The 57,671-nt window shown below is 42.7% G+C and carries 48 protein-coding genes and 1 pseudogene (1 of these 49 running past the window's edge); 8 read left to right on the top strand and 41 right to left on the bottom strand.

Annotated elements, in window-relative coordinates; genetic code table 11:
* Nucleotides 1–698, top strand: the 3' portion of a protein-coding gene (gene mnmA, locus HNQ46_RS00935; protein WP_183681753.1) for a tRNA 2-thiouridine(34) synthase MnmA. The gene continues 391 nt to the left of window position 1, outside the view; the window shows 698 of its 1,089 coding nt (coding positions 392–1,089); its start codon lies off the left edge, out of view; its stop codon occupies nucleotides 696–698.
* Nucleotides 699–1,113: 415 nt separating this feature from the next.
* On the opposite strand, the gene HNQ46_RS00930 is transcribed toward mnmA, so the two are convergent.
* Entirely contained in the window at nucleotides 1,114–2,766 is a 1,653-nt protein-coding gene (locus HNQ46_RS00930; RefSeq protein WP_183681750.1) for a tetratricopeptide repeat-containing diguanylate cyclase, read from the bottom strand.
* Between the two features lie 177 nt (nucleotides 2,767–2,943).
* Nucleotides 2,944–4,389, bottom strand: coding sequence for a polysaccharide deacetylase family protein (locus HNQ46_RS00925; protein WP_183681747.1), 1,446 nt, complete (start codon nucleotides 4,387–4,389; stop codon nucleotides 2,944–2,946).
* A gap of 141 nt (nucleotides 4,390–4,530) precedes the next feature.
* On the opposite strand from HNQ46_RS00925, the gene HNQ46_RS00920 reads away from it, so the two are divergent.
* Both HNQ46_RS00920 and HNQ46_RS00915 read left to right on the top strand, forming a co-directional pair.
* On the top strand, nucleotides 4,531–5,676 hold the full coding sequence (locus HNQ46_RS00920; protein WP_183681744.1) for a DUF4317 domain-containing protein: 1,146 nt from the start codon (nucleotides 4,531–4,533) through the stop codon (nucleotides 5,674–5,676).
* Nucleotides 5,677–5,829: 153 nt separating this feature from the next.
* On the top strand, nucleotides 5,830–6,549 hold the full coding sequence (locus HNQ46_RS00915; RefSeq protein WP_183681741.1) for a pseudouridine synthase: 720 nt from the start codon (nucleotides 5,830–5,832) through the stop codon (nucleotides 6,547–6,549).
* 102 nt (nucleotides 6,550–6,651) lie between these two features.
* On the opposite strand, the gene HNQ46_RS00910 is transcribed toward HNQ46_RS00915, so the two are convergent.
* From HNQ46_RS00910 to HNQ46_RS00815, 20 genes are all read right to left on the bottom strand, one after another.
* Complete coding sequence (locus HNQ46_RS00910) at nucleotides 6,652–8,262, bottom strand: potassium/proton antiporter (RefSeq protein ID WP_183681738.1); 1,611 nt, start codon at nucleotides 8,260–8,262, stop codon at nucleotides 6,652–6,654.
* 160 nt (nucleotides 8,263–8,422) lie between these two features.
* Complete coding sequence (locus HNQ46_RS00905; protein ID WP_183681735.1) at nucleotides 8,423–10,915, bottom strand: Cna B-type domain-containing protein; 2,493 nt, start codon at nucleotides 10,913–10,915, stop codon at nucleotides 8,423–8,425.
* Nucleotides 10,916–11,182: 267 nt separating this feature from the next.
* A complete protein-coding gene (locus HNQ46_RS00900) occupies nucleotides 11,183–13,609 on the bottom strand; it encodes a Cna B-type domain-containing protein (RefSeq protein ID WP_183681732.1) in 2,427 nt (808 codons plus the stop codon).
* Nucleotides 13,610–13,941: 332 nt separating this feature from the next.
* Nucleotides 13,942–14,394, bottom strand: coding sequence for a YhcH/YjgK/YiaL family protein (locus HNQ46_RS00895; protein ID WP_183681729.1), 453 nt, complete (start codon nucleotides 14,392–14,394; stop codon nucleotides 13,942–13,944).
* Between the two features lie 15 nt (nucleotides 14,395–14,409).
* On the bottom strand, nucleotides 14,410–16,920 hold the full coding sequence (locus HNQ46_RS00890; RefSeq protein ID WP_183682171.1) for a bifunctional diguanylate cyclase/phosphodiesterase: 2,511 nt from the start codon (nucleotides 16,918–16,920) through the stop codon (nucleotides 14,410–14,412).
* A gap of 372 nt (nucleotides 16,921–17,292) precedes the next feature.
* A complete protein-coding gene (gene ilvD, locus HNQ46_RS00885; RefSeq protein WP_183681726.1) occupies nucleotides 17,293–18,969 on the bottom strand; it encodes a dihydroxy-acid dehydratase in 1,677 nt (558 codons plus the stop codon).
* A 476-nt stretch (nucleotides 18,970–19,445) separates the two neighbouring features.
* Nucleotides 19,446–21,329, bottom strand: coding sequence for a threonine--tRNA ligase (locus HNQ46_RS00880; protein ID WP_183681723.1), 1,884 nt, complete (start codon nucleotides 21,327–21,329; stop codon nucleotides 19,446–19,448).
* Nucleotides 21,329–22,783 carry a glutamate--tRNA ligase gene (gene gltX / locus HNQ46_RS00875; RefSeq protein ID WP_183681720.1) on the bottom strand — a complete coding sequence of 485 codons (1,455 nt, stop codon included), beginning with the start codon at nucleotides 22,781–22,783 and terminating at the stop codon, nucleotides 21,329–21,331. Before gltX ends, HNQ46_RS00880 begins: the two co-directional genes overlap by 1 nt.
* 20 nt (nucleotides 22,784–22,803) lie before the next feature.
* Entirely contained in the window at nucleotides 22,804–24,909 is a 2,106-nt protein-coding gene (locus HNQ46_RS00870) for a polyribonucleotide nucleotidyltransferase (RefSeq protein WP_183681717.1), read from the bottom strand.
* Nucleotides 24,910–25,094: 185 nt separating this feature from the next.
* Nucleotides 25,095–25,361, bottom strand: coding sequence for a 30S ribosomal protein S15 (rpsO, locus tag HNQ46_RS00865; RefSeq protein WP_007155797.1), 267 nt, complete (start codon nucleotides 25,359–25,361; stop codon nucleotides 25,095–25,097).
* Between the two features lie 176 nt (nucleotides 25,362–25,537).
* Nucleotides 25,538–27,127: a tRNA pseudouridine(55) synthase TruB gene (truB, locus tag HNQ46_RS00860; protein WP_183681714.1), complete on the bottom strand. Its 1,590-nt coding sequence runs from the start codon at nucleotides 27,125–27,127 to the stop codon at nucleotides 25,538–25,540.
* 2 nt (nucleotides 27,128–27,129) lie between these two features.
* Nucleotides 27,130–28,122, bottom strand: coding sequence for a DHH family phosphoesterase (locus HNQ46_RS00855; RefSeq protein ID WP_183681711.1), 993 nt, complete (start codon nucleotides 28,120–28,122; stop codon nucleotides 27,130–27,132).
* A complete protein-coding gene (rbfA, locus tag HNQ46_RS00850) occupies nucleotides 28,119–28,535 on the bottom strand; it encodes a 30S ribosome-binding factor RbfA (RefSeq protein WP_007155794.1) in 417 nt (138 codons plus the stop codon). Before rbfA ends, HNQ46_RS00855 begins: the two co-directional genes overlap by 4 nt.
* 63 nt (nucleotides 28,536–28,598) lie before the next feature.
* Complete coding sequence (gene infB / locus HNQ46_RS00845) at nucleotides 28,599–31,286, bottom strand: translation initiation factor IF-2 (RefSeq protein WP_183681709.1); 2,688 nt, start codon at nucleotides 31,284–31,286, stop codon at nucleotides 28,599–28,601.
* Complete coding sequence (locus HNQ46_RS00840; protein ID WP_183681706.1) at nucleotides 31,270–31,596, bottom strand: L7Ae/L30e/S12e/Gadd45 family ribosomal protein; 327 nt, start codon at nucleotides 31,594–31,596, stop codon at nucleotides 31,270–31,272. Before HNQ46_RS00840 ends, infB begins: the two co-directional genes overlap by 17 nt.
* A complete protein-coding gene (rnpM, locus tag HNQ46_RS00835) occupies nucleotides 31,586–31,852 on the bottom strand; it encodes an RNase P modulator RnpM (RefSeq protein ID WP_007155791.1) in 267 nt (88 codons plus the stop codon). Before rnpM ends, HNQ46_RS00840 begins: the two co-directional genes overlap by 11 nt.
* Before the next feature lie 108 nt (nucleotides 31,853–31,960).
* On the bottom strand, nucleotides 31,961–33,133 hold the full coding sequence (gene nusA, locus HNQ46_RS00830) for a transcription termination factor NusA (protein ID WP_007155789.1): 1,173 nt from the start codon (nucleotides 33,131–33,133) through the stop codon (nucleotides 31,961–31,963).
* A gap of 98 nt (nucleotides 33,134–33,231) precedes the next feature.
* Nucleotides 33,232–33,558: a ribosome maturation factor RimP gene (locus HNQ46_RS00825; RefSeq protein WP_183681703.1), complete on the bottom strand. Its 327-nt coding sequence runs from the start codon at nucleotides 33,556–33,558 to the stop codon at nucleotides 33,232–33,234.
* Between the two features lie 360 nt (nucleotides 33,559–33,918).
* Nucleotides 33,919–34,518 carry an ABC-2 transporter permease gene (locus HNQ46_RS12310; protein WP_183681701.1) on the bottom strand — a complete coding sequence of 200 codons (600 nt, stop codon included), beginning with the start codon at nucleotides 34,516–34,518 and terminating at the stop codon, nucleotides 33,919–33,921.
* Nucleotides 34,519–34,536: 18 nt separating this feature from the next.
* A complete protein-coding gene (locus HNQ46_RS00815; protein ID WP_183681699.1) occupies nucleotides 34,537–35,274 on the bottom strand; it encodes an ATP-binding cassette domain-containing protein in 738 nt (245 codons plus the stop codon).
* A 440-nt stretch (nucleotides 35,275–35,714) separates the two neighbouring features.
* Between HNQ46_RS00815 and HNQ46_RS00810 the strand changes: the two are divergent.
* The 3 genes and pseudogenes from HNQ46_RS00810 to HNQ46_RS00800 all read left to right on the top strand — a co-directional run.
* Nucleotides 35,715–35,999 (top strand): annotated as a pseudogene (locus HNQ46_RS00810) (UPF0236 family transposase-like protein); the annotation flags it as partial.
* 530 nt (nucleotides 36,000–36,529) lie between these two features.
* A complete protein-coding gene (locus HNQ46_RS00805; RefSeq protein ID WP_183681696.1) occupies nucleotides 36,530–37,549 on the top strand; it encodes a glycosyltransferase family 2 protein in 1,020 nt (339 codons plus the stop codon).
* Between the two features lie 142 nt (nucleotides 37,550–37,691).
* Nucleotides 37,692–38,417 carry an SDR family NAD(P)-dependent oxidoreductase gene (locus HNQ46_RS00800; protein ID WP_183681693.1) on the top strand — a complete coding sequence of 242 codons (726 nt, stop codon included), beginning with the start codon at nucleotides 37,692–37,694 and terminating at the stop codon, nucleotides 38,415–38,417.
* 76 nt (nucleotides 38,418–38,493) lie between these two features.
* Here the strand turns inward: HNQ46_RS00800 and HNQ46_RS00795 are convergent, their stop codons facing one another.
* The 3 genes from HNQ46_RS00795 to HNQ46_RS00785 all read right to left on the bottom strand — a co-directional run bounded on the left by HNQ46_RS00795 (nucleotide 38,494) and on the right by HNQ46_RS00785 (nucleotide 41,137).
* Nucleotides 38,494–39,021, bottom strand: coding sequence for a GNAT family N-acetyltransferase (locus HNQ46_RS00795; protein ID WP_183681690.1), 528 nt, complete (start codon nucleotides 39,019–39,021; stop codon nucleotides 38,494–38,496).
* A gap of 159 nt (nucleotides 39,022–39,180) precedes the next feature.
* Nucleotides 39,181–40,431, bottom strand: a complete 1,251-nt coding sequence (locus tag HNQ46_RS00790; RefSeq protein ID WP_007155783.1) for a dicarboxylate/amino acid:cation symporter — start codon at nucleotides 40,429–40,431, stop codon at nucleotides 39,181–39,183.
* 16 nt (nucleotides 40,432–40,447) lie between these two features.
* A complete protein-coding gene (locus tag HNQ46_RS00785) occupies nucleotides 40,448–41,137 on the bottom strand; it encodes a gamma-glutamyl-gamma-aminobutyrate hydrolase family protein (protein WP_183681687.1) in 690 nt (229 codons plus the stop codon).
* 202 nt (nucleotides 41,138–41,339) lie between these two features.
* On the opposite strand from HNQ46_RS00785, the gene HNQ46_RS00780 reads away from it, so the two are divergent.
* Complete coding sequence (locus HNQ46_RS00780) at nucleotides 41,340–42,092, top strand: gamma-glutamyl-gamma-aminobutyrate hydrolase family protein (RefSeq protein WP_183681683.1); 753 nt, start codon at nucleotides 41,340–41,342, stop codon at nucleotides 42,090–42,092.
* Between the two features lie 69 nt (nucleotides 42,093–42,161).
* Nucleotides 42,162–43,559 (top strand): APC family permease, encoded by a 1,398-nt coding sequence (locus HNQ46_RS00775; RefSeq protein ID WP_183681680.1) that lies wholly within the window; start codon nucleotides 42,162–42,164, stop codon nucleotides 43,557–43,559.
* A gap of 431 nt (nucleotides 43,560–43,990) precedes the next feature.
* On the opposite strand, the gene HNQ46_RS00770 is transcribed toward HNQ46_RS00775, so the two are convergent.
* The 16 genes from HNQ46_RS00770 to HNQ46_RS00695 all read right to left on the bottom strand — a co-directional run bounded on the left by HNQ46_RS00770 (nucleotide 43,991) and on the right by HNQ46_RS00695 (nucleotide 57,495).
* The gene (locus tag HNQ46_RS00770) at nucleotides 43,991–44,884 is read right to left on the bottom strand and encodes a YitT family protein (protein ID WP_040648227.1); all 894 of its coding nucleotides are present in this window, start codon (nucleotides 44,882–44,884) and stop codon (nucleotides 43,991–43,993) included.
* 201 nt (nucleotides 44,885–45,085) lie between these two features.
* On the bottom strand, nucleotides 45,086–46,276 hold the full coding sequence (locus HNQ46_RS00765; protein WP_243155793.1) for an ABC transporter substrate-binding protein: 1,191 nt from the start codon (nucleotides 46,274–46,276) through the stop codon (nucleotides 45,086–45,088).
* Between the two features lie 160 nt (nucleotides 46,277–46,436).
* Entirely contained in the window at nucleotides 46,437–47,192 is a 756-nt protein-coding gene (locus HNQ46_RS00760) for an ABC transporter ATP-binding protein (RefSeq protein WP_183681674.1), read from the bottom strand.
* A 72-nt stretch (nucleotides 47,193–47,264) separates the two neighbouring features.
* On the bottom strand, nucleotides 47,265–48,299 hold the full coding sequence (locus tag HNQ46_RS00755; protein WP_183681671.1) for an ABC transporter permease: 1,035 nt from the start codon (nucleotides 48,297–48,299) through the stop codon (nucleotides 47,265–47,267).
* A gap of 161 nt (nucleotides 48,300–48,460) precedes the next feature.
* Nucleotides 48,461–48,616 (bottom strand): hypothetical protein, encoded by a 156-nt coding sequence (locus tag HNQ46_RS00750; RefSeq protein WP_183681667.1) that lies wholly within the window; start codon nucleotides 48,614–48,616, stop codon nucleotides 48,461–48,463.
* 19 nt (nucleotides 48,617–48,635) lie between these two features.
* Nucleotides 48,636–49,712, bottom strand: coding sequence for an ankyrin repeat domain-containing protein (locus tag HNQ46_RS00745; RefSeq protein ID WP_183681664.1), 1,077 nt, complete (start codon nucleotides 49,710–49,712; stop codon nucleotides 48,636–48,638).
* 19 nt (nucleotides 49,713–49,731) lie between these two features.
* Nucleotides 49,732–50,796 (bottom strand): ankyrin repeat domain-containing protein, encoded by a 1,065-nt coding sequence (locus tag HNQ46_RS00740; protein ID WP_183681661.1) that lies wholly within the window; start codon nucleotides 50,794–50,796, stop codon nucleotides 49,732–49,734.
* A gap of 135 nt (nucleotides 50,797–50,931) precedes the next feature.
* Complete coding sequence (locus tag HNQ46_RS00735; protein ID WP_183681658.1) at nucleotides 50,932–51,342, bottom strand: hypothetical protein; 411 nt, start codon at nucleotides 51,340–51,342, stop codon at nucleotides 50,932–50,934.
* Between the two features lie 50 nt (nucleotides 51,343–51,392).
* The gene (locus tag HNQ46_RS00730) at nucleotides 51,393–52,154 is read right to left on the bottom strand and encodes a class I SAM-dependent methyltransferase (protein WP_183682169.1); all 762 of its coding nucleotides are present in this window, start codon (nucleotides 52,152–52,154) and stop codon (nucleotides 51,393–51,395) included.
* Between the two features lie 186 nt (nucleotides 52,155–52,340).
* The gene (locus tag HNQ46_RS12150) at nucleotides 52,341–52,463 is read right to left on the bottom strand and encodes a hypothetical protein (protein ID WP_279287696.1); all 123 of its coding nucleotides are present in this window, start codon (nucleotides 52,461–52,463) and stop codon (nucleotides 52,341–52,343) included.
* A gap of 158 nt (nucleotides 52,464–52,621) precedes the next feature.
* The gene (gene yaaA / locus HNQ46_RS00720) at nucleotides 52,622–53,530 is read right to left on the bottom strand and encodes a peroxide stress protein YaaA (protein WP_183681655.1); all 909 of its coding nucleotides are present in this window, start codon (nucleotides 53,528–53,530) and stop codon (nucleotides 52,622–52,624) included.
* Nucleotides 53,531–53,604: 74 nt separating this feature from the next.
* Complete coding sequence (locus HNQ46_RS00715) at nucleotides 53,605–54,375, bottom strand: DNA/RNA nuclease SfsA (RefSeq protein WP_183681652.1); 771 nt, start codon at nucleotides 54,373–54,375, stop codon at nucleotides 53,605–53,607.
* Between the two features lie 295 nt (nucleotides 54,376–54,670).
* Entirely contained in the window at nucleotides 54,671–55,453 is a 783-nt protein-coding gene (locus HNQ46_RS00710) for a ZIP family metal transporter (RefSeq protein WP_183681649.1), read from the bottom strand.
* 134 nt (nucleotides 55,454–55,587) lie between these two features.
* The gene (locus HNQ46_RS00705; RefSeq protein ID WP_183681646.1) at nucleotides 55,588–55,929 is read right to left on the bottom strand and encodes an arsenate reductase family protein; all 342 of its coding nucleotides are present in this window, start codon (nucleotides 55,927–55,929) and stop codon (nucleotides 55,588–55,590) included.
* A 57-nt stretch (nucleotides 55,930–55,986) separates the two neighbouring features.
* Nucleotides 55,987–56,463, bottom strand: coding sequence for a dihydrofolate reductase (locus HNQ46_RS00700; protein WP_183681643.1), 477 nt, complete (start codon nucleotides 56,461–56,463; stop codon nucleotides 55,987–55,989).
* 90 nt (nucleotides 56,464–56,553) lie between these two features.
* The gene (locus HNQ46_RS00695; protein ID WP_243155792.1) at nucleotides 56,554–57,495 is read right to left on the bottom strand and encodes a carbohydrate kinase family protein; all 942 of its coding nucleotides are present in this window, start codon (nucleotides 57,493–57,495) and stop codon (nucleotides 56,554–56,556) included.
* Between the last annotated feature and the right edge of the window lie 176 nt (nucleotides 57,496–57,671).

Genomic DNA, 57,671 nt, shown 5'->3' with positions numbered 1-57,671 from the left:
TCGAAAAGGATGAAAGCAGCGGACGTTATCTTCTGAAGAAGGCAAAAGACGAGAAAAAGGATCAAAGCTATGTACTCTATTTCTTAAGTCAGGAACAGCTGGCCCATACCCTCTTCCCCTTGGGAGAATACTCCTCTAAAGAAGAAGTCCGGGAAATTGCGGACAAATACGGCTTTATCAATTCCGATAAACCGGATTCTCAGGATATCTGCTTTGTAACCAACGGGGATTATGGAGACTTTTTGGAAAAGTTTCGAGGAAAGCCTTACCCAAGCGGAGATTTTGTGGATGAAAAAGGAATAAAATTAGGAGAACACAGAGGGACCGTCCGTTACACCATAGGACAAAGAAAAGGTCTGGGGCTTTCCTTGAAAAAGCCCATGTATGTTTCCGGAAAAAACATCGAAAAAAATCAAGTGATTCTCTCTGACAAAGAAGGGATTTACTTTGAAGGCCTATTGGCCAATGATTTTAACTGGATCAGCCTTCCCCCAACGGAAGAAAGGACCGTAGAAGCCAAAACCCGCTATAACGGAAAGGCTGTTCCCGCAATCGTCTCTGTCCGGGAAAACGGCGAAGTCTTCCTACGCTTTCCGGAAAAAGAAAGAGCCGTAACCAAAGGCCAGGCCGTGGTGCTTTATGACGGAGACCTGGTTCTGGGAGGCGGAACGATCGTGGAAGGCTATAAGAAACTGTAAAAAATCAAAAAAGATTTTCTAAGCAATATAGGTCTGAATTGGGGCACGCACCCGCTAGCTTAATCCAATGTATTGAAGAACTGTATTTATTATAAAGATACGCTCAAACGCAGTATAGGTCTATAATCGGGGTACGCTCCCGCTAACCTCGCCTGCGCAGCGGTACTAACTTCAAGCTTCGCTTTGCTTGCTTTCAGTAAGTACTGACGGGCTCAGATTACCCCTCTTACAGACCTATACTGCATTATTCGCTTCATTTATTGTTTTTTACAGTTCTTCACTTTGTCGGATTTCGCAAGTATCGGGCTCAGACTCCCCCATATTCAGACCTATATCACCAAAAATCCTTTATTATTTTGATTTCTTACATTCCCTTTACATAGGAGTTGAACAATCGCCCTGCTTTCCAATCGCGCTAGACATACAAAGCTTCATCCGAAAGCTTTGCCTTATGAATCAGCAGAATTCCTCCCCTCTCTTTTCCCTTTACGTTATAAAGGGCGGTATCTGCCGCAAAGGTATAGTCCCAAACCCTGTTCTTCTTCAGCGGAACGGAATTTCGAATTCCTTGGGAAATGGTCACAACTCCCCCTCCCACTTCTTCCGAATGCTGCAGGTTCAAGGCTTTCACCGATTCTCCCAATTCCTTGGCATAGCTTAAAAGCTCTTCATCCTGCATATTCTCATAAATCAGAACAAATTCATCCCCGCCGTAACGGGCAGCATAGATGCCTGGATGCTTTGCACAGAGCTTCTTGATTTCCCCGGCAACCAAACGAAGACATTCATCCCCAGCCTGATGACCGTAGCGATCATTGTACTGCTTAAAATAGTCCAAATCCACCATTTCAAAGCCTACAGGGGTTCTGGAATTATATGCTCTCTCAAAGGCTGCATCCGCAAAGGTGCTTAAATGATAGCGATTGGGAAGGCCGGTCAATTCATCGTGATCCGCTTTCTGGGTGAGGCGAACATTTTCCTCCTCCATAAAGGCATTCTGCTCCTTTAAATCCTCCAAATCCTTCCGAATCTTTAAGGCAAATAAAAAGGCATTGACCTTCTCCACCTCCTGCTGCTTCACCATCTCATAGTAGTGATATGCAGACTCATTTCTGGATTTCTCATCGGAAATCTTGTCAAAGTACCGTAGCTTGGATTCTAAAAAGCGTTTCTGCAATTCCGGAAGATTGATTTCCAAAAGCTTTCCCTCCAGAAGATGTAAAACCTTATGACATTCCTTAAGCTTATCAATTTCCAAAAAGAAATCCGCCAAATCGCACACATCCTCAATCATATGGGTCCGGAGAGCCGTCATTACCGCCCGATCCACAAAACGTCGAATCAAAAGATCCCGCTCCGATATTTTATCCTCGTAATGAGCAAGACGAATAGAAAAGCTTAAAATGTCTATACCGGACAGCAGCTCTCCTGTATAGGGGGAATTCTTTGCCAGGGTTAGAACGGAATCCAGACAGGCTCTTGCCGCCTGCACATCCCGACTTCTGCTTAAATAGATATTTCCCAGGAAAATATAAATGCTCATCATATTGGAAACATACGCACTGTCTACGGTAGTTCCACTAATGTCATAGAGGGCTTCTTCGGCGTAATAGCGACCATGATCATAGTCATTTAAGCTAAAATAGAGTCTGGCAATATTGGATTTCACAATACCGCTGAGGCTGTTATCCGCTTCTTCCATCTGCTCATAATACTTTAAGGCCGTCATATAATAATCTAAAGCCAGAGCGAAGTTTCCTCGTAAAAACTCCGTGATACCCAATAGATTATGAGAACGGGTCAAAAGAGAAAAATCCTGTACCTCCTGCTGGGATTTAATGGCTTTGGAAAGATAAAGCTGCATTTGATCCACGTCAAAATGAAAGCTATAGTATGCATCAGCCAACTGATAATACACATAGCCCTTCAAAGATTCATCATCTAATTTTTCCGCCATTCCAAGAAGGTATCCTAAGCTGTGAAAAATCCCCTCATCAAATAAGGTATATTGTTTTTCTATTAGTAGGGATAGATCTTGTATTTCCTTTTCATATCCGCTAAAATCCATAAATTTTTCCTTTTGAACGAGCTGCCTCAGCTTAAACCGTAGCAACCGTTTAAACGAGATATCGCACGCTTTGCGAGCGATACTCGTTATGAATAATAATCCGAACTATTATAACAAAAAACCCTCTTATACAAAAGAGGGTTTTTCTAAAATAATTATTATCGCCTTGAATCTTTCCTAATGGGGATCCTCCGCATCTATCGCTCCGTTAAAATTCGCCGGAGCAAGGGCTGAAGTTTCCGGTGCTGCTGTTGCGGGATTTTTTTCCGCCGTTGTCTGGGCGGTCGTAGCACTTGTACTTTCCTTTGTGGATTTCGTACTTTCCTTAGTGGATTTTGTGCTCTCCTTCGTAGAGCTGGTGTTATTTTTCTTTGTAGAAGAACTGCTTTCACTGCTACTCTTCTTGCTCTTAGTACTCTCCGTACTACTTTTCGCCTTTGACTCAGCGGACTTCGCAGCGGAAGCGATGGTTTGGGTACTTGCCGAGCTTTGTACTACGGAAACGGTGCTTTCCGTACTTGCAGCCTGTGTTTCCGTCGCCACAGGAGGGAAATGCTTATACTGTATGCCGTTTCCACCGGCAACGTCCTGACCTCGGAAGCGAATCATCTCTGACACGGTAACCAACTGATACCCTCTGGCCGTCAATTCCGGAATAATGGCCTTGCAGGCCTCTGCCGTAGAAAGGTACAGAGCATGCATCAACACAATGTCTCCATCCTTTACCTGACTCAAAACAATCTGCTTGGTTTTTTCCGCATCCCGAGAACGCCAGTCCTCCGTATCAATAGACCAAAAAATCAGAGGTTTACTTACTGCTGTTTTCACATCCGCCGTGTAATTTCCCCCGGGAAGACGTACCAATGCAGGAGCAACACCGGAAGCATTTTGAACCGCCTGATCCGTCTTATCGAACTCATTTCGAATATAGTCCACACCTTTTTTACTCAAATGAATATCATGATCATAGGAGTGATTTCCCACCTCATGGCCACGCTCCACAGTGTTTTTAATATCCTCCGGAAACTTTTCCACTCGCTGTCCCACAACAAAGAAGGTAGATCTTCCATTCACCTTCTCCAGCTCATCCATCAAAATGCTGTCCACCTGCACATCCGGTCCGTCATCAAAGGTCAAAGCCACCATGGGTTTGCTGGGGTCGATATATCGTCCGCCGGATAGCACAAGACCATTATCTTCACTGGCACTTTCTGCGGTTTCCGAAGCACTTTCCTGCCCTTCTCCGCTTTCTTCCGAAAGCCCCTCCGAAATGGAGCTCTCCACCACCGTCTCAATAGCTCCTTTTTGCTCCGTTCTGCTCTTCTCAATAAAATGTACAATTCCGGCAAAGGCCTTAAACACCAAGAACATAAACACCAAGGCTACACAAGCGAAAAGTATCCGAACATTTCTTACCGCTTCTCTTCTCTTCTTGATTCTTGCCTTTCTTCTTCTATATTCCCGTCTCTCCTCTTCCGTTAAGCTTCGAGGAATTCTATTTCCTCCGGTACTGCTCCTTCTCTTTGCACTGCTGTTAAGCTTGCTCTGTCGTTCTGCTCTATATTTATCGCTTCGATTACGAAATTTTCTCTCTCCGCTGTCTATATTTCTCTTGTCCGCCATGATTAACCCTTCTTTTTTAATTCTGCCATTTCCTTCTTACTATACCACAGTTTTTTCCAAAAAAAAGGAAGAGTTTTTTAAGACTTGTTAATCCGAAGCATTTTTATTAGAATACTAGCCGAGAAGAAAAAGGAGTATAGCATGGATAAAAAAGGAATTGCGGAAGTTAAAAAGTGTTTCAAAAAAGAAGATTGTCGTATTGACCGTATGGTTAGTTGCTTTGTAAATGAAGAGGGAGAAGTTATTTCTCGTTTCTCCGACTCCTTCTATGCTTTGGAGGATAAGGAATTATTTAAATATTGCGAGCTTTTCAAGCAATCTCTTTCCGGTAAGCTTGGAAGAAATCTCTATACCCTGGCTTTCCCACTCGAGGAAGAAAAGGAAGGGGGAAAGCAACAGGAGCTCTATCAGCTTTTGCAGTCCGAGCTGAAGGAGGAGGCTCTTTATGATGCTTTTTTTGAAAAGATTCGAAAGGACTATCCTATTCCCGGAAAGCATCTGCTGCTTCTGGCCCATGGGGTTTATGACGTACCGAAAAAGACCACCGACGGTTTAGTCCTGGAGGATGCTTCGGAAAATGTTTATTCCTTCCTCCTTTTTGCTCTTTGTCCGGTGAGTCTTCTGAAGGAAGGTCTTTGCTTTGATCAGCAGAGTGATTCCTTTATCAGCCGTTCCGAAGACTTCGTTGTCCAAAAGCCGGAGATTTCCTTCCTCTATCCTGCCTTTCATGATCGAAACAGTGATATTCATGAATTATTGTATCGCTGCAAAAAAAGAGAGGATAGTCTGGACGCAGTTCCTGAAAACCTTTTCGGCACTCCCCTGCCCATGGGCGAAAAGCAACAAAAGCATTGTTTTTCCAAGCTGGTGGAAGAAATTTTACAGGAGGACTGCACCTTTGAAAATGTTCGACTACTCCAAGAAGAGCTTGCCGAATTACAGAATAAGGAAAATGAAGAAGAGCGGGAACAAAGCCTTCCGAAAAACCAGGTGAAGGCTCTTTTGGAGAAAGCCGGAGCCACAGAAGAACAGTTATTGAACTTCTCTTCCCTGTACGAAGAGGAGCTGGGGGAGAAAAACGAGAGTCTGTTTCTGGAAAACCTGGCAGATTCCACCCTTCGTTTGGATTCGGATAATGTGCATTTAAGGATTAAAAATGAGGTTTCCGCAATTTTGGAAAGTAGAATCATTGACGGAAAAGAATATCTCTTACTTCCCATTTCCGACAATCTGGAATGCAACGGCATTTCCATACGAAGAAAACTTACGGAAAAAGAAGAGCAATAAAGGATAGAGCGAAAAGATAAACGATATATCACACGCTTTGCGAGCGATACTCGTTATGAACAAGATGTCTCAGGCTTCGCCTGCGCCACTTGTTATGAATAAAGAGAAGGAGAAGGCTTCAGCTGAATTTCTCCTTCCGGATGGGGGACAAAGTTGAGACTGGATAAATATCTTTCAGACATGGGGGTAGAAAGCCGTTCCGTACTGAAACGAGAAATTCGAAAGGGCTTGGTCAAGATTAACGGAGAGATTGTGAAGGATCCAAGCATGGAAGTTCAGCCCGGAGATTCCGAGATTATATATAAAGACGAACCTATTCATTATGAAGAGTTCTCCTATTACATGATGAATAAGCCTGTGGGAGTGCTTTCCTCCACTGAGGATAGAAAGCAAAAAACCGTCCTGGATCTCTTTTCCGACAAGCATAGAAAAGATCTCTTTCCTGTAGGGCGTTTGGATAAGGACAGTGAGGGGCTTCTTTTGATTATGAATGACGGTGCTTTAGCCCATAAGCTACTTTCTCCGAAAATGCATATTGAGAAAAAATATTTGGTGGAAATCCCCGGTAAAATCTCCGAAGAGGAATTGGATCGCTTACGGCAAGGCATCCAATACGATACGGATTTAATTGCCATGCCTGCAAAAGCCCGTTGTCTATCTTCCACTGAGGAAGGAAGTAGCGTGGAAGTCATTATCATGGAAGGAAAATTCCACCAAATCAAAAAAATGTTTCTTGCCCTGTCTCCGGATTATGTGGTCACAAAGCTTCAGAGACTTTCCATGGGACCATTGCATTTAGATCCTGCCCTTGCCCCCGGCGAATACCGCAAGCTTTCGGAGGAAGAAGTACAGGCACTAAAGAACTGTTTTTAGACCAATTATACAGATCTGTTTTTTAGGTCTAAGATACAGAACTTTTTAGGTCTAAGATACAAAACTTTTTTAAGTCTAAGATACAAAATTTTTTTAGGTCTATTATTCATTCAATCTGTAGATCACCAGAATATCTCCCACTGCAATGGTAGTGTTCCCATTAGGAATCACGATTTCCTTACCTCTTTCAATCAAAAGTACTCTGGCCATCTCATCTCTTGGGATTTCTGCAATGGTTTTATTGGCATAAACACTGTCCCTGTCTACCTCCAGCTCAACGATATCCAAATCCGAGGCCATGGTAGACTTGGCAGAACCGATAACCACCCGGTCTCCCTCCTGTATCTTCGTATCTCCCCTTGGTAATTCTTTCTCTCCATTTCTTTCCACCAAAATGATAGGGGTGTCCGGCGGCGTAATAATATCCTTAATCAACTGCCCCGCCCAATGATGCCCTTCAGGAATGATAAACTCAATAAACTGCACCGGCTTTTGCTCCGTATAGTCCGTAAAGGTCTTCATAACGTCGCTTTGGTCGTCAATCATATCCAAGCGTCCTGCCATTTTCGGTAAAAAGCTTCCCTGAAAGAGAATCGATAGAATCACGATAAAAAACACCAGATGGAACAAAAAGTCTCCGCTTCCCAAGCTTTCCACCGCTAAAATTGCAAATACAATGGAAGCCGCTCCTCGAAGTCCCGCAAAGGAAATAAGGAAATTTCGATTTTTGGAGGAGGTGAAGAATCTCATAAGCAAGAATACGGAAAGAGGTCTGGCAATAAAGGTAAGGAAAAAGAAAATAATCAATCCTTGAAACGCCACATGAGGAAGCACTGAGGGTTTGGATAACAGCCCCAGCAAAAAGAAAATCACTAACTGCATAAGTCCCGTTAAGCCGTCAAAGAAGGATACCATCTCCTTCTTTTCTTTTATTTTTCCATTTCCTAAAATCATTCCAGTAAGATAAACCGAAAGATAACCGTTGCCCCCCAGTACGGAGGAAAGGGAATAAGCAGTTACCGCCGATCCCAAAACAAAGACAAAGTCGAAGCCATCTCCGGAAACATCCACCTTACGCATAAGATACTGGGTAAGCAGAGCCACCACAAAACCTACGGACAAACCCCAGAAAACCTGAGCAAAGAGCATACCGAGCATCTGTCCGAAGGATAGGTCCCCCTGAATCATCAGCATGGAAATCAAGGTCATCATATAGGACATGGGATCGTTACTTCCTGATTCAAACTCCAGTAAGGAGGCTGTTCTATCCTTTAAATTCAGTTTTCGGGAACGGAGAATAGAAAAGACGGAAGCCGCATCGGTAGAGCCTATTACGGAGCCCAGCAATAAGCCCCAGGAAAAACTTAAGTTAAACGCTAACATGCAGAAAAGCCCTACAGTCACTGCCGTTAGGACTACGCCCAAAGTGGATAAAACCATTGCTTCCTTGGAAATGTGCTTTGCCTCCTTCCAGCTTGTTCCAAAACCGCCGGAAAACATAATGAAGATTAATCCAAAGCTGCAAATATTTTCAGCAAGAGAATAGTTTTCAAAGGGAATCTTAAATACGCCGTCACTACCGAAGACGATTCCTAAAAAAAGGAAGGCTAAAAGCATGGGAAGACCCATTCTTACAGAGAGCTTTTTCAAAAAAACGCTGAAGAAAATGACAATCCCCCACATCAATAGCATTTGATTCAGATTTCCCTCCATAGCCACTCCTTCTCTACTAATTTGTTGAAATGCTATTTTAACATATTTTTAACAAAGCGCATAGAGCGTAAAAAAGAGAAAGCTTCATTCGAGCATAAAAAAAGAAGAGTCTGCAAAAAATCAAATGATTTTTTACAGACTCTTCTTAAATAATTTTATATTATCTCTTCACAGTCTTTCTCTTTTTGCCGTAAACCAGCGCTGTAGCAAAGCCCAGTCCGGTTAAGCTAAAGAGCGCAAAGTACAGAAGCATTGCACTGCTGTCTCCGGTTTTGGTCTGTCCACGCTCAGCCCCCAGAACAGCACCCGGTTCAGTATTCTGCTTTGCATTTCTCTCTGCACCAAGTACCGCTCCATCCGCAGTAATAACATCCGGATTTCCGGCAGGAGTACGATTCGCATTCAATACATCTCCACCTCTTGGATTGGGCTGGGAAGGACTTGGGCTGGGGGAGTTTCCTCCGCCACCGTTTCCTCCGCCACCATTTCGGCCGCCTCCACCATTATTGGGATTGGGAGTATTGTCATTTTTCTTATTTACAAATACATTGACATAGCCGGTAGCCGGATTGCTTTGGGTTGTTGCTGTATAGCCGGCAACGCTATCCTCAGTAACGGTATAACGGATTTCTTTACCGTTTGCATCAAGCTTTGGCATATCAAAGCTATGCTGCCAACCGTTAGCCTTGTTTAAGGTATAGGTAGCTACCTTCTCTCCGTTAGCAAACAGCTGTACATTCAAATGGTCGGGGTGAGGTCCCTTACCCTGCCAAATCTTGGTTACCGGAATTACCACTCTGGAACCGTTATAGTTGCTGATGGTGAATCCTGTCTTTTCTGATCCGGAAATAGCCGCCTTAAAGCCTGCTACTTCCTCTTCGGAAACGGTATAAACAATTTCCTTTCCGTTGGCATCCTGCTTGGGAAGATTGGAGAAGCTTGCCTTCCAGCCGTTGGCTGCGGATAACTCTACTGTAAGATTCTCATCCTTCACACCGTTCTTTAAAACGGATACCACTACCTTTTCAGGCTTATTGGTCGCAAGAGCCGGATCCAATACCCATTCCTTCTTCACGGAAAGGTTGGTTTCCTTGGCAACAACTTCTTTCTTCTTATTCAGCATTTCCACTTCTACGGTTGCACCCTTTGCAATGGAATTCTCAAAATCCTCTTTGCTGATGGTGCGAGGGGTGGAATCCAACTCGTAGCCTTCCGGAGCCTCCACCTCAGTCAAGACATAGTCGGCCTTGAAAACATTTTCTAACTTTGCAATACCGTTCTCATCGGTCACAATGGTTTTTGTATATTTAGTCTTAGGATTAACTAAAGTAAACTTAGCTCCCTGAAGAGCCTCGCCCTCATCTCCAATTTTCTTAACCTGGAGGTTGAAGGTTTTTCCATTTAAGAAACCGCCGGCTTCACTGACTTCAAAATCTCTGATTTGCTCTCTGCTGACAATTCCGTCACCGGTAAGCTTTGCCTGGTTTTTATAAATAGTACCATTTTTAAATGCTTCATTAATCTCAACATAATAGCTGAAGAAGAAGCCGTCATCCGGATTCAGCTTTCCAATATTATAGGTAAAGCTTCGTCCATCTGCAGAGTAATTCGGTGTAAAAAAGTCTTTGGAAGACTCTGCTGTGTAATTCTGCTTGTCACGAAGACTCCAAAACGGTCCGCGATTTGCATCCGTATCATCCGGAGCGCTAACCCAAACACCGTTCTGCCACTGTCCGGAGCGCCAGATTCCTGTTCTTAAGACAGGAGCATAAGTATCAATATCGGACTGCTTCAGATTTGCATCTGTAAAATGATGCTTTACGTCGAAGTAGCTAAGCGCATCACTTTGCAGGGTATCGGTAAAAGTAACATTCTCATAATCCGTAGCCCCCTGTACCTTCTCGATATGGCGAGCATCTAGGGAAACCGTGTAATGAATTAAGTAATGGGTATTTCCGTCCTGGTCTACCAATTCAACCAGCTTTCTGTCACGGCTCTTCCAAAAGCTTACAGGATTCTCTTTCCCGATAATCTGGTAGTTCACATTATGGTTAATTACGGTCTTTCCGTTCACCTTAAGCTCCAGTGGAGTTTTGGTATTGGACTTTACGACTTCCTTGTCGATTTCCGTATTAAAAAATACACTTCCGTCTGTACCGCTGTAATGTTCAGCATCCTTAGTAAATACAATACGCATTTCCTTGGTAGCCTGATTATACACTCCCTTGGCCAGAATCTTTCCGTCATCTCCCGGGATATTAAAGCTCAAGTCGGAGGACTTTAATTCTTTGGGAAGCTGAATAGAGATATAGTCTCCCTCCTGAATATTTAACCCCTGAACCTTGATGGTAGCTTTAAATTGCATACTCTGATAGTTTGCAAAACTGCTATTCTCCGTCAGAGCTTTTCCATCTACAAACAACTTTACATCGGATAATGCATTTTCAATAGCCTTTCCGCTTGCACTTCCGGTGCCTGCTCCGGAAATTGTGCTGCTGCTTGCTGCAGAAGCTTCTGTACCAGTCCCTGTACTTCCGCTTGCCACTACAGCTGTTCCCCCGCTAGTACCGGTTTCGGCATTGGCATAGGAAAATCCCTGCCATACCATTAAAAGAACCAGCAATAGGGACAAAATCTGTCTCTTAGCCTTCATATTTCTTCTCCTTAAAAAATACTTAATTTAGCGTCATCGGCTATTTTATCATATTTTCTTAAAATTTCAAGGTGAAAAAATAAGTTTTTTTAAAGAATTAATACAGGGATTTTAAACGAGATATCGCACGCTTTGCGCACGATACTCGTTATGAATAATTATTTGCACTATGAAAAAACCGCCTAAGAAATCTTAGACGGTTTTTCCTTTATGCTTCCTGCATAGTAATTATGCTTCCTGCCATTTTCATGGGGCGAAAACTGCGTTTTACTTCTCAGCTTTCTTTCTTTTCTTCTCGGCAAGTACCCAAGCTAAAAGTCCTACTCCTGTAGTTGCAAATAATGCAAGATACTGAAGAGCTCTGCTGTTATCGCCGGTAGAGGTGGAACGAGAGGCATCCAATACGGAACCGTCAGCCTTTTTGTTTCTGCTGGCATTTAATACGGAACCGTTCTTGCCCTGTGCCTTATCCTGGCTGTTACCCGGCTCTCTGGAAGCATCCAATACAGATCCGGGAGTATTGGATTTATTATTTCCTCCACGGTTATTGCTTCTGCTTGGTGTAGCGCTTCCGCCGTTTCCGCCACCCTTGTTTCCCGGGTCGTTAGGATTCTGGCTGTTCTTTGTATTGGTAATGATATTGGTATAGCCTGTAGAGGCATCTCCACTAATCTTAGTAGTATAGCCTGCTACTGCATCCTCTGTAACGGTATATTGAATCTCCTTACCATTCTTGCTTCTCTCCAGATTGGTAAAGGTGTACTGCCAGTTATTGTTGGCAAAAAGATCCTGTTTAGCAATTTCCTTTCCATCTGCTAAAAGACGAACGGTTACAGATGAAGGATGATCTCCCTTACCGCTCCATACCTTGGTAACAGGAATGGAAATCTTATTGCTAACGGTATTGGTTAAGGTAAAGCCAAGTTCCTGTGTTCCGGAAATAGCAGGGGCATATCCCTCTACTGCTTTTTCACGAATGGTATAGCTGTAAGCCTTACTGTTTTCATCATACTTTGGAAGGTTGGAGAAGGAAGTCTTCCATGCATTTGCCTGACTTAACTCCTGTGTTACTCCGATAACCTCTCCGTTACGAAGAAGCTCTACAGTGACCTGCTTCGGTCTGCTTTGTGCCTTATCTCCTGCATCTACCCACTTCTTGGTCACATAGAGATTTCTCTTTGCCTCCGCCTTATTGTTTACAACGGTAAGAGTAGCAACCTTAGCCACGTCGAACATATCCGCTTTTACACTATAGCTGTCATCAGATAAAAGATAACCTTCAGGAGCCTGAACCTCCTTAACAGTATAATCTCCTCTTAACAAACCGGAAAGAATAGCCTCTCCGTTTGCATCAGTGGTTAATCTTCCCACCTCAGCTCCATCACTGTTGCTTACGGCGAAGACGGCACCGGCCAAAGCCTTCTGATCTTCATTCACCTTCTTTAACTTAATCTTAAAGGTATCTCCGGAAGCTTCGCCTCCTGCGCTCTGTACGTTGACATTGTACTCTTTCTTCAGCGGCTTTCCACCGGCTCCATCAGAATCCAACTCAACCTCATTATGATAATTAAAGTTTGTTACAGGCTTGCCATCCACCTTAGCATAGTAAACGATTTCAAAGCCTTCATCAGCAGCTGTATTTCCAAGATTTAAAGTAAATGTCTTCTTGCCTACAGCAGCCTTATACTGTGCTTCCAGTGCTGTGTTCTGGGTAGCAGGTCCTGTTTTCTGAGAATTACGAATGTCAAAGTTCTTACCGTTTACTTCATCAGCAACCCAGTTTCCGTTAACATACTGTCCTCTTTGCCATACACCCTTACGAATGGATACGGGATGTTCATCACTGCTGTAGTAGGAAAATGCACCCTCTCCCAAAGTGTCCTTCAAGGTAATATTGGTTCTTGCTCCAACGTTTACCAAAACACGATAACGAATCAGATAAACCTTATTTCCTGCTGCATCGGTTTCCTCTACAAAATTAGTCCAGGAATCCTTTACCAAATCAAAATCTTTATCCTTTGTGATACCGGTATAATTGATGGTACCGGCAATCGCCAAATCGGAAGTATTGTTCACCTTGATAGAATTGCTAAGCTGCTTTGCTTCTGTCTCCTTATCGGAATTAACCTGAAGAGAAAGCCAGAACTTTCCTTTAATATCACTTCTCTGCTCTACATAATTTGTATAAGTCAAGGTAACGGTTCTGTTTGCCGCATCAATAACGGCATTGGCTACTACCTGATCCCCATCCTTAATCTGGAAGCTGTCGGATTTTTGAATCTTTAAAGAATCGGACAACTGGAAGGTGGTAGAATCTCCCGCCTTTGGTGTCTGTCCCTCCGGTACGGTAAAATCTACACTCACACCAAACTGCGCATAATTGTCAATTTCTTCATTATTATATGCTGCAGTGTTATCCTTATTCACATAAACGGCATTAGCGTTTACGTTGATAGCTTTCCCGGTAGTTGCATTAATTGCACTGGCAGCGGCTTGTCTTGCTGCTTCCTGTTTCGCCTGTTCAGCCCGGATATCTTCTTCCGAGGGGCTACCTTGACTGCCGGTTTCTGTACTGCTTGTCACCGTACTAGCGGATGCCGGGGAAGCAAGCTCATCTGCATTTGCAAAAGATACTCCCTGCCAAGCCATAGCCAGGGACATCAAGATCGCTAACAGCTTTCTTTTACGCTTCATGTCTTCTACTCCTTCATTATGTTTTAAAAATTAATACTTAAACAATAGCTAATGTATTCTACCACAGCTTTTCAAAAAAACAAGCCATCCTATATATGACTTAGTTTCCGTAATTATCCTGCTGTAAAGAGGCGAAAATAGAAAAACCGTATAAAGAAGATTAGAAATTTCATTCTTAAGTTTTTTCCTCTTCTTTTTTACTTCTTTATTCTTCTTCCCTTTCCAAAAATGAACAATTTTCTCACATTCTTCTTACTTTGTATGGATTTTAATTTATATTTTTTTTAGAATTTTGTTTTTCTTTCTTCTGCTTTTCTTCATTTCATAACGTATTACAGTTTTACCTTAACAACAACCTTCCTGCAGGGCAGGGGCTTCTGTACAGCAACCGCAGGTCTGTGGGCCTCTTCAGGAGAAAGAATGAGGTAATCTCCTGCTTTTAAGAGCATTTGAGAAAATGCCGACTTCGGCTCTAAAAAACAGATATCCTTTCCCTCAGGATTCTCTATAAGCTCACAGGAAGAGCGGTCAATCACATCGATTCTTTCCTCTCCTTCCAAAAGATTCTGGATATCGAAGTAAAGATCATGGGCTTCAAAGCGCCGATTTTTTTCCAAATCCGTTTCAAAGCTTTGTACCATGGCAAAGACCTCTTCTCCCAAAATAGGATAGTTTCCGTCTTCAAGTTGCTTTAAATCTTCTCTTTTTAAAAACTGAAATGCCGCTTGAAATCGTTCATTGGATAAATCGTACTTGTCATGATTCTTTAGATTCTGAAATACCATTTTACATTCTCCTCCTTAAGGAATTTCTCCCGCCTGCAAAGGTCCGCCAAAAAGATAGCCTTGAATAATATCACATTGATACTCCAAGAGTTTTTCATACTGCCACTCATCTTCTACGCCTTCTACGATAACAACCTTTCCCAAGTCATGAACAATGTCAATCAAGTTTCGAATAACATCTCCATTGTTCGGCAGGAAATGATCGATTAAGGACTTATCCATTTTCACCGTATTCAAGGGAATATAGGGCAGGTAGCTAAAGCTACTGTAGCCGGTTCCGAAATCATCCAAATGGAGTTGAATTCCGGCTTCCACCAGGCGGTTAAAGATTTTCTTGGTCTGTTTACTTTCTTCAAAGAGAATTCCCTCGGTGATTTCCAAAACCACATATTCATGAGGAATTTCATAACGATCCAGCTGGTAAAAAAGATATTCCACAAAATCATCATCATAAATCTGATAACTGCTGAAGTTAATGGAGATAGGGCATAGAGCATGACCCACTTCCTTCCACTTGGCCAGCTGCCTTATAACCTGTTCCACCGCAATCTTACCCAGCTTTACAATATAACCATAGCTTTCCGCAACGGGAATAAATTGATCCGGAGAGCAATCCTCATTTCGAATACGCATAAGAGATTCAAAGCCTACAACTTTTCTGGTCTTACAGTCCACCTGAGGCTGATATACCATATAGAAGGAATTCTCCTGAATGGCATTCTCCACGATCTTCAAAATTTGACTGATTTTTTCTTTTTTGTATCGAAGCTCCTCACTATAGAATACCAAACGGTTTTTTCCCTTCCGTTTTGCAAAGCTCATGGCCAGTCCGGCGTACATGACAATCGTCCGGGGGCTCTCCCCGCCTATAGAGGAAGCGACGCCTCCGGAGGCATTCATATACACCGTCTCTTCTCCTACGGTAATTGCCCTTCGGAAGATTGAAAGGATTTCCGCCAGCTCCGGAGAATCCTCCTGTAAACATTTTCTCGGAAAAATAATCATAAACTCATCTCCCCCATAGCGGGAAAGAATAACCCCATGATCCTTTTCAAAGCGGCGAAGACGATTTGCTACAGCCACAAGATACAAGTCTCCGGTATCATAGCCTCTGGATTCATTCAATTCTTTTAAGTTGTCAATGTCCACTAAAACACAAGAATACTCTTTGCTGTCTCCAATATAATCCGTAAGCCTTGACAATGCGGTTTGTCGGTTCAAAAGCTCTGTCAATAAATCATAGCTTAATTTATGCTCCAAATCATCCTTTGCCAGCAATAGATTCTCATTCTTTTCTTCCAAATCCTGCATGACCTTCTGACTGTGCAAACGACTCATCAAGAAGTAAATAGCAATCATGCATACTGCCATTAAAGGAAAGGCTGCTATAAATAAGTAACGGGCATAGCGCATCATCCATTGCTGAGGAGTATCCTCCAACACAATATTCTTCGGAAGCCGTGCTTTGGAAAGATGGTAAGCACTGAGGACACGATTATCCACTGTCAGTTTTCCCGGACTATCCTCTTCCTCTGCGGTTTTCTCCACATCCTTCTTGCCCGATAGCACATCCAGCATCAGCAGACTGGCATCCTTGGCCATTTGTTTTATATCCGGCGCTCTACCCGCCAAAAATCCCTTGACATTATCCAGCATAACATAGCTATAAACCGGTACATTGGCTCTGGACAAAACCATTTTCATAGCCTGATTTCCCGGATAATAATTACCGTCTTCATCCAGGGTAGTGGAAATATAAAGGACAATACTTTTTTCATCCAGCTTCTCAATGGCTTCCAGAAAATCTTCTTTCTTCATCTGCGAAAAATTAAGGCCCGCAAAACGATAGGAGGAAAAGCTTCGTTGCAGGGAGAAAAACTCTTCCTTGGCTTGATTTCCCCAATAAGTATTATCATAAAGCACCATAATGGTATCCGCACCCATTTGCAGGGAAGTTGCCAAGCTTAAAGTATCTTTTAAGTAGGATGGACTGTAATATCCTGAACACTTGGGATTTTTAGCTGCATTCTTTGCCAGTTCCTGATTGTTGATGCTGAAGAAAATGATGGGAATATCCGGAAAAAGCTCCCCCTGCTTTTCCAAAACAAATTCCAGAGCTCTATCATCTCCCACCAAAACTCCGTCATAAGGCTTTTCTCTATTCGCCAAACGGGTTTGTACAAAGGTATAAATCGCTTCAATATCCTTATCATGTCCAAAATGCTGAAAATCCATGTTTATGGTATCCAAATGAATATTGGATTGATTAATGATGGATTCCATTCCCTCCAACTCACTGGAAAAGAGTGGGGATGATGTATCATAGGAGCTCAGAAAGAGAATGTTCTTTTTCTCCGGGAGCATATAGCTCACGTCACTTTCCTTCCACTCCTTCCATTCCTTCGGCTTCTGACTGAAAAAATTCTGCCATGCAAAAAAAGTTAAGAACACAAAAAGAAGCAGACAAAGAAAGCTTGCCAAAAGCAAAGCAAAACGAATAATTTTATTTCGCTCCTTATCTCCCATCTGTGCCACCGGTCCTCCTTACTGGCTCATCGTTTCCTTACAAAATTCTTAATCTCATTATTTTAACGTAAAATGATTCCTCTGGCTACGTAAAATCTATAATACTTCCTATTTATTTGATTTTTTAGGAAAGCTCCATAAAAAACATTTTGTATTATTGTAAAAACTATTTATTCTTACTTGCTATTTTTAGACTAAGCCCCCAAAAAAAGAAAAGAAATAGGGTTTACCTTAGAGAAAAGGTAAACCCTACTTATTTTACTCAAAAATTTCAATATTACAATCCATGGAAAGGAAATTTAGAGGAATCGTATTTATAAAATACAATTTTCAGCAGATTCCTTAAAACTTATTTTTTTCAAAGCAAGATCTTTATTCCCAGTCCTTAGGAAGCTCTAAAATCGCTCCACGGTTTCCGCTGGTAACCAGCGCACGGTAACGAACAAGATAACCGTCCAGATCCGTTCTCTTCTTCGGCTTCCAAGCCTTTCTTCTCTTCTCCAACTCCTCATCACTTAGCTTTACATTCAAGCTATAGTTTGGAATATCGATGGAAATGATATCTCCTTCTTCAATCAGAGCAATCGGTCCACCCACAGCTGCCTCAGGAGAAACGTGTCCGATAGCAGCGCCACGGGAAGCGCCGGAGAAACGACCGTCTGTAATAAGAGCCACCGTGCTTCCTAAGCCCATACCTACAATGGCTGAGGTAGGATTCAGCATCTCTCTCATTCCGGGACCGCCCTTTGGCCCTTCATAACGGATGACCACCACATCTCCGGGATTAATCTTTCCTCCCTTGATAGCAGCAATCGCATCTTCTTCGCAGTCAAATACTCTGGCAGGTCCCTCATGCACCATCATTTCCGGAGCCACTGCGGAACGCTTTACCACCCCGGTATCCGGAGCCAGATTTCCCTTCAGCACTGCAATACCTCCAATAGGCATAAAGGGCTTATCAATAGGACGAATAATCTCCTCATCCTTATTTCTGGCATGAGCAATATTTTCCTCCATAGTCTTTCCGGTAACAGTAATGCCGGAAAGATCCAAAAGATTCTTCTTAGACAGCTCCTTCATCACCGCATACACACCGCCGGCTTCGTTCAAGTCCTCCATATAGGCATAGCCTGCGGGAGCCAAATGACAAAGATTCGGAGTCTTTGCAGAGATTTCATTGGCATTTTCCACCTTTAACTCAATGCCGCATTCATGGGCAATGGCAGGCAAGTGAAGCATAGTATTAGTGGAACATCCCAACGCCATATCTACCGTTAAGGCATTTCGGAATGCCGCCTCTGTCATAATGTTTCTGGGGCGAATATTTTTCTCAATCATATCCATGATGGCATAGCCCGCCATCTTTGCCAAACGAATACGAGCAGAGTAAACTGCAGGAATGGTTCCGTTTCCGGGAAGTCCCATTCCGATAACCTCTGTTAAGCAGTTCATGGAGTTTGCGGTATACATACCGGAGCAGGAACCGCAGGTAGGACAAACATTTTCCTCATAGAGCTTCAGCTCCTCCATGCCAATCTTTCCTGCCTCATATTCTCCCACGGCCTCAAACATGGAAGAAAGAGAACGCTTCTCTCCCCTTACCTTACCCGCAAGCATAGGTCCGCCGGATACAAAGACAGTTGGGATATTCACTCTGGCTGCTGCCATCAAAAGACCGGGCACATTCTTATCACAGTTTGGAATCATCACCAAACCGTCAAACTGATGGGCTCTTGCCATACATTCTGTGGAATCCGCAATTAAGTCTCTGGTTACCAGAGAATATTTCATTCCGGTATGTCCCATGGCAATACCGTCACAAACCGCAATAGCCGGAAACTCCACCGGCATACCGCCGGCTTCCGCAATACCCATCTTTACTGCATCCGCAATTTTATCCAAGTTAATATGTCCCGGTACGATTTCGTTATAAGAACAAACCACACCAATCATGGGCTTCTTCATCTCTTCCTTGGTATAGCCTAAGGCATTAAATAAACTTCTATGAGGCGCAGACTGTACCCCTTCTCTCACATGCTCACTATTCATAGACTCTCCTTACTCTAAACGCTTTTGATTAGCTACATAAACTAAAACAATTTTTTCTGAATTTTCCCATATAAGAAAATTTGTCTATCCGCTAAACAAAAACTACTGCATACTCGAGGTAAATATTCTACCTCAAACACCTATATATCTATAGTTTTACATAAAAACTTTTTTATTATACCTTATTAACAGCTTTGAGCAGATGTTTTTTTTGAGTTTTCCATGAATTTTTTCTAAATATTTTCAAATAAAATAGACAGAGGAAAGGAACTGCACCGTTTTTCCCAGTATAGCTTGGAACAGGGGCACGCTCTCGCTAAGCTCGCCTCGTAGCGGTTCTAAGCTTTCAAAAAACAAAAGCTAAGAACCGACGGGCTCACATTGCCCCTTATTCTCAAGCTATACTGCTGAAAAACCAGGCGAATCATTTCTTTTCTCTGTCTCTTCAGTCAAAACAAAAACAAGGTAAAAATTCATTAAAACTCATCCATCAGCTCTAAGCTGTGTTCCTTCTGCATTCTTTCACAAGCTTTAAGGAAGGCATCTAATGGAATGTTATTAATCTGCTTATTAGAACCGCGCATATTAATGGAAACAGTCTTTTCCTCCATTTCCTTATCTCCCAAAACCAGAATATATGGATTTTTATAGTTCTTGTAGGTCTTAATCTTTTCCTTCATATTCTTATCGGAGTAGTCAATTTCCGCACGAATTCCCATATCGGAAAGAGCATCATAAACTTCTTTTCCGTAGTCGTTATGCTCTTCTCGTATCGGTACGATTCCTACCTGCTCGGGGCTTAACCAGAAGGGGAAGCTTCCCTTGAAGTTCTCGATAATAATACCGATAAAGCGCTCCAAGGATCCGTAAATTGCTCTATGGATTACCACCGGCATAGCGGTGCTTCCTTCAGCAGTCTGGTAAGTTAAGCCAAAGTTGTGAGGAAGCTGGAAGTCCAGCTGGATAGTTCCACACTGCCACTCTCTTCCCAAAGCATCCTTAATTTGTAAGTCAATCTTTGGTCCGTAGAAGGCACCGTCTCCTTCATTGATTTCAAAACCGCCCTCTCCGTACTTGTCGGTGAGAATCTTCTTTAAAGCAGCCTCCGCTCTATCCCAAACCTCGATATCTCCCATGAAATCATCAGGTCTTGTGGAGAGCTCTGCACGATAAGTAACGCCGAAGGTCTTGTATACTTCATCCGCAATGGAGATGATGTCCGCAATTTCCGCCTCAATCTGAGATTCCATTACGAAGGTATGGTCATCATCCTGACGGAACTCCTGTACACGGAAAAGTCCGTTCATTTGTCCGGATTTTTCCTTTCTGTGGAGTACATCATACTCGGAATACCGAATTGGAAGCTCCTTATAGGAACGATTTCTTCTCTTGTAGGTAATCATGGCGTTAGGGCAGTTCATGGGCTTTGCCGCCATGGTATCAATATTCTCACGATTGTAGATTACAGAGCCTGCCTGAATCTTTACAATCTTCTCTCCAAGGCTGGCATCAGTAGGATGCTCCAGTACACCGGACAGGTCAGCATCGGCCTTTAACCAGCCGGAAATACCGGGAACCATAAACATATTGTTAATGTAATGTGCCCAGTGTCCGGAAATCAACCATAATTTCTTATTATTGATAAGGGGTGCGGAAATCTCCGTGTAACCGTGCTTTGCCTGCACACTTCTGGAATAGGCTAAAAGCGCCTGATACATCTTCCAACCTCTGGGAAGCCAATATGGCATTCCGGGAGCAGTCTCATCAAACATGAAAAGGTCAAGCTGGCTACCCAGCTTCTTATGGTCTCTCTCCTGGGCTTCCTGTAACCACTTCAAATGCTCCTTTAAGGCATTCTTATCCGGGAAGGCAAAAAGATAAACACGCTGTAACTGATCTCTGTGCTCATCTCCACGCCAGTAAGCTCCGGAAATGGATTTAATCTGGAAGGCCACATTCATGAGTTCCTGAGAATTCTCCACATGAGGTCCCCGGCAAAGATCCACAAAATCATCACCGGTACGATAAATACTGATGACTTCATCGGCAGGAAGATCCTGAATCAGCTCCTTTTTGAACTTTTGCTTATCAAAGAGAGCCAAGGCCGCCTCCCGGGACAGCTCCTCTCTGGTCCAGTTCTCTCTTCTTTTGATGATTTCTCTCATCTTGTCCTCAATAGTCTTAAAATCCTCTTCGGACAAGGACTTGGGCAGAGCAAAGTCATAATAACAGCCATCTTCAATCTGGGGTCCGATCGCATACTGTACCTCAGGACCATACAGCTCTACCATGGCTTTTGCTAAAATATGTGCAAGAGAATGTCTGTATCTCTCTAAAAATTCCTGCTTATCCAATGCCATTACCTCTTTTCTTTTAATCTCTCTATTGCTTTTTCAATTCTCTTTAAGGACTCTTCCTTACCCAGTACGGAAAGAATCTCGGTAGCTCCTGCGGGAGTCATTTGCTTTCCGGAAAGGGCAATGCGGATGGGCCACATCATAAAGCCTGTCTTGTAGCCCTTTTCCTGACCGAAGGCCTGTAATTTCTCATACAAATGATCGTTACTGTAGTCATTTTCCTCCTGTAATAAAGGAAGAACCTCTTCCAGAAGACTCAAAGAATTCTCTAAATTACACTTTGCCTTTTTGTTTTCATAAAGAGACAGCTCATATTCCGGAACTTCCTTAAAGAAGGAAACCTGCTCGGGAATGTCCGGGAAGATTTCGATTCTGCTCTTAACCATCTCGGCAATCTTCTTATGATCCAATCCCTCACCTACAGCTTCTTTCACGAAGGGGAGAGCTCTCTCATAGAACTTGTCAAAGTCCATTTTCTTGATGTACTCCCCGTTCATCCAACGAAGCTTACCCATATCGAAAACCGCAGGACTCTTGGAAATTCTACGGTAATCAAACAAACGAACCAAATCCTCTAAAGAAAGAATCTCTTCATTTTCCTCAGGGCTCCAGCCTAAAAGAGCCACAAAGTTTACCACCGCCTCAGCCACAAAGCCCTGGTCAATCAGATCCTCAAAGGAGGAGTGTCCGGATCTCTTGGATAGCTTCTTATGATTCTCATCCGTAATCAAGGGGCAATGAATCAGCTTCGGAGACTCCCAACCGAAGGCATCATAGAGTCTTTGGTACTTAGGGCTGGAAGAAAGATATTCGTTTCCGCGAACCACATGGGTAATCCCCATCAAATGGTCATCTATAACATTGGCAAAGTTATAGGTAGGATAGCCGTCGGACTTAATCAGCACCATGTCGTCCAGTTCGCTGTTCTCCACGGTAACATCCCCGTAAAGCTCATCATGGAAAGTAGTGCTGCCTTCTGTCGGATTATTCTGGCGAATAACAAAGGGCAGGCCCTGCTTTAACTTCTCTTCCACCTCTTCTTTAGTAAGAGAAAGGCAGTGCTTGTCATAATGGAAAAGCGTCTCTCCGTTTACCTCGGTTTGCAGGCTCTTTAAACGTTCCTCGTCACAGAAGCAGTAGTAAGCCTCTCCCTTATCCACCAGCTTCTTGGCATAGTCCATATAAACGCCGGTCTTCACTCTTTCCGACTGCACATAGGGACCGCAATCTCCGGGATTATCCGGTCCCTCATCCCAGAAAAGTCCGGTGGCTTCCAGGGTTCTACGGATAATATCCACAGCCCCTTCCACTTCTCTTTCCTGGTCTGTATCTTCTATACGAAGGAGGAAGTCTCCTCCCTCATGCTTGGCAATAAGATAGGCATACATGCCGGTTCGCAAATTTCCCACATGCATCCTTCCGGTAGGGGAAGGTGCATATCTCGTTCTAATCTTCATTTTTCCCCCTTAAGCTGTACTTACGCTTCCTGCTTCTCTACCAAATCCTGTGGGCGCATAGAAAGATTGATTCTGCCCATCTTATCCACTTCCAGAACCTTTACTCTAACCTTATCTCCGATATGAACCACATCCTCTACCTTATTGACTCTCTGGTCAGATAGCTTGGAAATGTGAATCATGCCGTCCTTGTTGGGGCTTAACTGTACAAAGGCACCAAAATCCATCATTCTGACTACGGTTCCTTCAAAAATCTGTCCCGGCTCAATATCGTTTACAATAGACTCAATAATTTTCTTTGCTCTTTCCAAATCAGGCAGGTTTGTTCCGGAAATGGAAACAGTTCCGTTATCATCAATATCGATCTTCACGCCGGTTTCTTCGATGATACCGTTAATGGTCTTACCCTGCTTTCCGATAACATCTCCAATCTTCTCCGGATTGATAGACATAGTCAAAATCTTCGGTGCATACGGAGAAAGCTCCGCTCTAGGCTCTGCAATCGCTTCTTTCATAACACCGTTCATAATAAAGAGTCTTGCTTCTCTTGCTCTGCGAATAGCCTCTTCCACGATGGGACGAGTCAAGCCGTGAATCTTAATATCCATCTGGATAGCAGTGATTCCGTCCTCTGTTCCGGTTACCTTAAAGTCCATATCCCCGAAGAAGTCTTCCAAGCCCTGAATGTCAGTAAGTACCAAATACTCATCATCGCTGTCTCCGGTTACAAGACCGCAGGAAATTCCGGCAACAGGCTTCTTAATGGGAACACCGGCAGCCATCAAAGACATGCAGGATGCACAGGTGGAAGCCATGGAAGTAGAACCGTTAGACTCCATAGTCTCGGAAACGGAACGAATCGCATAGGGGAATTCTTCCACGGAAGGCAGTACAGGGATTAAAGCCTTCTCTGCCAAAGCACCGTGACCGATTTCTCTTCTTCCGGGACCTCTGGAAGCCTTAGCCTCTCCTACGGAATATCCGGGGAAGTTATACTGGTGTAAATAACGCTTTTCCGTTTCAAATTCATTTAGCCCTTCTACCTTCTGAACCTCGGAAAGAGGTGCCAGGGTAGTAATATTCATAATCTGAGTCTGTCCTCTCTTAAACATGGCAGAACCATGTACTCTGGGGAGAAGATCTACCTCAGCCTCTAACTTACGAATCTCATCGATGGCTCTTCCGTCCGGTCTCTTATGATCCTTTAAAATCATCTTACGAACAGTCTTCTTCTCATACTGATAGATGGCATCCGGTAAAATGGCCAAAGCTTCCTCATCATCCTGGAAAGCTTCTACCAATCTTTCACTAAGAAGGGAAACATTGGCATCTCTTTCCGCCTTATCATCGGTAAATACAGCCTTCTCCATCTCCTCCGGCTTTACCACTTCCTTCATCTTCGCAAATAATTCTTCAGGAATGGCGCTGGAAACATAGCTGTGCTTTTCTTTTCCGCATTCTTCGATAATGCTCTCAAAGAAACCGATAATCTGCTGGTTTACATCATGGGCAAGATAAATTGCCTCAATCATCTTGTCCTCCGGAAGCTCGTTAGCTCCGGCTTCGATCATGATAACCTTCTCTTTTGTGGAAGCTACAGTCAATAAAAGGTCGGAAACCGCCTTCTCTCCGTTTCCGGGATTTACCACAAATTCTCCCCCGACCATTCCGATCTGGGTGGTTGCACAGGGACCGTCAAAGGGAACATCGGAAAGACAGGTGGACAGGGAAGAGCCAAGCATCGCCAAGAGTTCAGGAGAAGCATCCTGATCCACGGATAATACCAGGTTGTTTAATAAAACATCATTTCTATAGTCCTTAGGGAAGAGAGGACGCATAGGACGGTCAATAACTCTTGCGGTTAAAATCGCATTGTCACTGGCTCTTCCTTCTCTCTTCTTAAATCCTCCCGGGAACTTTCCTACAGAATACATCTTTTCTTCGTATTCTACGGAAAGGGGGAAGAAATCAATACCGTCTCTCGGCTTTGCGGAAGCGGTACAGGTGGACAACACCGTAGTGTCTCCATAGTGCATCAATGCGGCACCGTTACTTTGCGCGCAAACCCTATCCACATCCACCGTCAGGGTTCTTCCGGCAAGTTCCATTGAATAACTCTTATACATAAATCCTCCTTTGTTTAATCCGGAAGATCCAAAGCCACTGAAGAAACTGTGAGGTTCACCGCCTCTTCAGTGATCTCGGACTACCTTCCGGATAGCTTTTGTCATAGATTCCTATTATACAGGAAAATGAGAAAATGAACAGTAAAAAAGGGTAGAAAAGCCATGCTTTTCCACCCTGATTCTTCTTACTTTCTGATGCCTAACTTCTCGATTAAGCTTCTGTAACCCTCTAAGTCGGTCTTCTTTAAGTAGTCTAAAAGACCTCTTCTCTGACCTACCATCATCAGAAGTCCTCTTCTACTGTGGTGATCCTTAGGATTGCTCTTTAAGTGCTCGGTAAGCTCAACGATTCTCTCTGTAAGAATCGCTACCTGTACTTCAGGAGATCCGGTGTCTCCGGGCTTTCTTCCGTACTTCGCTACCAACTCTGCTTTTTTCTCTCTTGTAATCATTTGATTCTCCTTTTTTTAGCAATTTCTTGCGTTAACACACGTTAGACTGAGGAAGGCGTTAGGAAATCGCCTTCCTAGGCCTAACGCGAAGTGCTGTGCATTTTATGATAACTTTTCTTCTTCTCCAAAATCAGTCCATAAATGCCAGACTATAATACGCGAATTTCCGGCTTTCGTCAAGGATTTTTGCTCTCTTCCTCCACAAAGGCCAAATCCTTCTCCAGCTGACTCTTCAACTCTTCGATATCCTTAAAATGTCTTTGCTCCCGAATAAAGCTGATAAATTCCAAGCGAAGCTTCTCTCCGTAGATATCTCCCTGAAAACCCAGAATATGTGTTTCTATGGTCAGCGGGTTATTCTCCGCCACGCTGGGATTCTTCCCTATGCTGGTCATTCCCTCATAGTAGTCTTTCCCCAGAAGCACACGAGTATGATACACCCCCTCCATGGGGCAGAGCTTTCCTTCCTTCGGGAGAATGTTGGCCGTGGGAAAATTGATGCTTCGCCCGATTTTCTTTCCGTGCACCACGGTGCCGGACAGGGTATAGTACCGTCCCAAAAGCCTTGCCGTCTCTTCCACAGCCCCCTCTTCCAAGCATTTCCGGATATAGGTACTGGAAATTTCTACGGATTTCCCGGTGGCATCCCGGGTTAATGCCTTCTCCACCACGGTCAGCTTATAGCCGAAAACCTCAGCCTTTTCCTGAAGCAAGGCCACATCACCTTTTCCCTTATAGCCAAAGCTGCAATCCGTTCCCACCACAAGGTGCTTTACCTTTAAAGCCTTTACCAGAATATCCTCCAGAAATTTCTCCGCAGGCATCTTGGCGGTTTCCAAGGTTAATGGAAAAAGAAAAATCTGGGAAAATCCTGCATTTTGCAGACGGGTATAATGCTCATCCTCCGTACAAAGAAGGTCCTGCCGCTCTCCGGAAAATAAAACCGAAGGATGGGTGGTAAAGGACAAAACAGAGGGTACCAAATTCTCCGCCTTTCCTTCCTTAAACAACTCTTCAAATATTTTTTGGTGTCCTAGATGAAGACCATCAAACTTTCCGAAGGTTAAAATGCTGTCCTTTTGACTGTAAAGGGGCGGCAGCAAGTATGTATCTCTTTCCCCTGCTCCTTCCAGCTTCTCAATTTCCGACAGTCTATAACTCTCCTTTAAAGAAAACTCGCCCACCTGCTCTCGCAAAAGCGCAGACATACAGGCCTTGGTTCCCAGCGCTTCCCCGATATCTTTACAAAGGGTACGAATATAGGTTCCCTTGGAGCAATGAATCCGAAAACGAAGCTTAGGACAATTATAGGAAAGAATTTCCAGAGCAAAGATTTCAATTTGGCTGGGCTTCCTTTCTACCGTTTTCCCTTCTCTTGCCAATTCATAAAGCTTTTTTCCTTCCAACTTTTTTGCGCTGTACATGGGAGGAATCTGCTCCTGCTTTCCCAGAAAGCGGGGAAGAATCTTTTCAATATCCTCCTTCGAAATAGAAACCTCTTCTTCGGAAAGAATCTTACCGGTACTGTCCTCCGTATCCGTTTCGATTCCTAAGGTCAATTCCGCCTGATAGATCTTCTCTTTCGCCATCAAAGCATCCACATATTTGGTAGCCTTTCCGACACAGACCAAAAGCACGCCTTCCGCCATGGGGTCCAAGGTGCCGGTATGCCCCATCTTTTTTTCTCTCAGAATTCTTCGAAGAGCCCGAAGAACGTCGAAGCTGGTCATCCCCTTTTCTTTATATACATTAATAATTCCATCCATGCTTACTCTCTACATCTTTTATTGCTTTTGAAGCCCTCTGCGTCCAGCTGCTTTCTCATTTCTCCGAAAAGCTTCTCCAAAATCTGCTCCGGATTGCCCTTTAGGCTACAACCTGCTGCCATCTTATGTCCCCCGCCGGAAAAGAAGGCCGCCACTTGTGAAACATCAAAGGCATTGTTGTTGGAACGTAGGCTCACCTTATACAGCTGATTCCCTACCTCATAGAGGAAAATCACCCCATCCACATCTCTGGTTTCCCGAAGGATACTGACCACCATGTCCAGGTCTTTTTGTTCCAGATTAAAGGAACGCATATCCTTAAGGCTCAGAGAAGAAGCCAGGATTCTATCCTCACAATAAAGCTTTGCATCCTGCAAGACCTTCCCCGTCATTTTCTGCTGATCCACAGACTTCATATAGAAGCTGTCATCAATGATGTAGGAAAAAGGAATTCCCCGGGCTATGCATTTTCCTGCAATCTCCATGGTATGCTGAGAAGTACAGTTATACTTAAAAACTCCGGTATCATGGATTAAGCCGGTATAAATGCAGGTAGCCACCGCCTTATCGAAAAACTCTTCTTCCATCAGATCAAAGCTCACCTCGCAGGTACTGGAGGCATCGGGTAAAATAGTATGAAAAGGAAAATCCTCCCCACTACTTGTTACATGATGGTCCACCACATAACAGTTTTTTGCAGACTTTGCCAAAGAGCCGAACTCTCCCAGTCTTTCATAAGCTCCGCAATCGCAAATCAGAGCCAGGTCATAACTTTCCTTTGGCACGTCGTGGCGAATGTCGGAAAAACCGGGAAGATAGGAAAATTTCTCATGGGCTTCCATCAAATAAACCTGTACTTCCTTCTCCGGATAGCGATTCTTTAAATAATTCTTCCAGCCCAGAGTAGAGCCCAGGCAATCTCCGTCCGGGCGGGTATGTCCCAGTAGACAAATCCGTTGGGAAGAAGCTAATAATTCCTCCAGCTTGTCTCTCATTCTTCCTCCTCTTTATAGCGATTATCCTGATTTACTACTTCCCCCACAGCTCTTTCCTTATCTTCTTTGCTAACCTGAGATATCAAAGCATCCATTCTGGAACCGTATTCCACGGAGTGATCCGCAATAAATTGCAGTTCCGGCGTATGTCTTAAATTAAGACTCCCGGCCAATTCTCTTCGTAAAAATCCCCCGGCAGCCTTTAATCCCTCAATGGTTTTTCCCAGCTCCTCTTCACTGCCAAGGCAGGAAACAAAGACCTTACAGTATTGTAAATCCGGAGTAAGGTCCACACCGGTAACGTCACAGAAGGGAGAAACCCTGCTATCCTTTACCTCTTCCCGAATCAAAAGAGAAAGACACCTTCTCACATCCTCATTTCTTCTTTGGTTCTTAAAGCTCAGTTTTTTCACTTTTTACCTCTTTATACTTTCCTAAAAAAGTAGGAACAGGGGAGCCTTCGGCTCCCCTCCCTCTTATCTCTGTTTTACTTCTTCCATAACGTAAACTTCCAACTGATCCAATTCCTGAATATCGGTAAAGTCTTCTAATACAATACCGCATTCCTGCTTGGTTCCCACTTCCTTTACGTCATCCTTAAAATGTCTTACGGAAGCAATGGTTCCATCATATAACTGCTCTCCGCCTCTGGTCAAACGAACCTTGGCACCTCTTTGTACCTTTCCGTCCAGAACGAAAGAACCGGCAATAACACCAACTCCGGAGGACTTAAAGATCATACGAACCTCCGCATGACCGATAACCTTTTCCTCATAAACAGGAGCCAGCATTCCCTTCATGGCAAGCTCAATATCTTCAATAGCCTTATAAATGACATTGTAAAGTCTTACGTCTACATTTTCCCGCTCGGCAATATCTCTTGCGGTTGGATCCGGCTTAACGTCAAATCCGATGACGATGGCATTTGAAGCAATAGCCAGGTTAATATCAGACTCATTGATGGCACCAACACCGGCATGAATCACCTTCACCTGAACTTCCGCATTTTCAATCTTCTGTAAGGAATCACGAACCGCTTCCACAGATCCCTGTACATCCGCCTTGATGACAATCGGAAGATCCTTCAGCTCTCCGGCCTTAATCTGGTCAAAGAGGGCATCTAAGCTAACCTTCTTACGGGAATCCTCCACCATCTTCTGCTTTCCTTCACTAACAAAGGTATCCGCATAAGCCTTGGCTTCCTTCTCGTTGTCCTTCACCTGGAAAATTTCTCCCGCATTAGGCACGGAGTTCAATCCTAAAATCTCTACAGGCATGGAAGGTGTTGCCTTCTTGATTCTCTTTCCTTTGTCGTCAATCATGGCACGAACCTTACCGAAGGCAGATCCTACAGCCACCACATCTCCGATATGCAGGGTACCCTTTTGCACCAAAAGACGGGCTACGGAACCTCTTCCCTTGTCCAGCTCCGCCTCGATTACAACACCGTAGGCCTTACGGTTTGGATTCGCCTTTAATTCCAGCACATCCGCCTGTAAAGCAATATTTTCCAAAAGACTTTCCAGTCCTTCTCCGGTTTTTGCAGAAACAGGGCAGCAAATGGTGGTTCCGCCGTAATCCTCCGCCACCAAATCATAGGTCATTAATTCCTGCTTTACCTTGTCAATATTTGCCGCAGGCTTATCAATCTTATTGATGGCTACAATAATCTCTGTATTGGCCGCCTTGGCATGGTTGATCGCCTCAATGGTCTGGGGCTTAATGCCGTCATCTGCTGCAACAACCAGGATAGCAATATCGGTGGACTGGGCTCCACGCATACGCATAGCAGTGAAGGCTTCATGTCCGGGAGTATCCAAGAAGGTTATCACTCTGTCTTCGTCGTTAACCTTTACCGTTACCTGATAAGCACCGATAGACTGGGTAATTCCGCCATGCTCCTTACTGGTCACATTGGTATTTCGAATCGCATCCAGAATAGAGGTTTTACCGTGGTCAACGTGTCCCATAACCGCTACTACAGGAGGACGGGGCTGTAAATCCTTCTCTTCATCCACTTCGGAATCCTGTACCAGCTCAGCGATAACATCTACCTTCTCTTCCATTTCACAAAGGATATCGTACTCAACTGCAATATTTTCCGCCTCTTCATACGTTAATTCCGTATTCAGGGTAACCATCTGTCCCTTTAAGAAAAGCTTCTTGATAAGGTCCGCAGACTTCTGCTTCATCTTATCCGCCAATTCCTTAATGGTAATTACCTCCGGTAAGGTAATGGACTTAATGGTTTCTTCCGCAACCTTCACCACTTCCGGCTTAATAAATGCACCCTTTCCGGTCTTCTTTACCTTTACCTGCTCATCTCTCTCGTAGGACTGGGTAGCGCCGTACTTATTCTGCTTTCTGGCAGCACGATTCTTCTGGGAAATGTTGGCCTTTTCATTTTCAAAGCTCTTGTTTCCGTAAACCTTCTTCTGAGGCTTTGTGGCATCATGCTTGGTTCTGCTTTGCTTTTCCACAATCTCCGGAGCAAGGCTTGGAGCAGGCTTCTTCGCAGCTGCACCGAAACGGGGTCTTCCGCTGGAATCTCCATCCTTTCTTCCCTCTCCTCTGCTGTCACTTCTTCCTCCCGGTGCAAAGCGCTTTTCTGCAGGCTTTCCGGCGCCGAAGCTGCTGCTCTTACGCTCTCCGACAGACTCTTTACTCTGGGGCTTAGCAGGGCTCAGCTTAGCTGCAATTCCGGAAATAGTCGGTTTGAGTCCGGAGATGGTAGGTCTCTTTGCCTTTTCCTGACTTTCCTTTTCCGCCAAAGCCTTCTTTTCCGCTTCTTCCTTGGCCTTTGCCGCTTCTTCCCTAGCTTTTCTTTCCGCTTCCTGCTTTTCTAAAAGAAGTCTCTCCTCTGCCAGCTTCTTCTCCTCTTCCTCCTGCTTTTTCTGAATAGCATTCAAAGCCTTCAAAGGAGTAACCCTTGCAGTTCCGGGAGGCAGGGGTCTTCCATTGGGGGATTTCTTTCCTCCCTCCTCTTTCCCTGCTTCCTTCTTTACCTTGGCCTTTGCCTTATCGGAAAACTGCGTTCTTCCCAGAGGATGATTTTTATGGTTCACCGAGTTTTGGGAATGGAAAACCACCGCTAACTTTTTCTTTTTAACGGGAGCTTCCTCACTTTTTTGTTCAATATTTTCTTTCTTATTCTCTTCCAACATCCGCATTCCCTCCATCTAAAATCTCAATCATCCGTTTCGCAAAGCCTTCATCCTCTATACACAGAGAAGAACGCATTTCCTTTCCAATCCCTCTCCCCAGCTCCTCCTTCGTTCCGAAGGAAAATATGGGAATCTGATAATAAAAACAACTTTGTCGGAATTTTTTTTCCGTATTTTCCGAAGCATCGGCAGCCACCAGCACCAATTTGGCCTTATGGGCTTTAATGGACTTTTCTACGGAAAACTCTCCCGCCTTGACCTTTCCGGCCTTCATGGACAAACCCAAGAGTCCCAATATCTTATTTTGCAATTTCTTTGATTTCCTCCCTCAGTCTATCCAAGTCTTCCTTGGGGATTGCTTCCTTGAAGGAACGGAAAAAAGCCTTTTTCTTCTCAGCCTTCTCCAGGCAAGAAAGATTCTTGCAAAGATAAGCGCCTCTTCCATTTTTTCTTCCTTGCAAATCCACGGCATATTCTCCCTCCGGAGAACGGACAATCCGAAGCAAGTCCTTTTTGTCCTTCTTTTCTCCGCAGCCTATGCAGCTTCGTTGTGGCTCTACCTTCATTTTCCCTCCCGGAAAACATCCCTACGGTTCTATCGGTTCTATCGGTTCTATGAAAATGCTTTTCGAAAAAGACCAATCCTTTTTTCGAAAACCAAGTCTCTCTTTTATTTATTCTTCCTCGTAAGCTTCCGCTTCCTCTTCCCCTTCTTCATAGGAAGCATCCTCATAGTCCTCATCATAGCCTAAATCTTCTTCCTCCAGGCTTTCTCCATGGTAATCAATTCCCATTTCATCGAAGATTCCCTGTTCCTGAGCCTGAGACTCGGACTTAATATCAATTTTGTAATTGGTCAGCTTTGCCGCAAGTCTTGCGTTCTGTCCTTCCTTACCGATGGCCAGAGACAACTGATTATCCGGTACAATGACCAAAGCTTCCTTGTTGTCCGGATCCGCAATAACCGCGATTACCTTAGCCGGGGATAAGGAATTCTCAATCAGGTATGCCGGGTTCTCATCATAGTTGATAATATCAATCTTCTCTCCCCGAAGCTCTTCCACGATGGTATTTACACGGTTTCCGTTAAGACCTACGCAAGCACCTACTGCATCCACATCCTCTTCATTGGAAATGACTGCCATCTTGGTACGAGATCCTGCCTCTCTGGCAATGGACTTAATCTCCACAATGCCTTCTCTAAGCTCGGAAACCTCCTCAAAGAACAGCTTACGAACCAACTCCGGATGGGTACGGGAAAGCATTAGCTTTGGTCCCTTGGGGCTGTCCTTCACTTCCACCACATAGACCTTGGCTCTTTGTCCGGGAGTCAAATTCTCTCCCGGAATCTGCTCCGCTTCCGCAAGGTAACCATCCACCTTGCCTAAGTTCATAATCAGAGCTCTTCCGGTATTCTTTTCCACAAGGGCTGTGAAAATCTTTTTGCTCATAGCATAATATTCTTCAAAGAGGTTCTTTCTCTCTTCCTCACGAATCTTCTGCACAATCACGCCCTTGGCATTCTGCGCTGCAATTCTGCTGAAGGACTTGGAATCGATAGGCACCTGCACCACATCTCCCAAGGTATAGGAAGGATCCATTTCATGGGCTTCTTCCAAGCTGATTTCTGTGGACTTGTCTCCCACCTTCTCAACAACTGTCTTATCTGCCAATACGGAAAACACTGCAGTGTCCGGATTCATGCTTACGTGCACATTGTCTGCGGAACCGAAGTGATTCTTGCAAGCGGTTTGTAATGAAAGCTCGATAGCCTCAATTAAAGCCTGCTTGGAAATTTTCTTTTCCTTCTCTAACATGTCTAGCGCTAAGCGTAATTCCTCGTTCATCGTTTTTACTCCTCTTTATTTTTATCATCAGGCGTTTTCTATCCTTACTGCCTTTAATTCCGCCTGTATTATACTTTTAACTGTTTTCGCCTCACAATTTACTCTTCCGTAGCTTCCTCTCCCTCGGAAAGCAGTTCTTCTTCCACCTCGGAAAGCTCCTCCGCTCCGGGATTGTCCTTAAAGCCTAGGGAACAAACCTCCAAGATATACTCTTCTGCAATAAAATCTTCCTTATCCAACCACTTGGACAGTCTTCTGGAGACCATGGCACAGTCATTGACCGTCATGTCCTGCTCATCTTTTCTAAAAATGAATGCCCTTAGATAGTGGGTTCCCGCCTCTTTTGTAAAGGTGACACTATCCAGCACATAGCCCATTCCCGGAAGAATTTCTTCCAAATACGCCTTTGTTCTCTCAATTTCCATGCCAACGCTCCATTCAAGCAAAAGGGACAAGCCAGTGCTTGCCCCTTCCTACGTTACAAATACTGTTACACACTAACACAAAAGCATTGAAAAAACAAGCCTTTTCTTTGTTTTTCTTCACTTTTCACAGCATTTTTTCTTCTATAAATATTGATCCATGTCTCTTTTTAAATATTTCTTCGAATATCCCCATTTTTGCATCTACCGCGTACCAGATCATTGACTTGCTCTTTATAAGATCCTCATTGAGCTGTACAATGTTATCAGACATAGTCTATTGCCGTCGGTAAAATTAAGTTACCACATAAAACCAACCGAGGCGGCAAGAACTATGCCTGTCTGATGTTTTATAAATCGAAATTATATGCGATATTTTTCAATGCTTTTTACTGAAATTACGTATGAGATGACAAAAATAATCAAATGTAAAATCACTGCTAATGCAATCAAGTTGGTCTGAAGAATAGAATATAGTTTTAATAAAACATTATTAAATTTTGTAATGATAATAGGAAGAATGGTAAATCCTATGAGGATATATCTTCCTTTTTCTACACCAAAATAAAATGATGCGGGAATTACTATCATGTTATAAATTAGCGCAACGTAGAAACCAATGAATGGATACAAAAGGCTAAGCTGTCCAGAATAACTGAAAGTAACAAGGAAGATTATGATACCTGTAAGGAGAGAAATGATGAGCGTGAAAATATATTTCTCCATAGCAATGACATGATAGGAAAGTGGTAGTATACGATAATAATTAACAAGTTTTGTTTTTTCATCTACGGAAATAGTTATTGATACTTGCATTCCGAATAATATCCCAATAATTATGGAGAACATAAACAGAAACATATCTTTCCCAATATAGACAATAATTGGAATAAGAGACATTAAATATACAGGGGATATTAACTTCAAAATGGACTTAAAATCTTTATAAAGCAACCCTTTCATATATTATTCATTTGATAATTACAAAATTAAATTATCATTTCCTTTCGCTAAAGTGGATTTACTTAGATAGTCATATACTACATTTTCTAAAGAAATTTTATTTCCTTCCAAAATGCAAGAAATATCAGTATTCAAAATAACCTTACCGTTATCGAGTAAGATGATTCTGGAAGCAAATTTTTCTAAGTCGCTAATAATGTGAGTGGAGAAGATAACGGCTGAATGTGTCTTATTAATATATTCTTTCAATAAATGCAAAACTTTTTCTCTTGCAACAGGATCCAGTCCGGTAGTTAATTCATCACAAAACAATATTTCAGGGTTTTGAGCCAGCATGGTGGCCAACATTAATTTATTTTTTGTCCCAAGAGACATTTGCTTTATAGCAATAATCTGTACGTTTAGGAAATTCAGATAATCAAAATATTGCTCTGAACTCCATTTAGGATACCAATCAGCCATGACTGTGCAAATGTCTTTGGGATTAAACTTCTCGCAAAATGGACAAATGCCATCATAGAATGAAACAACAGGATTTTTTTTCCATGAAATAGGCTTCATAACCCTGCCTTTGTAATAAACCTCGCCGGATGACGGAAGGCATCTGCCTTCCAGCAAATTCAAAAAAGTAGTTTTTCCGGCACCGTTAGCGCCAATTAGCCCAACTATATCACACTCATTGAGATAGAAGTCAAATGGCTGTAGTTCAAAAGCAGGATACCTCTTTGATACTTTAGCATAAAATAAAGAGCTCACGATTATCTCCTATTCAAATGTGACCAACAAGTATTAAAGATAATATTGGGGCAGACTATCAACTCAATATTGGTAGCATTTTATATGAACAATGATAGCTCTACTTATAATTATAGTATTACTTTTTGTGCAATTTGTCAATATAAAAACGGAGAAGTCAACAATGTAATAGGCATGTTTAACAATATAAAAAATCAACACCAACATAAGTAGCGAGAATTTACAGTTAAGAGACTTGGAGTAAAATATTAGTTGGCAAAAAAATAGGAAGAGGCCGAAGCCTCTTCCTCATCATACAGAAATAACCTATTCTATAGTTGGCAAAAAATATTAAGGTCAGGAGCTGTATGGTGATTTCTATGTTAGAGGAAAAAGGCATAGGTTTCAAGGAGATTGAGCAAGAAATCTTGGAAAGATATGATGGAAGTTACATGAGGAAAGAAATGTCTTATCGTAACTGTGCAGAAAAACTGAGCCAAACAACAGGACTATCTATTAGCCATGCTGCAGTCTGGAATGTGATTCAGGCTCTTGGAGATAAGCCGGTACATGATGAGAAGGAACTGGTAGAAACAGGAAAGAAGGAAGATTTAAGGGGGAGCCGAGAAGTTCCTGTATTATTTGAAGAAGCGGATGGCGTTTGGCTGAATCTACAGGGAAAAGATCGTGCAAGAAGAAACTATCCCAAGGCGGAAATGAAGGCGGCAATCGCTTATGACGGATGGGTAGAGAAAAGATTGGAAAAGGATACCGGTATCCGGTCATAGGCCGCATGTTGGGGCTTGATACGGAAATAAGAGGGGATCGCAGGAAGTTGCTTTCTATGGCGGGGTATTAAAGAATCTTTGCGAGGGCTTAGGCTATGCACGAAAAAGACGATCGCGAGGCTTCCGTAGGGAGCTGCACTCTAGCAACGAAGGCGGGCGCATGTTTGAGCCCGAAGGGCGAGTTTGCGCAGGAGCCTGAGTGCAAAAGCGAGTGCAGCGAGTAGGAAACGTAGTGTGTCTTTGAGGCAGAGCCTAACCCGAAGCAAGACATTCATTAGTCTGTATGAAGGAGTTGCCAACGATTACTTGACAGTAACCTTCCTTTTCTTTCTCCATGGATTCTTCTTTGTTTCTTCCTTCCTTTATGCTATAGTAAGGAAGATTAAAAACACTACATTTTAACGGAAAGATACGAGAATAGAGAAACGGCGAAATTTTTTTCTACGATTCAACGTATGCTATCCTCTTTTCCCCTATGGTGAGGTTTTATGAAATTAATTAGTTTTGCAATCCCCTGTTATAATTCTGCCGCTTATATGCGGAACTGCATTGAAAGCATTCTTCCCGGCGGGGAAGAAGTAGAAATCATCATTGTTGACGATGGTTCCAAAAAAGACAATACCTTGGAAATCGCCAAGGAGTACGAAGAGAAATATCCCGGCATTTGCAAGGCTGTTCATCAGGAAAACGGCGGTCACGGTGAAGCGGTGAACACAGGCCTTAGAAATGCCAGCGGACTTTATTTTAAGGTAGTGGATTCCGATGACTGGTTGGATTCCAAGGTGCTTTTAGAGGTTTTGGAAAGAATCCGGAATTTAACCCTTTCCGGTGAATCCATTGACATGCTGGTGGCCAACTTCATCTATGATAAGGTGGGACAGGAGAATAAAAAGGTCATGTCCTATGCCAATGCTTTCCCCGAAGATAAGGTTTTTGGCTGGGCTGAAATGAAGAACTTTCACCTGGGACAGTACATTTTAATGCATTCCGTTATTTACCGGACCAAAATGCTAAAGGATTGCGGCTTACAGCTTCCTAAGCATACCTTCTATGTGGATAATCTCTTTGTATATGAACCTCTCCCCCATGTAAAGAAGATTTATTATCTAAATCAAAATCTTTATCACTACTACATCGGTAGAGAGGATCAGTCCGTAAATGAAACGGTAATGATTTCTCGTTTAGACCAGCAGTATAGGGTAAACCGCCTGATGATTGAGTGCTGCGATGTCCTTAAGGTACAGCCCAAAAAGCTTCGAAAATATATGATTTTGTATTTGGAAATCATTACCACCGTATCTTCTGTTCTGGCCATTAAGTCCGGTACAGAGGAAAACCTGCAAAGAAAGAAAGAGCTTTGGGCAGAGCTTAGGGAGAAGCACTTCCCCCTATGGTGGAGGATGCGTTCCGGCTTCCTTGGACAAGGGGTAAACCTTCCGGGAAAAATCGGAAACAAGCTCACGATTTTAGCCTATAAGCTCACCCAGAAGTTCTACGGCTTTAACTAATAAGGTATTTGTGCGCTGAAGAGCTTTACTTTTATCAGGAAGGCACTGAACTATCATTAGGAAATAGATTTTTATTAAACGAGATGCCCCCTATGGCATCTCGTTTTTCTACAAACAGTTTGTTTTAATGGAGAAAGAAGCTATGAACATTGCTATTATTACCGGTGCATCCCGAGGAATCGGTAAAGCCGCGGCCAAGCGTTTTGCAAGAGAAGGTTACAGCCTCTTATTAAATTGCGAAAAAAACTGGACTCTTTTGGAAGAATTGAAAAAAGAAATTCAGTCAGACTTGCCGGAAAACTGTCCGGAAATTTTTCTTTGCAAAGATTTGGGCACAAAAGAAGGCCTTTCCCGTATTCTTGAAGGAAAAAGCCTATCTAAGCTGATTCTTATCGCCAACAGCGGTAAAGACGCTATCAAATTATTGCAAGACTACAGAGAGGAAGAAACAAAGGCTCTTTTGGAAACAAATCTCCTACACCCCTTCACTCTTTGCCAAAACCTCCTGCCCTATCTTTTAAAAGCAAAGGAAGGAAGAATTCTTTTCAGTTCTTCCGTTTGGGGAAACGTAGGGGCTTCCATGGAAAGTCTTTATTCCCTCACCAAAGGCGGAATCTCCACCTTTGCGAAAGCTCTGGGAAAAGAGCTCGCCCCTTCTCACATCTCTGTTAATGCCGTAGCTTTCGGCGCTGTTGACACGGATATGAATTCCTGGCTTAGCGCTGAAGAAAAGCAAAGCTTAGAAGAGGAAATTCCCTACGGTAGAATGGCTACCGTAGAAGAAGCCGCCGACTTTCTTTACCTTCTCTCCCAAGCCTCCCTCTACCTTACAGCCCAGGTGATACCCTTTGACGGGGCATGGATCTAAGGTGCTTCTAAAGATTATCGAATTGTGACCTTAAGAATATATCAGCATTATTGTGGTACTTCACAATTCCTTATCTTTAGAAGCGCCGCCGCATCTGATACCATTCCGCATCACCGTGAACAGAAGCAGACTTCCCTTCTAAGACAAAGCCACAGCGACTGTAGAAGGGTATTTTTTCTTTTTTACAGGTAAGCACTGCCCCTTTTCTTCCCTCTTTCTTAGCCTCTTCCAAAAAGACCTGCATCATCTTTGTGGCAATGCCTCTTTTTTGAAACTCAGGGTGGGTATTGACCCCAAAAATCATCTGCCAGTCTCCGTCTTCATCATGGAGACTGACATTTTCATACATTTCATCGAACAAATCTTTTTGATTACTGACGAAGCCGTTGATAAAGGAAATCAGCCTTCCAGCATAAAAAAGAAGAAGGAAATGGTTGCTGTAGGCTTTCAGGCGTTCTTGAAATTGCTCCTTCGTAGCCGCCTCCGCCTTGGGAAAACATTCCGCTTCCAGCCCGGCTACCGCATCCAAATCTGAAGGCTCCGCCTTTCGGAGGCAAAGCGCTTCTTCCTCTAAGCCAATTTCGTTTCCAAAAGCACAGTCCATTTTATCTTCCTTACCTTCTCTTATTGTTCAAAGAATTCTTCCGTTCCATTTTCGATCTTCCCTTTATAAAGGCCGAATACCATTTTTCTCTATTTCTTAACTTTCTTTGCTAAAGCGTTTTTCTCTATGCCTTAGCTTTCTTTGCTAAAGCGTTTTTCTCTATGCCTTAGCTTTCTTTGCTAAAGCGTTCTTCATCCAGTCCTTACCATCTACAAAACGGGAAACGATAAAGGAAACCACATAATCACCTGCTGAGTTAATCATGGTTGCCGGTGGATCCACCAGATTGCCGATAGCAACCAGAATAGGGAAGGCCACCTCCATTTGATTAGGGAAGAAAATGCTGGCAATAATATACTCTCCGATATATCCGCCTCCGGGCACACCGCTCATTCCCACAGAAGAAAATACCGCAACCAGTACAATCACCGGAAGCTGGGCAAAGCTCACAGGAGTTCCCAAAGCTCCCATTACAAAGCAAATCTTTAGTACACAGGAGAAGCAGGAACCATCCATGTGCATGGTCGCTCCCAAAGGAAGCACAATATCGGACACATCCTTGGAAATTCCGCTTTCCTCCGCCACCTCCATATTGGTAGGAATGGTAGCCACTGAAGAACAGGTTCCCAATGCCACAATCGCCGGCTTTAAAATATGGGACATCATCATTTTCACTCCATCCATTCCTGCGCCGATATAAGCCATCAAAGGGAATGCCGTGAAAATATAAATAAAGCAAACCGGATAATATAAAACCAATGCTCTTGCATAGCTCTCCGTAATCTGAGGTCCATAGCTTGCAACCAAATCTGCAAATATCGCAAAGAAGGCAATGGGCGCATAATAGGTTACGATTTGCACAAACTTCATCATGACCGCTGTCAGGCTATCCAAAAACTCCGCTACCTTCTTACCGGACTCTCCTGCTAAATTCACGGAAAAACCAAAGAGTACGGAAAAAACGATTAAAGGAAGCATGGCTCTTCTGGAGAGAAGTCCCACAAAATCCTCCACGGTAAAAAAGTTCAGCACCATTTCCGTAAGACTGGCGTGCTCTCCCACCTCCTCTGCACTAAGGCTCTTCCAGGGCTGTAAAACCGGCGGAAAAATCTGGCAAAGTACAAAAAAGACGATGGCAGCAAAGGCTCCGGTAATCACGAAGCTGAGCACCGTAACCCCCATAATCTTTCCGGCTCTCTTCCGGCTCTTCATATTGGCAACCGCCCCTGCAATAGAGGCAAATACCATAGGCACCACCACACAGAACATCATGCGGATAAACAGGTCTCCCAAAAATTTAATGCCGTGGGCAAAATCCGGTGCCGCATAGCCTGTTATAGAGCCCAATACCATGGCTGAAATCAAAATCAATAAAAAACGATAGTTTCCTGCAATAGATTTGCTTTTCATCTCCTGTACCTCATCTTTAGTTTGTCAAAAATCGGAAAATCCCGGGGAAGCTTTGGTCTATCTCCGGATGGAACTGAATCCCCAGCATTTTCTCTCCGTATTCAATGCCCTCAATTCCGCCATCCTCCGCAAAAGCCACAGCTCGAATATCCTCTGCCGGCTTAGTAATCCGATAACGGTGCATACTGGCCCCTTGAATTCTATCCCCGGGAAAATGCTTTCTTAGAGCGGAATCCTCTATAATCCGAATCTCCTGCTTTACCAAATGCTCTTCTCCCCGGTTGGGATTGCATTTCCAGTGCCCCTCCACCGGTTCCACAAAGAAATACCGTTCCTTCTTCATTTCCTCATAGACTTCCAAAATACTCTTACCGGGACGATTCCTCTGCTCTTCCTTGGCAATAAAATAACTGTGTATAGCCTGCATGCCAAGACAAACGCCCAAGAGCTTTTTTCCGGTTTTCAAGGCATGGGCAATAACTTGAAAATGATAGGGAAAAATCCGTTTTCCTCCACAAAGTAAAAAAGCATCGCAAAGAGCTAAAGCCTCTTCCTTTACTGTACCGTCCACACCGATAATTCCGATAGGAATACCGCCCGCTTCTTCCACTCTTTTGGTATAAAGCTCATGAAAAATAGCATTGTCTTCATAGGGATTTTCCGTCTCCCGAAGGCGAGAGGGGGGAACTATTCCGATAATCTTCATTCTCTACTCCTTTTCCAAACAAATTCATCATACACTATTTTCTGATAAGAAAAAAGAAAAGCGCTTCCTTAAATTGTCTTTTTTATGTCTTTTTTCTGCATTTTTCTGTAAAGTTATCTCATCTTTTCCAAAAATCCAATTTCCCATAAAATACATTTATGGCATAATAGCATAGCGATAAAATAGTATGAAAGGATGCATTATGAAAAAAACAGTAATCGGTATTTCCACCAGTGTGCTTGTGGATCAGGGGGGCGGATTCCCCGGCTATGAAAGAATTTATGTGAATAAGGACTATGTTTCTGCCGTTATCGCTGCGGGAGCAGTACCTCTTATGATCCCTATGGAGGATTCCGAGGAGAATTTACGGGCAAGCCTGGAGCTTGTAGACGGTATTATCTTCTCAGGAGGTCAGGATATTGCTCCTTACCGTTACGGAGAAGAGCCCCACGTAAAGCTTCAGGAAATCTGTCCGGAAAGAGACGAATTTGACTTTTTACTCTATCGTCTGGCAAAAGAGAAAAAGCTTCCCATTCTGGGCATTTGCCGAGGATATCAGTTAATGAATGTGGCAGAGGGAGGAAATTTGTATCAAGATCTTTCCCTAAAGACTACGGAAAGCTTTAAGCATTCTCAGGGACATGGGCCTTCTATTCCTACCCATAGTATGAAAATAGAAGCAGGCAGCCGACTGGCTAAGATTCTAGGCAGGGAAGAGCTTCATATCAACAGCTTTCACCATCAGGCGATTAAGGAGGTTCCTGCAAGTTTAAGCGTTTCCGGAAGAGCCTTGGATAATGTAATCGAAGCAATAGAATTAAAGGACTATCCCTTCGGTATCGGAGTCCAGTTCCATCCGGAAATGTTACAGGCAAAGTACAAAGATATTCAAAAAATATTCCTTGCCCTGGTGGAAGCCTGTAAGGAATATCACAATTTGAATGGAAAAGCTTAGAATTTATCTGTCAAATCCCGGGAAAAGTCGACCCGAAATATTTCGGGTTCTCTAATTAAAGGAGTTCAAATGAGTAAATCGCAAAAGTTGGGCTTTTGGTCCATCGTATTATTAACGATTAATTCCATTATTGGAACCGGAATTTTTCTATCACCCGGTTCTGTTGTAAAACAGGTAGGCTCCTATGCGCCACTTGCTTATCTCTGCGCCGCAGGCTTCGCCGTAATTTTAGCCTTAAGCTTCGCTTCCGCCTCCCGCTATGTGGTGAAGAGCGGAGCCGCCTATGCCTACTTGGAAGCCGCCTTCGGTGAAAATGCCGGACTTTATATCGGAATCACCCGATTCGTTTCCGCCAGTATTGCCTGGGGTGTAATGGCCACCGGCGTAGTAAAAACCGTCCTGCAGATTTTCGGTATGGACACCAATAGCTTTGCTTTGGTAACAGTAGGCTTTATTCTTTTGATGCTTGTTCTCTTTATCATTAATTTGTTCGGACTTAAGGTTCTGGAATTTGTTTCCAACATATCTACATTAGGAAAGGTTTTGGCCTTATCTCTGACGATTCTGGCAGGAATTTTCTTCGTATTACAGCATAAACAAACTGCAGACCTGTCCCTGCTGGTACCCGGAAACAGCAGCGGCACCGTTCCCGCTTTAAGCAGTAAATCCTTTGTCACAGCCATTGTAGCAGCCTTTTATGCCTTTACCGGCTTTGAAGGAGTAGCCAGCGGTTCTTCCGATATGGAAAAGCCGGAAAAAAACCTTCCAAAAGCATTGCCCTTATCCATCTTCATGATTGCCGCTATCTACTTGGGCATTGTTTTTGTATCCATGCAGCTGAATCCCATGGCACTGCTAAACTCAAGCAATGTTGTGGTTTTAGCCGACATTTTTGCAAATCCCGTATTGCAAAACGCCATCGTTTTAGGTGCCTTTATCTCCATGTTCGGTATTAATATTGCGGCTTCCTTCCATACCCCCAGACTTTTGGAGGCAATGGCCAAGGACGGACAGGTAAACAACGTGTTCACCAAGAGAACTGCAGGAGGCTTTCCCTATGCCGCCTTTGTATTCAGCATCTTGTGGGCAATTATGATTCCTATGGCCTTCCACTATGACATGAAGGGCATTATGATTATCAGCTCTATTGCTCGATTCGTACAATTCCTTTTGGTGCCTTTGGCTGTACTATGCTTTTACTACGGTAAACAAAAGGGAGAAATTATCGAAAAGCCCATCAAAAGCTTTATCCTGGATGTTCCATTACCCATCCTGGCGATTCTCTTAACCCTTTTCCTTCTCAGTCAATTTAACTGGGTTGGACAGTTCAGCAATGTCAAAGACGGATTTGTAGAGCCGAACTTCTATGCCATCTTTGCAATGGTTTTCGGTTATATACTCTTCCCATGGCTTGCCTTCGTATTAAGGGAACATCAAAAGTACACCCAAAATAAAAAGGCGCTGTAAATAAGCAAGCTTTTGTATATGCATTAATAGGTCTAAAACCGGGGCACGCTCTCGCTAACTTCGCCTTCGCAGGGGTACTAAGCGAAAAACCGCATTATATTTGTTTTTCGCAAGTACCCGCGGGCTCAGATTACCCCTGTTTTAGACCTATTATGCATATACGCTGTTCTTTTGTTTTATAACCCCTTTTATATCTCTTGGCGTAAAACTATTTCGAGTAAATAAGATGGAAAAGGCGCTGTAAATACTCAAAATAGTAAGGAGATTTTCTGCAATATAGGTCTGAATATGGGGTAGTCTGAGCCCATCAGTACTTACTGAAAGCAAGCAGAGCGTAGCTTGAAGTTAGTACTGTTATGTGGCGAGGCTAGCGAGAGCGTGCCCCAATTCAGACCTATATTGCTCAGAAAATCCTTTTTTATTATTATCTTTTAATCCTCTCCTTTAATTCGCACAAAGCGTTCTCCTATGCCGTATACAGTCACAATTGGTGCCACCTCCATAAAGGCTCTGGGAAAATTCTCCGCAAGGTACTTACGAATCATGGCCGACTGTCTGGGGGAACAAATGGAGGAAAGCATAATCTTTTCTTCTTTTGTATATGCTCCCACAACTCTTGTTTGAGTTACGCCACGACCAAGCCCCAGAATATACTTGGTGATATCTTCGGTATCATCTTTGATAAATGGAATAATGGTGACCTTATAAAGCTTTTGACGGAAACCGAAAAGCATATAGTCCATAATATAAATACAAATAACATGGTTGACCAAAGCATAAAGGGCAATATCTTTTCCAAAAACGAAGCCCAGAGAAATCAGAATGGAACCGTCCAGGAAAAGCATGACTTTACTTAAGGGAACACCTTTAAAAATCTTCCGGTTCAATATTCTGGCAACAGTGTCCGTTCCGCCGAAGGTCACACCTGCCCGAAGAACCAAGCCGGAGCCAACGCCGTAAAACAGGGAGAAATAAATGCACACCAAAAACATTTCTCCTTGCACAAAGACAAAGTCAAACATACCCGTAAGAACCAGTAAGGTAGGATAGAGAAAAGAAACAAAGATAATCTTCATAAACTCTTCCCGTTTCAGGAAACAGAAAGCCAGAATCAGTATGGTAATACTGAAAAAGTAATAAATATAGGTGTAGCGAATCCCAATAAAGCGCTCCGCCATCTGGGACAATCCCGTCACTCCGCTGGTAGACAGCTTATTCGGCACCAAAATGCAGTTTACCGAAAAGGCCGTTATAAAACAGCCTACAATAATCTGCAAATAGTTTAAAATCCTTTTCTGTAGCTTATGCTCCTGTTCTGCTTCCATTTTTCCTGCTCCTTCTTTATCAACGAGATATCGCACACTACGCGTGCGATACTCGTTAAGAATTACGAACAAAAGAAGAAGCACTAAACGTACTTCTTCTTTGTTTTTTAAACTATGTCTATTTTAGCACAGTGAAAAGAAAGTAAAAGCATTTTTTTACAAACTATCCATACTTATAGCTAAATGCACTAGATAAAAATATTAATCCATAGGCTTCCAGAATTTTTCCACAATTTCTTCTTCCTTCAGATTCTTATCCAAGAGTCCGAAGGACTGGTAATCCTTGATGACCTTTCTCATAGCAGTTTCTGTTTGCTGATCGGTCAGTACAAAATTTAAAGAATTGGCAAAATCCAAGACCTTCTGTCTATCCCCACTTGCCCAGTTCTTTTCCAAAAGAAGATCTACGAAGGTCTCCTTATTGTCCTCAATCCACTGGCTGCAATAGATGCTGGCGTTCTCTAATTTCTTGGCTGTAATAGGATTTTCCTTAGCAAAATCCGCATTCATAATCTGTACACAGCAAGGTTCAATCTTGAAGTCAGGATCAGTAGTAAGGGAACGAATTGGACGAATAATACCCTCATCTACAAATTTCCGTGCAAACATATCGGACATCATGGCTCCCTGCACTTCTCCATTCTGTAAAGCCATAATCACTGCATCATTGGCAACCACCTTGTACTTCACTTCCTCAGGCTTAATGCCGTCGTTACTAAAGAAACGAAGAGCAATATTATGGTCGGAATTTCCGATACCGTCACTTAAAGAAACCGTCTTTCCTTTTAAATCTGCGGTACTTTGAATCTCGGAATCCTTTAATACATATAAAGTCTTACAGCCGCTATGAGCACCTTTTGTAAATACCAGATTCAAGCCATTTACAGCAGGAACAAAAACAGAAGCCAAATGGTCTGCAGCAATATCCACCTTTCCTGTAGCTACTGCATCCTTAGCTTCGGTCATCTGGCTGATAGCTGTACTTAAGCCCTCCGCCTTATAAAATCCCTCTTCCTGAGCAGTACCGAAGGTTCCTGTACAAAGTCCTCCATTATAACCAATTTGGATATCCTTGCCATAGGCAGGCTCTTTTTTCCAAGCTTCTTCCTCTTCCGGAGTAAGCTTTAAGGGATGATACACAATATCCTTTGCCTCCGGGCGGTCGGAAAATCCCCCCTTGATTTCTTCGGTTTGATGTTCTCCATCCCCCTGCTTTGCCTCTTGAGCTGTACTGTCCTTCTCGACCTCAGTTTTTTCCTGACTCTCGGCCTGCGTTCCGTTTTCCGCCTTTGTTGTTTCCGCCTGCTTACCTACTTGACTGCTGCACGCCGTCATAGAAAATACGGAAGCTAAAGCTACTGCCATTCCCAGTTGTCTCAATGTCTTTTTCATCATACACTCCTCTTCTTGCCTGTACATTTCTTGTTCCTATCTATCTAAAAACCCATCGCAAAACGCCATGTTCCAATATTCCCATTGGCCTCCATAAGGCTACTTCTATAAGGCTTCCCTAAGGCTTCCATCGCATTTTGTATGAGTTTTAAGAAACTCCTTAACCTACATCTTCCTCCTGATCCACTCCCAGAAGACGCATAATTTCCTCTCTATAGGCTAAAAACTTCGGATCCAACCTTTTTCTGGGATAATCCAAATCAATAGAAATATCCCTTAAAATACTGCCTCCTGCCTTAGCCATAACAATGACTCTGGTGCCCATATAAATGGCCTCATCCACATCATGGGTCACCATCAGCATCATATTTTTCTTTTCCTTCCATAGAAGGAGTAGTTCATCCTGCATCTGCATTCTGGTAAAGGCGTCCAATGCTCCCAGAGGTTCATCCAGCAAAAAGACCTCCGGCTCATTTATCATGGTTCTTACCAAAGCTACTCTTTGCGCCATTCCCCCGGATAATTCGTGGGGATAGGCCTTTCGGAATTTAGTCAAATGTGTCAACTCCAACATTCTCTCTATCTCTTCCGGTTTTTTCTTTCCCTGCATTCTGGGGCCGAAGGCAATATTTTCCTCAACCGTAAGCCATGGAAAAAGAGTGGGCTTTTGGAAGGCCATGCCTCTTTTGGCATCCGTTCCTTCTATTTCCTGCCCATCCAGTATTAGTCTTCCCGAAGTGGGAGGAATTAATCCGGCCACCAAACGAAGCAAAGTGGATTTACCACATCCGCTTGGGCCTACAATCGAAAGAAATTCTCCTTCCTCCACCTGCAAATTCACAGGAGAAAGAGCGAAGGTAATTTCCTTTTCCTTACGGGCAAAACTTTTTGAAACATTTTCTATTACTAATCCCAAGAGCTACTCCTTTCCGGACAGGTTCTTTCTTTCAGCCAACTGTCAGTTCTCATTCTTCTAATCCTTTTCTTATCAATCCTTCAGCATACCTTCCTGCCAACGAAGCACTCGTTTTTTGATGCTGTTTAAAAGAAAATTCACGGTAACAAAGATACCGCAGATGAGAATAATGGCACCGTACATCTTTCCATACTCCGCCCAGCTCTTTTGCCAGGTAATATACCAGCCAAGTCCGGACTCCACACCAATCATTTCCGCAACCATCAAAGCCATACAAGCTGAACTCATGGCCTGAACCATACCTTGGAAAATGCTGGGTAAGGCCGAGGGTATAGCGATTTCCAGGATCAAATCCTTCTCCTTTGCCCCCAAAGTTCTTGCCGCCTCATAATAAGACTTGTCCATGTTCCGAATGCCGGTAATTGTTGCTAGGGTAATAGAAAACCAAACGCCCAGCGCAATGATGAAGACACTTCCCCGGAACAAAGAAGTCGCTAAAACCATGACAATCGGAATCCATGTAGTACTGGGAATTGAGCCCAAGAGTTTCATAAAAGGTTCAATCCAGTAATTTATTTTTTTGTTATACCCACAGGCAATTCCTGTAAAAAGCCCCACAATCAGTCCGGAAAAATATCCGCAGAACAATAAAAATAAAGAGCTTACGGTACATTCCCACAGGTACGCTCTATCCTGCACCATAGAAGAAAGCACCTTGTCAATACTGGGAAAATATGGAGTAATCAAAATATTGCTTTTTAGGGTCAGGGAATCATAGAGCATGAACAAAAAAAATACAAAAGCACGAAAAGGAGCATGGTAAAGATAATTCTTTCTTTGTCTTTTCCCCCGAAAGGAAAGCAGAAAAGAAATTCCATTTCCCAATAATAAAAGCAATAAAAAAAAGGCATAAACGTAACTTGCCTCAAACCCGTGATGGTTAGGAACATAGAAGTATTCTAAAAGTGCCAGAACTCCCATCAAAAAGGGACTCAATTGAATCAAAAGATCGAGATTTTTCTCCCACTTTGTTTTCCCTTTTTCTTCCTGTTCCAACAGCTCCTCTACGCTGCTAACTGCCCCATAATCCTTGGAAATGCCGTTCATGCCTCACCCCGTACTTAAAAACATACAATTACATAAATTAAATAGCCTCGTTTATTGTATATTTTTATGGACTGCTTGTCTAATTGTCTTTCCGGATAGCTCCGTTGTCTTATAGAGAGTATTTATAAACGAAATACAGAACGCTACACAATTGACACTTGTTAAGGGTAAGGAGAATAACGTACTTTCTCTGTAGCTCCAAGGATTTCTTCGTAATCATCGAGATATCCCTCTTCTACAGAATCGTCCATATCCAAATCCTCAAAATTCTCGCAAATGTAGTCTGCTATCTTTTTTAATTTATCATCTATCTTCATAGTTTCACCCTTGTAATATTTATTCGTATTCTCCCTCAACTATGTTTTGCATATATAACGGCATATCATTTATAAATTCAGAGAAATCGCACATATCTCGCATTTCCTCGTGTTCCTCATCATAAAACGCTACCTTCTTGGTTTTAGGATTCCACACAATATAGATGTGGTCATAATCTCCTGTAGCCTTTGACAGACGAAGGAACTTAGCTCTGCCCTTTTTCATAGCTACTGTATCTGTTAAAGAGAAAAACTCAATCCACTTAAAGTCACAGTCATTAAGTTCAACATGTAATTCATCACCTTGAAGAAAATCCATAACTGCCTTAGGAAGCTTAAATGGCTTTAATTCATCTAATTTATTATGTAGGCTATGAAACTCTTCAGGCTCTAACTGCTTAAAATACTCTGCCATTTCCTCATCGCCTTTTTCAACTGCTATACTGTAAGGACGCATTCCGTCTTTTTCTGTAATCGTCACATCCGCACCATTTTCCACAAGATATTTGCCCATTTTAAGATCCACATATCTGACAGCTACACAAAGCGGAGTCGGCTTAAATGGATATACTGAATCTGCCGCATTGTAGTTAATATCAACTCCGTTTTTAATGAAAAAATCAAGCACCTCATAATTCTCATCATCTACAGCATTTCGAAATGCCTCTCCACCGTACTTTTCCACGCTGTGGCCAAGCTTGTGAATAAGAGGAAGATTCTCATATTTATGCCCATATAAAGCCTGACTAAAGGCCTCTGACTTTACAGCATTTACAACATTTACCTTCGCACCCTTTTCTACAAGATATCTGATAACCTCTTCATCACAATACCTTACTGCAAGTAAGAATGAAGGATTACCTTTTACATTCAGATTTGCTCCCTTTTCCACAAACCATTTTACAGAGTCAAAATTTTCCATAATAAGGGCAAGACCTAAAGGGGAGAGTCTTGTATATTTACCGAGTTTTATATCCTCTTCTATATCGAAGCCCTCAGATAAATGCTTATCTAAAGCCAATGTATCTCCGTTTATAATATCACTTACAATCCCGGGAACAGATTCAAAATCTCCTATGTCTTTTATTGTAATCATCTGCAATCTCCTGTGATTATTATCTGTTATAATTTATTTCGCCTAGCGGAATTGGGTTAGGGTTTAAGATTACCCAACTAACTGCAAGCTCGCATAATCTTGTAATTACACCATCCTCAGCCAAACCTTTTCCATCTATCTTTGAAATAAGCATCTTACTCTCTTCTATCTCCTTCTCTGACAGCGCATTTCCTTCTGCAAAATGAACCGGCAGCGAATTTAGCATATTTCTATAACTCCTATCCCAGTTTATTCCACCGTTTCTGTTAATTTCATCGTCCACCCTGCCTGTTATGCGGATAACCTCTCCCTGCACCGTTTTTGCTGCTCCTGTCGATGGAATTAGTAAATCCCAAAGCTCATTATACTGCTCCTTCCAAGTGCTCCCCTTTGCCAGAATAGGAGAAACGCCGTCATGTATTATTCTTTTTGCCACAGGCTTTGCACCAAAGATATTGTAGAGCTTTGACAGGGCTGTATCTACATCTTCACAGGAAGCTTCACTAAAGTTATCCCTGTGGAATTCAAAATCCTTACCGATTATTTCTACTTTTTCTACCATCTCAGGCGTAATTTCTACACCTGCCTTTATTAACATTTCTGCTATTTGGGCCATAGGCACTGCCCTTATTCCTCCGCACGCTGTAAGAGCGGCTAGTAGAGGAGTTTCGCCTCTTTCATTTTTAGCATTGACATCTGCACCCTTTTCAATCAAAAAGTGTACTGTATTAGGGCGGAAATACTCTGCTGCCATATGAAGCGGCGTATTTCCATATCTATTTGACTTTTGTATATCTCCTCCCAGCTCATAAAGCAGTTTTACTGTATCCATGCCAAAGCTTGCCTGACTGTACAAAGGTGTGCCGCCATAATAATCAGGTATATTTACATCAAGGCCCTGCTTAACGAGCCATATAACAAGCTCATCAGGTACACCCTTGTAATGAAGCGCAGTGTGCAAACCGAATTTTCCATCATAGGCAGTAAGCTCACATTTATCATAGACAGCTTTAAGTGCTTCAATATCTCCGGACTTAATAAGCTCATCAAAGTCTTTTGGCAGGGTAACTCTTTTCTTAGCCATTATTCTTCTCCTTAGTTTTATTTAAATCATTTGTAATACATCCTTTATATCCTTTATCAGGTATAATTTATGATATACATTTCATTAGCATAAAACATCGATTTCCACTTACAAAATTATTGTTATTTTAATATTTTAACTCCATTTCAGTTCTTTAACATTTTTCAATATCATTGATTTCCCGCTATAATCATTTTTTAATTCAACTTCATTTTCTTTAACTTTCACATTATTATACCAATCTCCAAGGCTTGCATACTCTCCCGTATGTATGTTGATGAGCCTGCTCGTTATAGGATCCCAAGTACCCTTCTCTACAGTTTCTGCGAGCATATAATAGGCGTCTAAAAATATAAGATTTCTCCCATACATCCAAAATGGAAGATTAACATTAAGCAGTGGCAATTTTGCAGAGAAAATCTCATCTCCATGCGGCGGCACTGTTTCATAATGAAATTCTATCTCACTTCCATAATATGCTATCGTTGCCCCTTCACAGCCTATATTGTAAGGAATGCCCTCCTCAGCTACTATAAATTCTTCCATTGCGTCCTCCTACGGCTTACTATTTTACTCAAAAAACAAACTAAAATTTATTATTTCTTTTTAGCCACAAAATAATATCTATGAATTTTCCCCTTAATTACACCTTCTTTATCAAGAATTTCCTGCGCTTTAAAAAGGTTATCCTGATATTTCTCCACTTCAAAACCCGGAAATTCCCAATCAATAATTCTGGCAAACCAAACCAGTGCACCTACATCATAAAACTCTATCGGTCTGTAGACTTCATCTTCTTCCACAATGTCAAATCCGTTATCAGCAAATTCCTGTCTTGCTATATTTAAATAAGCTTCCGGAAAAGGAATTTCAATATCACCTATCAAAAGTTCTACAAGTTCTCTGTCATTTTCTGCACCGACTTGTTGCGTAAGAAATACTCCTCCGCTTTTAAGAGTTCTTTTAATTTCGTTTATGTTATATTGACCATGCCTGTTAGTAATAATGTCAAAGTAGTTATCTTCAAAAGGAAGAATATCTCCTCCGTCACATGCTTTAAAATCTATTCCTAAAGGAAGAAGTCTGTCCTCACATATTTTGATGTTTGGTTCATACCCTTCAATCGCAGCAGTATATTTAGCGTTTGCCATAAAAGACAAAAGAAATTCGCCACCTCCTGTTTCCATGTCCAATAAATAATCTGTATCATTCAAGTAGGATTTTATAATGTTTTCAAAATCCCAAGGGAGATCATCCTCTTCTTTATATCTTCCTCTAATATGTGAGAAAACCCAACCTTTAATATGAGCTATTTCCTGCTCATACAACCATTGATTTATAAGTGCTTGTTTTTCCATTTTTCTCCTTTCACTACCAAAAATATCAGTATATGTTTTTCCCTCAATATCAGCCGACAATAGCCCCTTCTTAGGGCTTCCATTAACTGCTATGCTGTGTCCAAAGAAAAGGTCATCATCCTTTATAACCACAGGCTTTCTATACTCTGTAAGTATTTCTTTAAGTTCCGGACAAGCTACTTTTTTTCAAGAACTTCCACCACCCTCATGTCTTAGAATAATAATCTCTCTTTCTTCTTTCTCAAAAGAGTTTTCCCATTCACTCTGTGTCATTTTATTTCTTAGTCTTATGTATTCTATTAATTCCATTATTCTCTCCAATCAATCCCAAACGATTTCCAAACATTTATAATTTTCAGTACATATAATTATTCCTAAAAAAAGCCCTTCCCATTCCTTTCGGAAGGAAAAGAGCTTAATACGACGAAAACTCTTTTGCTTTTCTATTTCTGTCAATTTCTATTTCTTTATTTTCGAAGGAAAATATATTGATCTTCCGTGGAAAGTTTATCCTCAAAGTTAAAATCCAGTCCCTTAAAGCCCTTGATTGCTTCTGCGTTTTCTATCTTATTTTCTGCCAAAAAACGCACCATTTCTCCTCTTGCCATCTTGGCATAGACGCCCTTTTGCACAAGCTTTTCTCCTGACTTCTCATAAAAACCGCAGCTAATGTAGTGAATGGGAAATGATAATTCTTTCGGTTCATCTTTCCACATAATTTTTTTCCTCAGGATTCTATCCTTAGGAAGATATTTCTCTATACATTTGGCATATTCTTTGGAGGCGAGATTGAGGATTAGCATAGGATTTTCATTTTCCAACGACTTTTCTCCCTCTTTTTGCAAACGCTCTTCTATCTCTTCCAAAAGCAATACAGTCCAGATATCCTCACCCCAAAAGTCATACAGATTTTTAGAAATACCAATCTTCGCCTTTGCCTGCATTTCCAAACGATAGGGAACCACTCCATCTAGGGGCTTTACCACGCCATAAAAGCCGGAAAGAATCCGAAGATGACTCTGTAAATACGCAAGTTGAGAGGCCTCCATAACAGAGGGAGCCATATACTGATACTGAATCCCTTCGTAGGATAAAATGGCCGGACTACAATTACTCTTCAGGTCCATTTGATCTATACGTTCACTATTTTCCCTGGCCAAATCCTCATTACAGGCCCAAAGCTCTTTTAACTCTAAAAAAGAAAGAGATTTTAAATATTGTAAAAGGCGTTCCGTCTTTCCCGACAGATTCAATCCGCCTTTCAAAAATGTACTATTTTCCTCAGCTCCTGATTCCACAAAAAGAGGATAGCCTTGGTGAGGGATATCCAATTCAGATGTTTTCATTTTTTTCGCAGGAGAAATTATAATTTTCATAAAATACCTTTCCTCTAAAAACCAAGCTAACTATTCTCGAATTAAAAAATCATCCTTTTAAAACAAACCAAAAGCTATGAAGAAATCCACATGCCTTCCTTTGTTACGGTACAGGGCAAATACAGTACCCTTACCCCTGCTTGTTTCGCCTCCTGCAATGCGTCTCCAAAGGCCTTATGGGTCTCCACATTCGGATATACCATAGAAACCTTGGGCATGGCAATCACAAAAGCCAAAATAGCGATATAGCCCTCCTGTATAGCCTTCGTAAGTTCCCTTAAATGCTTTACTCCACGTTCCGTCGGGGCATCCGGGAAATAACCGATGCCGTCCCTTTCCAAGGTACATCCCTTTACTTCTAAGAGATATTTACGGATATTCCCTGATACATTGAGAAGCTCCTGACTCTGCATTCTTATATTCTCGGCCCGCTGCTCCTTTCCATTTCTTTCTTCCCTTTCCCCATATTCCCAAAAGGCTTCCGGAAGCGCCATATCCCGTTCCATATAAAAATCCACTCTGGAATCAGAGAATACATACTCCGGCTTTAGCTTTTCGAAGGCAAAGCCTCTGAGCCACTCCAAAACCACCTGATTCGGAGCCTGACTGTCGATGTTTACCAACCCCAACCCTGCCTTCTCCACCGCCACCAAATCAAAGGCAGTCTTACGATTGGGATTTCCGCTTTTCTCCAAATATACTTTAACCCCCGGTAGCAAGAGTTCCTTACAACGACCGGTATTTTTCACATGTACCGTTTCTACCTTTCCTCTGATTTCCACATGGGCAATAAAGCGGTTTGGCCGGTCCAAAAATTTTCCTTCTACAATATTTTGATACTGCATACTTCCTCTTATTTTCCCGAAAACTCCTCTGTCAATTTCTCCGTACAAAATCCCATGACAATGCCGGCTTAAGTTCTATCATTTAAGAACTAGGACAAAGCCACATCCCAATGCCATCATGCCCACAAGAACTAGGGCAAAGTCACATTCAAAATTATCATTCCCACAAGAACTAGGACAAAGTCACATTCAAAATTATCATTCCCATAAGAACTAGGACAAGGCCACATCCAATGCCATCATTCCCACAAGAACTGGGACAGAGCCACATCAAAAGCTATCATTCCCATAAGAACTAGGACAAGGCCACATCCAATGCCATCATGACGGTAAAGCCCAGAGCAAAAAATAAAACACCCACATTGCTGTGCTCCCCCTCCGACATTTCCGGAATCAACTCTTCCACTACTACATAGAGCATAGCTCCCGCCGCAAAAGATAGGAAGATTGGCATATATGGAGCGAATACCGGTGCAAAGAAAATCATCAGTAAAGCCCCTAAGGGCTCCACCGCTCCGGATAATACACCGTTAAAGAAGGCTTTCCCCTTGCTTTGCCCTTTGCTATGAAGCGGCAGGGAAATAATAGCTCCCTCCGGGAAGTTTTGTAAGGCAATTCCCAAGGCTAAGGCCAGGGCAGCTCCGGCAGTAATATTAACTTCTCCTGTCAAAAGTCCAGCAAACACTACCCCCACAGCCATACCTTCCGGAATATTATGAAGGGTTACCGCAAGGAGCATCATCGTAGTCCTTTGAAAAGAACTGGGCATTCCTTCAGCTTGATCTGTATTCTGATGCAAGTGTGGGATAATCTTATCCAATGCCAATAAAAACAAGGTTCCCAGCCAAAATCCCACAAAGGCGGGAAGAAAGGCCAGCTTTCCCAAATGAGCACTCTCTTCCATAGCAGGTATCAGCAAGCTCCAAATAGAAGCCGCTACCATGACGCCTGCAGCAAATCCTGTTAGCCCCTTCTGCACATTGGGATGAAAATCCCGTTTCATAATGAAAACACAGGCCGCTCCCAAGCTAGTTCCAATAAAGGGAATCAATATACCCCAAAAAACTACCATATTCATAGAAACTCCTTTTACTACTCTTTATTTATCTTTCATACTCTTTATTTCGCATTATTAATTTCATTCAATTATATTGTTTGCAATTTTATTGATTTAGTATATCTGAATCCTTGAAATATGGCAAGAAAGAATCTCTAGTCCCAAGTCTTCCAAATTTCCGGACAATACCCTACCGTGGCCTGCTTCCCATTTCTTACTATGGGCTGCTTTAATACCATAGGATGCTCCAAAACCTTTAGAAACTTATCTTCCTTCGCAAGATAACGAATCAGCTGGTAAGTTTCCTGATCCTTGGTTTTTTCATCTAGCATTTCCTCCAGATCCCCTACTGCTGAAAGGACGGATTGTAATTCTCCCTTGCTGATTCCCTTCTCCTTCATATCTACTGCCTGAAATTTAATCCCTCTTTCCTTAAAATAGCGTTCCGCCTTCTTTGTATCCTGGCTCTTCTTTGTTCCAAAAATCTGAATATTCATAAAGCACTCCCCCAAAATTCCTCTACGAAAAACACTCCTCTTTATGATACTTCTTTCCTAATCCCCTTTTTTCGTATACAAGACTCTTAGGTAGGAGGTCTCCCCTCCTACCTTTTCTATTTCTTCCCTTTTGTACTCTTCTTCCGGGAAATCCGGAAAAAAACGGTCAGCATCCGGGACTTCCATATCCACATAAGTCATATAGATTTTATCTGCAAGGGGAAGTGCTTCCTGAAATAACTCCGCTCCTCCTGCAATAAAGATTTCTTCTTGCCCCGCTCTCTTTATTGCTTCCTGTAAAGATTTTACAGTATATAAATTTTCTCCGGAGAAGACCTTGGTTTTAGATATTACGATGTTTTTTCTATCCGGAAGTGGATGGCCGATTTCCTCATAGGAGTTTCTTCCCATAATTACCACATGGCCGGTGGTTAGATCCTTAAACTGACTTTGCTCTCCGGGAATCTTCCAGGGCATCTTTCCCTCTTTTCCGATGGCACCGCCTTTAGCTACAGCAACAATGATGGAAATCATTTTGAAAATCTCCTCTTAACCTTTTAAACCCTTCTACAAAGCTTTCAAATCCGCTTTCTGAAATCTTTCATCAAAGCTTGACTTCTTCTTTCAGTCTTCCAAGCTCTTAAGCCCCAATTCTTCCGGGAGGAAACGAGGATTTACATTTTCCGAGGTGCCCAGGACGGAAGCCGCCAGTTTGGTACCGATTTCACAGGCCTCCATCAGATTCTTACCATACGTCAGTCCCATAGCCACTCCCGCAAAAAAGGCGTCTCCTGCTCCTGCGGTATCGATCACATGGACTTTCTTTGCCTTACAATGTCCGAAATGCCCATTTTGCTCCGCATAAATGGCTCCCTGACTGCCTAAAGTCATAATCATCTGTGGGAACTGCGCCTTTACCACATAGGAGGAAAGAGAGCTTGCCATCTCCTCCAAATTCATTTCCTCAAAGTCCTCGGAAAAGAGCATCCCTGCCTCCTGCTGATTACAAACAATACAGGCAGTGGTCTTTAAAAGGTCTCTTCTTTCTAAGGCAATGGACATATTGGAAACAGCTGCATATATCTTTTTATTGTATTTCTCAGCCAATTGAAAAATCTGCTTTAAAAGCTTGGAATCCATATCAATTTCCACAATAACACTATCACAGCGAGAGAACAAAGAGTCTCCCTGCTCCGAAAGTACCTCCTCCAGCTTAGAAAGGTCCGGCCTTTGGGAAATAGAGCCCCTAAGCTCCCCTTCCGTATCAAATATAGCCAGCCAGGTTCCTAAGCCCCCTTCAATTCGTCGGATATAATTGGTATTTACCTTATGCCGCTTTAATTTTTGTACTACCTCTTCTCCAATAGCATCCTTATCCACTACGGAAATAAAGGTAGGACGAAGCTCCACATTGGCAATATCCTCCACAATATTTCGGCTCACACCTCCATGAACCTTGACCACCTTTCCGGCGTTTCTTCCATCCGGCCGATACAAAGAAAAAGGATAACCCTTTATGTCCACAAAAACTGCGCCAAAAACCAAAATACCAATTCGCTCTTCCATCATTTTCCCTTTCATACTTTTAGCACTGCATGCCTTATTCCTAATGCTTTATTCCTTATGCTTTATGCTTTATGCTTTTCGCTTTTCGCTTTTCGCTTTTCGCTTTTCGCTTTTCGCTTTTCGCTTTTCGCTTTTCGCTTTTCGCTTTTCGCTTTTCGCTTTTCGCTTTTCGCTTT

The organism is Oribacterium sinus, assembly GCF_014202695.1.
Classification (GTDB): Bacteria; Bacillota; Clostridia; order Lachnospirales; family Lachnospiraceae; genus Oribacterium; species Oribacterium sinus.
Note: the sequence above shows the minus strand (reverse complement) of the source record. Positions and strands in the feature narration are given on the sequence as shown.

Bases quoted from the DNA above. Each gene is read 5' to 3' on its own strand.
- HNQ46_RS00930 (WP_183681750.1), bottom strand. From the start codon at position 2,766: ATGGATTTTAGCGGATATGAAAAGGAAATACAAGATCTATCCCTACTA.
- HNQ46_RS00925 (WP_183681747.1), bottom strand. From the start codon at position 4,389: ATGGCGGACAAGAGAAATATAGACAGCGGAGAGAGAAAATTTCGTAAT.
- HNQ46_RS00920 (WP_183681744.1), top strand. From the start codon at position 4,531: ATGGATAAAAAAGGAATTGCGGAAGTTAAAAAGTGTTTCAAAAAAGAA.
- HNQ46_RS00910 (WP_183681738.1), bottom strand. From the start codon at position 8,262: ATGGAGGGAAATCTGAATCAAATGCTATTGATGTGGGGGATTGTCATT.
- HNQ46_RS00905 (WP_183681735.1), bottom strand. From the start codon at position 10,915: ATGAAGGCTAAGAGACAGATTTTGTCCCTATTGCTGGTTCTTTTAATG.
- HNQ46_RS00900 (WP_183681732.1), bottom strand. From the start codon at position 13,609: ATGAAGCGTAAAAGAAAGCTGTTAGCGATCTTGATGTCCCTGGCTATG.
- HNQ46_RS00895 (WP_183681729.1), bottom strand. From the start codon at position 14,394: ATGGTATTTCAGAATCTAAAGAATCATGACAAGTACGATTTATCCAAT.
- HNQ46_RS00890 (WP_183682171.1), bottom strand. From the start codon at position 16,920: ATGGGAGATAAGGAGCGAAATAAAATTATTCGTTTTGCTTTGCTTTTG.
- ilvD (WP_183681726.1), bottom strand. From the start codon at position 18,969: ATGAATAGTGAGCATGTGAGAGAAGGGGTACAGTCTGCGCCTCATAGA.
- HNQ46_RS00880 (WP_183681723.1), bottom strand. From the start codon at position 21,329: ATGGCATTGGATAAGCAGGAATTTTTAGAGAGATACAGACATTCTCTT.
- gltX (WP_183681720.1), bottom strand. From the start codon at position 22,783: ATGAAGATTAGAACGAGATATGCACCTTCCCCTACCGGAAGGATGCAT.
- HNQ46_RS00870 (WP_183681717.1), bottom strand. From the start codon at position 24,909: ATGTATAAGAGTTATTCAATGGAACTTGCCGGAAGAACCCTGACGGTG.
- rpsO (WP_007155797.1), bottom strand. From the start codon at position 25,361: ATGATTACAAGAGAGAAAAAAGCAGAGTTGGTAGCGAAGTACGGAAGA.
- truB (WP_183681714.1), bottom strand. From the start codon at position 27,127: ATGGATGGAATTATTAATGTATATAAAGAAAAGGGGATGACCAGCTTC.
- HNQ46_RS00855 (WP_183681711.1), bottom strand. From the start codon at position 28,122: ATGAGAGACAAGCTGGAGGAATTATTAGCTTCTTCCCAACGGATTTGT.
- infB (WP_183681709.1), bottom strand. From the start codon at position 31,286: ATGTTGGAAGAGAATAAGAAAGAAAATATTGAACAAAAAAGTGAGGAA.
- rnpM (WP_007155791.1), bottom strand. From the start codon at position 31,852: ATGAAGGTAGAGCCACAACGAAGCTGCATAGGCTGCGGAGAAAAGAAG.
- nusA (WP_007155789.1), bottom strand. From the start codon at position 33,133: ATGAACGAGGAATTACGCTTAGCGCTAGACATGTTAGAGAAGGAAAAG.
- HNQ46_RS00825 (WP_183681703.1), bottom strand. From the start codon at position 33,558: ATGGAAATTGAGAGAACAAAGGCGTATTTGGAAGAAATTCTTCCGGGA.
- HNQ46_RS12310 (WP_183681701.1), bottom strand. From the start codon at position 34,518: ATGAAAGGGTTGCTTTATAAAGATTTTAAGTCCATTTTGAAGTTAATA.
- HNQ46_RS00805 (WP_183681696.1), top strand. From the start codon at position 36,530: ATGAAATTAATTAGTTTTGCAATCCCCTGTTATAATTCTGCCGCTTAT.
- HNQ46_RS00800 (WP_183681693.1), top strand. From the start codon at position 37,692: ATGAACATTGCTATTATTACCGGTGCATCCCGAGGAATCGGTAAAGCC.
- HNQ46_RS00795 (WP_183681690.1), bottom strand. From the start codon at position 39,021: ATGGACTGTGCTTTTGGAAACGAAATTGGCTTAGAGGAAGAAGCGCTT.
- HNQ46_RS00790 (WP_007155783.1), bottom strand. From the start codon at position 40,431: ATGAAAAGCAAATCTATTGCAGGAAACTATCGTTTTTTATTGATTTTG.
- HNQ46_RS00785 (WP_183681687.1), bottom strand. From the start codon at position 41,137: ATGAAGATTATCGGAATAGTTCCCCCCTCTCGCCTTCGGGAGACGGAA.
- HNQ46_RS00780 (WP_183681683.1), top strand. From the start codon at position 41,340: ATGAAAAAAACAGTAATCGGTATTTCCACCAGTGTGCTTGTGGATCAG.
- HNQ46_RS00775 (WP_183681680.1), top strand. From the start codon at position 42,162: ATGAGTAAATCGCAAAAGTTGGGCTTTTGGTCCATCGTATTATTAACG.
- HNQ46_RS00770 (WP_040648227.1), bottom strand. From the start codon at position 44,884: ATGGAAGCAGAACAGGAGCATAAGCTACAGAAAAGGATTTTAAACTAT.
- HNQ46_RS00765 (WP_243155793.1), bottom strand. From the start codon at position 46,276: ATGAAAAAGACATTGAGACAACTGGGAATGGCAGTAGCTTTAGCTTCC.
- HNQ46_RS00755 (WP_183681671.1), bottom strand. From the start codon at position 48,299: ATGAACGGCATTTCCAAGGATTATGGGGCAGTTAGCAGCGTAGAGGAG.
- HNQ46_RS00750 (WP_183681667.1), bottom strand. From the start codon at position 48,616: ATGAAGATAGATGATAAATTAAAAAAGATAGCAGACTACATTTGCGAG.
- HNQ46_RS00745 (WP_183681664.1), bottom strand. From the start codon at position 49,712: ATGATTACAATAAAAGACATAGGAGATTTTGAATCTGTTCCCGGGATT.
- HNQ46_RS00740 (WP_183681661.1), bottom strand. From the start codon at position 50,796: ATGGCTAAGAAAAGAGTTACCCTGCCAAAAGACTTTGATGAGCTTATT.
- HNQ46_RS00735 (WP_183681658.1), bottom strand. From the start codon at position 51,342: ATGGAAGAATTTATAGTAGCTGAGGAGGGCATTCCTTACAATATAGGC.
- HNQ46_RS00730 (WP_183682169.1), bottom strand. From the start codon at position 52,154: ATGGAAAAACAAGCACTTATAAATCAATGGTTGTATGAGCAGGAAATA.
- HNQ46_RS12150 (WP_279287696.1), bottom strand. From the start codon at position 52,463: ATGGAATTAATAGAATACATAAGACTAAGAAATAAAATGACACAGAGT.
- yaaA (WP_183681655.1), bottom strand. From the start codon at position 53,530: ATGAAAATTATAATTTCTCCTGCGAAAAAAATGAAAACATCTGAATTG.
- HNQ46_RS00715 (WP_183681652.1), bottom strand. From the start codon at position 54,375: ATGCAGTATCAAAATATTGTAGAAGGAAAATTTTTGGACCGGCCAAAC.
- HNQ46_RS00710 (WP_183681649.1), bottom strand. From the start codon at position 55,453: ATGAATATGGTAGTTTTTTGGGGTATATTGATTCCCTTTATTGGAACT.
- HNQ46_RS00705 (WP_183681646.1), bottom strand. From the start codon at position 55,929: ATGAATATTCAGATTTTTGGAACAAAGAAGAGCCAGGATACAAAGAAG.
- HNQ46_RS00700 (WP_183681643.1), bottom strand. From the start codon at position 56,463: ATGATTTCCATCATTGTTGCTGTAGCTAAAGGCGGTGCCATCGGAAAA.
- HNQ46_RS00695 (WP_243155792.1), bottom strand. From the start codon at position 57,495: ATGGAAGAGCGAATTGGTATTTTGGTTTTTGGCGCAGTTTTTGTGGAC.